Below are 55996 nucleotides of genomic sequence, written 5' to 3'. Positions count from 1 at the left end.
TTGAGATTACAACTACTGGAGCGAGTAACTTAGATAATTAAGGAAATGAATTTAAAAGGGAGAGAAGAACTAAATCAGACGTGAAGAGATGTACATCAACAGCGCTTGTAGATCGACACTGCTTCGAGTCTTTTGTAAACGCTCATTGACCTGATCGTGAAGCAGGTTTCTGGTTAGGTTAGTGGCCGCCACAATGTGCTCTCGCTGTGGCTTGGTAGGCAGTACCAAAGCGATAGCAACGTGCACCTCTCCAATGCGTGAAGCCCAATCAATCGGGTCGTCACTGACGATGACCGCAATCGAGAGATCTTGAGTCGATTCAAACATTACATGTGGAAGTGCGATTCCCGGGGATACACACGTAGACGAGCGTTCCTCTCGCTTAATAAAGGCAAGAATCAGCTCATCCGGATCTTCTGGATACACGAGGTGAGCGAGCCCTTTTAAGCACTCAAATTTGGTCAGTTGAGTTTGTGCTTTGGCATGGTGCCACTTGATCTCACAAGGTGGACATATCTGCGGCATACGCTGGATTAGATCTTTCGAGAACTCATGGTTCACTTGCGAGCCAACCATAGCGTAATGCTCAGCAATCACATCTTTAAGAACGAAACACGCTAGCTCTGCATCAATACCGACCGCAGTGATCTGACATAAATCACCACGAAGTAAACCCACTTGTAGCATTGCAACGGATTTGGAGAGATCAGCCGTTCGGTTTTGAGTGATGTTGATAATGCGGATGTTGCTTTTGAACTTCTTCGCTAAGCGAGTCAGCGGCTGCGCGACATGTGAGTTCGCGGCAGGATCGTTAACGAAGAAGGTGATCTGGTATTCGTTCATAAAAGGTTTAAGTTCGACAATGCTTAATGAAGACTTTATCGACACTCAATAACACCTCTTCCATTGGAACAAATACGGTTTTGGCTGGGTCAAATCGGCTTGGTTGTTCGATGTCGATATCAGAGACGATCAACACTTTGTCTGCGAGGGTAATATCCTGGCCTGTCAGTAAGTTTTCAATACCCATAGCGCCTTGCGTCTCAACCTTGATCGAAACGTTGAACTTAGGGGCTGTTTTATTTAGAGCATCAGCTGCCATATAGGTGTGCGCAATGCCTGTAGGGCACGCAGTTACCGCTACAATTCTCATTATTATTCTCGGCTTGTGTGGATCAGATACTATTATCCGAATCTGTGGATTTTATGGATTGCCGTTTTTAATTCAAAGGTGGACGTCACACTCTGAGTTCTTGGTTACAATTATCCAGTTAATGCACTTTTCGTCCTATATATTGAGAAGCCTTGCGTCGTTAATCTTTTCATCTCATTAACTTCTTTAGCTCATTTACTTAAATCGGCACTCGTACGAGGCAGCATATGGATATCACTAACATTATCGAGCCAGAGATTATCTGCTTGGAATTACAGGCAGACTCGAAACAGGCGGTATTTGAAGAGCTTGTTGAACTGCTCGACCGTGCCGGTAAGCTCTCGAGTAAAAGTGATTTCCTTGATGATATCTGGAAGCGTGAAGCTATAGGTAATACTGGATTTGATGATGGTATTGCGATTCCACACGCGAAAAGTAAAGCCGTAGCTAAACCTGCTGTCGCCGTCGGTATCAGTCGTTCTGGAATCGATTATGGGGCCGACGGTGGTGAATTGTCGGATGTGTTCTTTATGCTCGCTTCACCCGATAACAATGATGATCATCATATCGAGGTATTGGCTCAAATATCGACCAAACTGATTGAAGATGACTTTGTTACAAAATTAAAGGCAGTGGAGTCGGTAGAGGAAGCTTTGGAGTTGTTTCTCGAAGCCAATTCTGAATCGTTCGATAGTTACGCCTCCAACTATCATGAAGTGTACATCGAGCCGCTCAGTCCTTGGGCTCAATCTCTCAATCGCCTTAAAGAACACTTGTTGTACGGTACTTCACACATGATTCCATTCGTGGTCGCGGGCGGTGTTCTGTTGTCTTTATCGGTCATGATGTCTGGTCACGGTGCCGTTCCAGAGAGCGGCGTTTTGGCTGACATTGCACAAATGGGTATTGCGGGTTTAACGCTTTTTACCGCCGTGCTCGGCGGTTACATCGCCTATTCAATGGCAGACAAACCGGGTTTAGCACCAGGCATGATTGGTTCTTGGGTGGCGGTTAATCAATACAACACTGGTTTCCTTGGTGCGATTGTGGTCGGCTTTTTCGCAGGCTTTGTGGTTAATCTACTTAAGAAGATCAAGCTGCCAGACAGCATGATCTCGCTGAGCTCTATCTTCATCTATCCGCTTGTCGGCACTTTTGTTACCTGTGGGGCTGTGATGTGGGTGATTGGTGCCCCCATTGCGCAGGTGATGCTTGAGATGAATCAAATGCTGACTGGCATGGCTGGCTCAGGAAAAGTGGTTCTGGGTAGCATTCTAGGTGCAATGACCGCGTTTGATATGGGCGGCCCAATCAACAAAGTAGCCACGCTGTTTGCACAAACTCAGGTGAATACTCAGCCATGGTTAATGGGGGGGGTTGGCATTGCCATTTGTACACCTCCATTAGGTATGGCGCTGGCGACTTTCTTATCGCCGAAGAAGTTTAAACGAGACGAACGCGAAGCAGGTAAAGCAGCAGGTATTATGGGAATGATTGGCATCAGTGAAGGTGCAATCCCATTTGCAGCGGCCGATCCTGCGCGTGTTCTGCCTGCGGTTGTGGCTGGTGGCATTGTCGGTAACGTGGTTGGCTTTATGTTCCATGTAGTAAACCATGCTCCTTGGGGGGGCTGGATTGTTTTGCCTGTGGTTGATGGCAAGATTGGCTACATTGTTGGAACGTTAGCGGGTGCACTGACGACGGCTGCGATCGTTATACTGCTTAAAAAGAATGTGGTTGAAGACGAGTCTCGCTCTAATCAATTTGCGGGTGGTTCGGTCACGGAAGAAGGGCAAGCTGATGTACTTGCTATTACTTCTTGCCCGTCAGGTGTCGCGCACACTTTTCTGGCGGCTAAGTCTTTGGAAAAGGCGGCACATCATCTTGGGGTTCGGATAAAAGTCGAAACACAAGGTGCAAACGGGATAGGCAATCGCATTACACAAAAAGATATTGAAAAAGCTAGGCTAGTGATTTTTGCTCACGATGTGGCAATCAAAGAAGTCGAGCGCTTTGCGAACGTTAAAACCTTAGATGTCAGCACCAAAGAAGCGATGCTTAATGCACAGGCGTTAATCATGAGGAAAGTATAAAAGTAATCTGCTCTTGAGATTGGCTGAAAAGCGATAAATAAAAAGACGCCCAAGTATTGATAATAATACTTGGGCGTCTTTTTATATGGTCTGAGCTTATATAAGTTCAGCCTCTAAAAAGGGTGGTACTTAAATACGTCCTCAACCATCGAATTGAGTAATTCGATGTCGTCGCATGTTTTCGCATAGGTACGCAGGCCAGCGATTTGAACCTGAACATGACGAGCAAGCTGAGCGGGTTCTCGCTCTTTGCTTATCTCACCTAGATCTTGTGATTCAGCTATCAACTTGGCGAATTCACCTTCCATGATTTTCAATGATTTCTTGGCTTCTTCCAATAATTCGGCGTGCTCATCAGTAAGCTCGGCCACCGTTTTTGCCAGCATACACATGCCATTTGGTGAGCTTTGTTTTGATTCGACTACAGCACGTTTGACGAAGTTTTCGAGCGCTTTGATTGGAGAATCCGTTTCACTGCGAAAGCGATTCAGATTGAGAATGCCAAGCTCGGTATAACGAGCAAGAGTTTCCTTAAATAGGCCTTCTTTGCTGCCAAAAGTCGCGTAGATGCTTCCCGGACGCATATCAATCACGTCTTGCAGGTTGCGCATAGAAGTTGCGTGAAAGCCCTTTTCCCAATACAGGTTAGTTGCTTTGTCTACTACGTCTTGTCTATCGAACTTAGCGGTCTTAGCCATAACATCTACTTTATTAATCTGAACATATGTTCAATATTTTATGCTGAACGCCCGTTCTAGTAAAGGTGTGTTTAGCTGCTTTGCGCAGGCTTAGAACATCAAAGAGTTAATAAAACATCCCGATCATCAGGAAATCATCTTAATCATCAATAACTTCTACGGTCTTGTGCTGAGCGCCGTAGTAGGTGCCTTCATCGATGGTGTACATCAATGTTGCTTCGCACTCTGGACAATCGAATTCCTCATTGGGTTCAATGGCCGCTTCTTCTACCCATTCCCAACCGATATGTTCTTCGCAAGCGGGACAATCCATACAATATCTCTCAGTTGTTGTCGCATATTTATTGCGAATCTCTACTTTAATAATTCGGCATTATACATATTTAGTTAACGAGGAATAGACAGTTAATCAGCGCAGAATAGGGAGTTGGTTAGTTGTGAATCAATCGCTGGCGAGCGTTGAATCTATAGTTAGTTCTGAATATTTCGTTTTCTCTGAGCACATAATTGGTGCAGACCTACCCCTTTTGGGTAGTTAAAATGTGTCAGATTTCAGTCGCTTACGTCAATAAAATGTTGTTGCACGTGTTTTTGGTATCGTTAGGTCGCTTAGCTAACAGTTTTATCGGTAAATCAATGAATTTTGTAAGGTTAAATGTTACTTTCATCGCATCGCGATCTGTGTGGCACGGTAATTGGTGCACATTGATCAAGTTGAATAATTATACAGTCACAATTGAGGCGCATCTTATTAAGGATGTGCGTGTTAGATGACTGAAAAGATTTGTTAGCTGCTAGGAAATAAAAATGAAATTAACCGATATGTCTTTTAAGCAAAAAATTATCGCTTTGCTTATTTTACCGATCTTAGGGTTTCTCTGGCTCAGTGTTTCAGCGATATCCAAGGGCGTGGAAACTAAGACTGAAATGTCTTCATTAAACCAACTGACACGCCTTTCGGTTGTATACAGTGAGTTAGTGCATGAGTTACAAAAAGAGCGAGGCATGACTGCTGGCTTTATTGGTTCTCAAGGAACCAAGTTTGTCAGTGAATTAGCCTCGCAGAGAACCAGTGCTGACAACCGACGTAATGAAAGAAACGATTACTGGCAGTCTGCCAATATCAATCTGCCACAGATAAATCGCCTGAACACAGAGATAAGCCAAAGCCTTAATCAACTTTCTTCTATTCGAAATCGAGTGGACTCTCAATCGATTCCTCTGTCTGAGGCTTTGGGTTACTACACCAAACTTAATGCAAAGCTGCTGAGCGTATCGGCGTTAATTGCTGAGCTTAGCTCTGATGCTGCCATCACCACTGAAACCATCGCTTACTACAACTTTTTGCAAGGTAAAGAGCGTGCTGGTATTGAGCGTGCTGTCCTAAATAACACCTTCTCTAAAAATGAATTTGGCCCAGGCATGTTGGTTAGATTCATCTCTTTGGTGACACAGCAAAATACTTATTTCTCTAACTTCGAAGTGTTGGGTAACCCAGAGAACGTTCGTTTCTTTGAACAGCAATTGAATGATCGTTCGGTGGCAGAAGTAGAAAAGCTTCGTGGTTTGGCTGAATCTAAGATGAGCGGCTTTGATGTTGATCCTGTTTACTGGTTCTCGCAATCTACCGCTCGTATTGTTCAGCTAAAGAAAACAGAAAACCACCTAGCAGAGTCACTTATCGCACTGACAGAGAAAAAAATGTCAGAGGCGCAGTCTGCGATGATGATGAGTATTGGTCTGTTTGCTTTGATAACCTTGTTCGCGACCTTCGTGAGCTATAAGGCGATCAGCGACCTGACGATGAGAGTAAAAGATCTTACAGTGATGTTGTCTAAGGTTCGTAATGACAACGACTTAACAGTTCGCGCTAAGTTCGTTGGCAACAGTGAGCTTGGACAGATCTCTTCGGCACTGAACGAAACCTTAGAGAAGTTTTCAAACGTTATCGACAACTTATCTCAGTCGAGTCTGACTTTGGCTTCAGCCGCAGAAGAAACCTCGCAAACTTGTCACTACAACTCGAACACGCTAGTGCAACAACAAGACCAAATTGGCTTGGTTGCAACGGCGACAGAAGAGCTATCGGCAACGGTAAATGAAGTGGCCGCGAAAACTCAGCAGACAGCAAGCTCCGCTAAAATGGTCGATGAGCAGTCGCAAGAAGGTTTGAGCACAGTCCAAGACTCTTACCACTCGATCGAGAAACTGGCATCTGAGATTAATGACCTCGCTGAAAAGATCACGCATCTACACGAGAGCAGCAACAACATTAACAGTGTGATTGATGTGATTAAGTCGGTAGCAGAACAAACCAACTTACTTGCGTTGAACGCGGCAATTGAAGCGGCTCGTGCGGGTGAGCAAGGCCGTGGTTTCGCCGTCGTCGCCGATGAAGTTCGCACGCTAGCACAGCGTACTCAACAGTCGACAGCTGAAATCGAAGGTTTCATCAGCTCGCTACAGTCTGATGTGCAAACCGCGTTTAATGTGATTGATAACAGCCAGAAGATGTCGTCTAAAGCGGTTGAGGATTCAAAAGAGGTGGAGCACACCTTACAAGGAATCTCAGCATCGGTAAGCGAGATCTTTAGCATGACTGAGCAGATCGCAACCGCAACCGAAGAGCAAGCGGTAGTGACTCAAGACATCGCTCAGAACGTAATGGCAGTAGAGCAGAAGTCGACAGAATCTACGACAGGGGCAACGCAAATAGCTGCAACAGCCAAAGAACAAGCTCAGCTAGCAGCTTCATTGAAAGATATTGCGAGTACGTTTAAGAGCTAAGAGAAGAGCTAGAGTTAAAGTTGATAGTTATATAACGAAATGTCCCGCCTAGTGCGGGACATTTTTTTAGCGGGGTACTTTTTCTTTTTTTTGGGAAGGGGATGAAGCGGCTAAAGCGGCTAAAGCGCTTGTCCGTTAACCGACAATTTTACATCAATGTTGCCACGAACTGCGTTTGAGTAAGGGCAAACTTGGTGCGCCGTTTTCACAAGCGTTACAGCTTGTTCTTGCTCTAAATCGAGTTCAATCGATAGAGCAACAGTTAAAGCAAAGCCACCGTTTTCATTTGGTCCGATACCCACAGTTGCAGTCGTTGGCGCCGATGCGATTTTGATTTTCATCTCTTTTGCAACGTGAAGTAGAGCATTTGAGAAACACGCAGAGTAGCCCGCAGCAAACAGTTGTTCAGGGTTGGTCGCTTCACCTGTACCGCCCATTTCTTTAGGGTAGCTCAACGCCACTGAAAGCAGATTGTCATCAGTAGAAACTTGGCCGTTACGACCCGCCGTTGCTGTAGCAGAAGTTGTGTAGAATGTTGTCATTGTCTTAGTCCTTAATTGTGATTGTGTGCAACTAAATTGCGCGCAACTTAATTTTAAAGCTAGCCTAATTGATAAAATTTGAGCGCGCAAGTATATTGTGCGCAATTTAATTTATTGGTGAGGTGGTTATGAGTGACCAAGATGACTATCTAAAGTTGGATAATCAGGTGTGTTTCGCGCTGTATAGTGCGTCGAATGCAATGAGTAGAGCGTATCAACCTTTGCTGAAAGCACTTGATCTTACTTACTTGCAATACATTGTGATGATGGTGCTTTGGGAAGAGAAAGAGATAAATGTCAAAGCGCTAGGTGCAAAAACGCATTTAGATTCAGGCACCTTGACGCCACTACTCAAGCGTTTGGAAGTGAAAGGTTATGTGCTTAGAACTCGCAGTATTGAAGATGAGCGAGTTCGAGTTATCACGTTGACACCTGCCGGGGTCGAACTCAAAGAACAAGCGCAAACAGTGCCAGTAGAAATGCTATGTCTTTCTAAGATGAATGAAGATGAGCTTAAATCACTAAAAGCTCAGTGTGAGCAATTGCTTGGTAATTTGACCAAGTAAGTACTTGTAGTTTTCGGCAATGGTAATAAGAAAACGAAAAAGCCCGTTAGTCCTACTGTTAATTAGTTACGATTGCTAATTCGAGTAAGGCTAACGGGCTATTTGTATCTGCTGTCTTCTAAATAGCAACAGATAGTCCATTCGATTGGGATCTACCCCATAAACCAAGACACGAAAATCAACGCACCAAAACCGAATGTTGCCATTAGTGCCGTGTCGCCACCGGCTGCTGTGTAGCTGCCTTCGGTTTGTAGGTGAGGGAAGTCAGGTCTGCGAACCTTAACCACCATTGCGAGTGGTCCCCAGATAGCTAGGAAAACCAGCACCATACCTGCGTAGTCCAACATGCTTACAAACTGGCTAGCGAACAGCTCTGCTAATACCAAAGGCAAAATGAAGGTCAGCGCATAAGCCAACGCTTTGTTGTTGGTCACCGCGTCTTTGTTTTGGTCGTAAAGCGCCATCGACACGCCGAGGAAAGAAGTCACCAAGGCTAGAGCAGAGAACAGAGCGATCACCACTTTCAACCAAGCAGATTGGCCGCTGAACGCAGAGATCAACTCAGAGATATTGTGGAACTGGCTGATCGCGTCTGTGCCAAGGTTGCCGATAATCGCGAATAACCAAGTTAGGTAGCAAATTAATGGAATCACTGAGCCTAGCAGAATCATATTGCGGATCTGCTTTTGAGTTGCTTCACGGTTGTAGATAACCAGTGACGGGATCACCACCATAGAGGCAAAGCTAGTAAAGATAACTGCGCTGTATTGCACTACGTCGTTGGCCGTGTATTGGCTGGTTTGAGTTAGGTAATCAAGGCGAATGTTGCTAAACAAGGATGCAATAACGATAAACAGCATCACGACCATCAAGATGAATAGCCCGCGATTCAGTTTGTCGATATAAGACTTGCCCGAGACGACGATAGCGCCCATCAATAGGCTGAAAATTGTATACGCAACGGATGCTGATACATCGACACCCACATCGAGCAGTAGCTTATGAATGATGTCACCGACACCCAAGATATAAGCGATCAACATGCATACTAGCAGCAGGTAAAAGAGTGCATTGATAAAGTGTTTACCTTTGCTGCCCAGAGTGAGGTAAGCAACGCTGCTCATGCCACTATTGTCTTTGGTTTTTGTACACGCTTCTGCCAGTAGGAGTGCAGAGTATGTGGTGCCAATAAAGATAAGTAGCATCAACACTGAGCTGATCATGAAGCCAAATTGAGCCAACACCATTGGGATAGCTAACATGCCAGCCCCTAATGCAGTTCCTGAAAGAATCAAAGAACTGCCGAATAATTTCATATTCAAGAAAGCAACCTCAAAGTATCCAATTAATTTTTAGTTGGATTGTAAATATTTGTTGCCAAGCCTAACAAATTACTCAGTAAAGTTAGGGGTTAAATTCTAATTATTTTTGAATTTTTCTAAAAAATTTAAGCAGGAATTTACGGTGGATATGAGTGGTTAATTTAAGTATTCACTCGGTGAGTTTATTTATCGTTTTGATAACTTTTGTAAATTGTTCACCGATTAATAGGCAGCGGTTTATAGCTGATAAATCGGTGTCTTAATTTCAGCTGATTTGAGTCAAAACCTTGCTTATTTCGTTAATTCTTGTCTGCCGCCTTTTCTACACACTGAGGGTTTGTCGTAAATGGAAAGATCCGTTGTCGTAGATGCCACTCGGTAGTTTGGCGTTTCGCTCTTATTATCCTCACACCAATTATGTGGGGGTGTTATGTATCGTTTTCTGTTTTGTAGTTTCGCGCTTGTTCTCTTGTATCCAACGGCGATTGATTTGTATTTGGTTGGCTTGCCTCAAATTGCCGCTGATTTAAATGCTTCGGAGGCGCAGCTCCATGTGGCGTTCTCTATCTACCTTGCAGGTATGGCAACCACCATGCTGTTCGCCGGTAAATTTGCCGACAATGTAGGAAGAAAGCCTGTCGCGATTTTCGGTGCGATTGTCTTTGCTATCTCTTCAATGTTAGGTGGCATTGTGACCAGCGCGGAACCGTTTCTAGCGGTACGCTTTTTCCAAGGTGTTGGTGCGGGTTCTTGTTATGTGGTGGCATTCGCCATTTTACGAGATGTGTTAGATGACCAAAAGCGCGCCAAGGTGTTGTCGATGATGAATGGCATCACCTGCATCGTGCCAGTGCTTGCGCCGGTGATCGGTCACCTCATCATGACGGTGTACCCTTGGCCAAGTCTATTTACGACTATGGCAAGTATGGGCGTTGTGGTGTGTTTGTTGTCGGTGTTAGTACTAAGAGAAACTAAGCCGAATAGCAAAGGTTCGGAAGTAACAAAAGCTTCTGTGTCTCAATCATCTTCAACCGAAACTTTTAAGGAACCCTTGTTTATCAGCCGAGTGATCATGACTAGTTTGGGCGTGACGGCGATTCTGACTTACGTGAATGTGTCTCCGATGCTGATCATGACTGAGCTTGGTTTCGACCGTGGTCAATACTCGTATACCATGGCTCTCACAGCATTAGTAAGTATGTTGGTGTCGTTCTCTGCGCCGTTTGCCTTGAATGTGTTTAAGCAGAAAAGCCTCATGCTGACATCTCAAACGTGCTTTGTTATTGCAGCTATTTTGTTGTTTGCATCGATTGATGGTGGGTTAGGGCATTATGTAACCATGCTAGGCTTTGCTTTTGTGTGTGGTGGTTTCTCGCTAGGTTTTGGTGTCGCGATGAGCCAAGCATTGAGCTGTTATTCACAGCGCGCAGGTGTGGCAAGTTCAATACTCGGAGTTTCCCAAGTATGTACTTCAGCACTGTTTATCTGGTTTATGGGCGTTATCGGACTAAGTGCATTGAATATGTTGGCATTTATATTGGCTGCTGGTGGAGTTATCAGTATTGCTCTAATACTATGGGTAGGTCCTTCCCTAGTTAAAAGTGATTATGAAGCAGCCACTAGCCCGTCTTGATCTGAATTTGTTATTCACTCTGCAATTGCTGTTGCAAGAGCAGAGTGTTTCAAAAGCTGCCAAAAAGCTCAACGTCACGCCTTCAACGGTAAGCAAATCACTGACTAAACTTCGAGACTGGTTCGATGATCCTCTATTTGTGAAAACGCCGAGGGGCTTAACGCCAACACCACTTGCGTTGAGCATGGTGAAAGATCTTCAAGACTGGTTGCAGATTGGTAGTCAAATACTCACTACTCGTGGCGACGATGCCCCAAAGGACTTACGTTTAAACTTAGAAGCCGAATCTCCGTTATCGTTGATCATGCTGAACGAATTGACGCAAAGCGTGTATCAACGTTATCCCAATGCGAAGATCAAAATGCGCAATTGGGACTACGATTCGATAGACTCCATCGTACGTGGCGAATCTGATATTGGATTTTCAGGGCGAGAAAGCCACCCACGTTCGAAAGAATCTCTAGATGCACTGCCATACTTCATTGATTTCGAGGTACTGTTCCACGATTTGCCCGTGGTGTATCTGAGAAAAGACCACCCAGCCTTGCAAGAAGAGTGGAACCTTGAGGCTTTCCTCAAATACCCTCACATCAATATTGTGTGGGAGAAAAGTGAAACATGGGCGTTGGATGAAATTCTCACAGATTTGCAACTCGACCGACATATCGCACTTACGCTAGCGGGTTTTGAGCAGTCTTTGTTTATGGCGGCTCAGTCAAACCACACCATGACTACCGTGGCACCGAATTACTGCCGGCGTTACGTTGAACAACTTCACCCTAATCTTACTTGTCTGCCTATTCCTCTAGATGAAGAGAACGCCAAAAAGCTGCTGATCCCGTTCACCATGATTTGGCACAAGCGCAATGCCTACAACCCAATCGTTCTATGGTTAAAAGACACGCTCAGAGAGCTTTACCAATTTGAAGTTCAACAAGGACAAGATAAGAAAAATGTTTAATGGGCTGTTGACCTGACTACAGCTTCATAGTTTATCTTTGCTACCGAAATGAGAGGGGAAGTGCATGTATCGTATCTCTGAACTGGCCGATTTAGTTGGACTGAGTCGCTCGACATTGCTGTATTACGGCAAGCTAGGTTTGATTGAAGCTCAACGCCAGAGTAATGGTTATCGTCTGTATTCAGAAAAGGATCTGCAGCGTGTTCGGTTGTTACAACAACTGCAAGCGGGCGGGTTGACGCTTAAAGAGTGCCAAGCCTGTTTAGATGCCAAGATAGAACGCAGCCTGTTGGAAAATCGCCTTAAGCAGTTGGATGAAGAGCTAGTACAAAAGCAGCGTTCACGAGATCTATTAGCTGCAATGTTAGGAGAAAGTGGCTTAGAAGAGTGGCATGAGTCGATGGACAAGCTTGCGCCAGATGCACACCTCGATTGGTTAATTAAGCAGGGCTTTGATGAGAAGCAGGCTCTGCGATTGAAGTGGTTATCGAAAGACATGAATGAACATGAGCAATACATGGCGGATTTTGGCGTCATTTTTGACGGATTAGAACGGTTAGGCCCAGGAACAGCTGAAGATACTTTAGCGGCATTGGCACAAGTTCCTCACACACCGAAACACGTCCTTGAGATTGGTTGTGGTAAAGGTATTGCCACCTCTGTGCTGGCGAAAGCCCTCAAAGAAAATCAACCCGATGTGCAGATTATTGCGGTCGACAATGATCAACCGTGTTTAGATATTCTGGCTCAGCAAGCACAAGCATTCGGCTTAGAAAGCAATATTAAAACTGTGTGTGCGAGCATGATGGATTTGCCGCTTGAAGCTAAGTCGTTTGACCTAATCTGGTCGGAAGGCAGTGCTTACATAATGGGTGTTCAGAAGGCGTTAAAGCAGTGGCGAAAGCTACTCGCCGATGAGGGCATCTTGGTCGTGAATGATTTGGTCTGGAATACAGACAGTCCAAACGAATCAATCAAAGTGTTCTGGCATAAAGAGTATCCAGATATGACCACGGTAGCTAAACGTATCAAGCATGCAAAGGCGGCGGGGTATCAAGTCTTAGATGACTTTGCGATGAGCGATGCAGGCTAGCTTGCCTATTATCAGCCTTTACAAAAGCAAGTAGAGTCTTTGAAAGTAACGATGCCAAACTCAAAAGCGCTCGCAGATTGCGACAATGAAATTAAAAAATTCTTCAATAACAGCAGGCTTAAGAGTGAATATCTAGAAGACTCTCAAGGCTCAGCTAAGCGTGATTTTGATTATCACTTCTTTGTGTTGAAGAAAGTACAGTAAGTGAAGAACACTATGAAATTTAGACAACATGATTTAAGCGAGATCGAAACGATCACTCAACTTTTTACTCAAACCTTTACCGATTCAGAAGGCGAGAACGAGGGTAAAACAGTAGGTAAGCTTGCGAACGATCTTTTAACGACCACTGATTCGACAGAGCTACTTTGTTTTGTTGCTGAAGACGATTCTAGTGAGTCGGATAGCACGATTGTGGGTGCGATTATTTTTACTCCGCTTTCATTTGACGATGAAACTAAGGCTTATTTGCTGTCACCTGTAGCGGTGAGCACTCAGGTACAAAAGCATGGTATCGGCCAAAAGTTGATTAACTTCGGCTTAGAGACTCTAAAAGAACAGGGTGTCGAACTTGCTGTAACTTATGGTGACCCTAGTTATTATTCAAAAGTGGGTTTTAATCAAATCACTATTGATCAGATCCCAGCCCCATTTGATTTGAGCTACCCACATGGTTGGATCGCTCAATCGCTGACTGGCAGTGAAATCAGAGTCACAAGTGGAAAGTCGAACTGCGTTAAAGGCTTGGCTCACGCTGAATACTGGTAGTCGCTCAAAATAAAAACTCAGACTAATTAGAAGCCCATCAGGTCTCACTTGATGGGCTTTTTTGTTTTTAATCAGCAGGATAGTTTGAAAGTGGTTCAATTTAAAACCGTATTATTTCACTTGGTTTTTTATCCTCTAGGAATGTATTGAACAATTGTTCAAAATAATACTTGAACGATCGTTCTTTTTTGATCTATATTGTTTTCACGCCAACGGAGAACAGTCATATATCACTCCGATTGTGAATCAAATTAGTATAAAGAATCGAAAGGAATAGAACATGAGCAACTTTAAAATTCACTCAGTAGAATCAGCACCAGAGCAAAGCAAGCCCATTCTTGAAGGGGCTGTAAAACAGATGGGGCGAGTTCCTGGTCTTTTTGGGGTGATGGCTGAATCACCTAATACTCTCAAAGCTTACACGCAGCTTCATCAAGCATTTAGTGATTCGTCTTTTGATGCTGATGAGTTAACCGTGGTATGGCAAACCATAAATGTTGAGCACGAGTGCCACTACTGTGTGCCTGCACATACTGGCATTGCACATTCAATGAAGGTTGATCCTGCAATTACCGAAGCACTTCGTAACCGTACTGCACTGCCAACTGAAAAACTGCAAGCATTGCACGACTTCACGTTAAGCATGGTACGTAATCGTGGCAATGTGCCAGCGGACGAAATGGAAGCCTTCTTTGCGGCGGGTTACGGTCAACAACAAGTGCTAGAAGTCATTCTAGGTTTGTCTCAGAAAGTGATCAGTAACTACGTAAACCGTGTTGCTGAAACGCCAGTAGACAAGGTGTTCGAACAGTTTGCTTGGCAAGGTTAATCGCTTTTAAGTAAGCCAAGATCTGATAATGATGAAAGCCCCGCTCGGTTGAGCGGGGCTTTGTTGTTTGGGCTATGTGGGCCTAATCTGGTTAATGTGTATGCTTAGCGATTATCTTCGCTAATGTCACAACCCCTTCTTTCCAATCTTTACTCTCTTCAATGTTAGCCACAGTAAAGCGCAAACAGTGCTTGAATTGATCGTGGGTACCAAAAACGGTGCCGGGTAAGATCCCTAGTTTATGTTTCAAGCAATCTTGATAAACGGCATAACTGTCGACCGATTCCGGCAGTGTTATCCAGTTTAAAAAAGAGCCTTCTGGCTTCGATAAATGATAACGCCCTTCAAGATGAGGATAGCTGTCCAATGCTTGTATTAATAAGCTTTGAAACTGCTTTTGATTGGTTTGATAGAGTCGTTTCATTTTGGACAGGTGACTGCGGTATTTGCCTGTGGTGAGAAACTGTCCGACCGCCGATTGCATGAGATTGGAACTGCCCATGTTGTCGCATAAAAGGTACTTTTCGACTTGAGCTTGGTAACGTCCTGAAAGTAACCAACCAATGCGTAGGCGAGAGTCTAAGGTTTTGGATAGCGAGTTCACGTAGATAACTCTATCTTGGTCATCAAGTTCTTTTAGGCTAGAAATTGGTGTATCAAACGCTAGACTGCCGAACACATCATCTTCGATAATCGGCAAAGATCCGGTTATCTTCAACAGCGCTTTTCGATTTGCCAAAGGCATACGAGAGCCCGTTGGGTTGGTAAAGTTTGGTGTTAGCAGTAGCGTTTTTACTTCCCATTTATCCAATGCACTTTGTAGTGAAGGGATGTCGATTCCGTGGCTAATACTGCTTGGTATTTCAAGAGCCTGTAACCCAAGTGATTCAAGTAGTAGTAAGTTACCGAAATAACACGGCGACTCAACAGCGACGATGTCACCCGGTTTGGTTAATGCCCGCAGAGCCAAACTGATCGCCTGTTGAGCACCGTGAGTAATCGCAATCTCTTTCGATCCCGCGGGCACGCCTAGATCATGGGTGATCTTTAACAATTGCTTTACTAATTGCTCGTCGCCAGGAGGTAGTTGGTAGTAACCGGGTAACTGAGTTTGCAATCGACTGTGGCGACCGATCTCGGCGTATAAACTACGAATAGCGGGGTTGTTGATGTTGGGATGTGCAGAACCTGCTAAAAGCTTCAAGCGACCCTTTGGACGAGAGAGCACCGATTTAGTGACAGAGAGTAGGTCGACTTTTTGAGGTTGACTTGGCGTGTCCCAACTTGTTGTATTGGGCGCTTTGACACGATAACCCGACTTGGGGACCGAATAAACCCAGCCTGTAGCCTCCAGTTCTTGATAGGCACGAATCACGGTGTTTTTGCTCACGCCAAGCTGTTCACTGAGTTGGCGGATCGAGGGAAGGCGATCATCTGGGTGAAAGAGCCCTTTATCAATTTGAGCCTTAATATGTTGTTCGGTAGCAAGGTATTTATTGCCGCTGAGTTCTACTTCCACGTTATTCTCCCTCGTTGCTCACTCTCAATCTGTAACCATTTAAAGTGTTATATCTGTATCTTTATTAGTTATCTGTACCCAACTAAGGTAACAGCATTGATGAAGAGTTGACCAGAGGTTTGTAATGCTGATTAAAATGATTCCGTTTGTGTTTGTAATATTGTGGTCGTCAGGTTTTGTCGGCGCACGTCTTGGTGTGGAATACGCGGAACCCGCAACATTACTCTCACTGAGGATGGTGGCCAACGTAGCGCTGTTCTTGGTTTTGATTGCAATCCTTAAGCGTCGAATTCCTCGTGGTCGAGCATTCTTCCATGCTTGTGTGGTCGGCATCTTGATTCATGGTTTCTACCTTGGTGGCACTTATCTGGCGATTGATATGGGTATGCCTGCAGGGTTGAGTTCTTTACTGGTAGGCTTACAGCCAATTCTTACCGCATTGATTATGATCAGTTGTACTTCACAGCGGTTTAACTTCGCACAATGGCTGGGTTTAGCCCTCGGCTTTGCGGGCATTAGCCTAGTGTTGATGGGAAATATTGAATGGCAATCAGATGATCAAAAGGGCATGGCGACGCTGTTGTGTTTGGTTTCGCTGGTGGGTATCACGGTCGGTACTCTGTACCAAAAGCGTTTCTGCAAAGGGACGGATATGGTCGGTGGCGCGATGGTGCAATATCTTGCTGCAGCTTCGTTGTTTTTACCTTTCGCAATGCGTTACGAAACTATGCAAGTGAACTGGACGGTAGAATTCACGTTAACTCTAATCTGGCTGGTGGTTGTGTTGTCCTGTATCGCAATACTGTTGCTACTGTACATGGTAGAGCATGGAGCATCTTCAAGTGTGGCATCGGTGTTTTATTTAGTACCACCAACGACGGCAATTCAAGCTTGGCTTATCTTCGGTGAATCGTTCGATATCTATGGCGCAATGGGGTTTGCTCTGTCGGCCGCTGCGGTATATTTGGTGGTCAAAAAGCCAGAGCTATTCAAGTCTCGAAGACACGCTGCATTGAATCGCTGAGAATCGCTTAACCGTTAATAGTGAGCAAACATATAGCTTCAGCTATTGGATATAGGCTGAACGAGAAGTGTTAGGCCTAAAACTGACATGATAGATATGAAAAAAGAGCCTGAATATTCAGGCTCTTTTCGTTTGGATCATTTTTTTCGTCTATGAACTAGCGCTGCATCAAGCAAGCGTAAGCCGTTGTAAACGGTGCTTCTTGGTATTGCTTAAGGCCAGTTTCTTTAAACTTCATCATAAGAGGATTGCGCTTTAGGCTCTCTTTGATGTCAGCAGGTGATACAACGGTTACGTCTAGGCCGTCGATCAGTTGAATTGCTGCTTCTAGTTTGAAGCCAAAGCCACCGCCAGCAAATTTGCCTTTTGTTTGGCGTTGACGAATCACAACTTTGTCTACTTGGTAATCTTCCATCAACTTTGCAAAAGAGAATTGAAAGTCTTTCATATTCTGCGTGTCGTTTGCGTCGCTAATCGCAACCTTAGAAACTCGGCAATCAGGGATATTAAATACACCATCTGACAGAGAAAGAAGACAGATGACTGCATCGTTACCTTTGATTTCAACACCACAAATTTTCATGTTCATACCTATTTACTTTTGAGCCGTACATTATGGTGCTATTTCCAATACTTCTCCAGTGTTTGAGCATGTCTAGGGTAAATAAGTGCGATATTTGCTTTCTTCAGATCTTTTTCAAGTTGACGTTTGGTTAAGTATTCGACAGTTGATTCAAGGGTAACGTTTGCTATGCGACTAGGCTCACAAACTTTTAGCTAGCTTTTAAATTGATACTGTATATTATGCGCGCGTCCCTATTTACTGTGTGGTTATAAACCCCCTTATGAGTATCAACAACCTCTCAATTAAGAGTAAAATTGTGATTGAAGCGGCGCGCGCAGGCGAACAAGGTCGTGGTTTGGTCGTCAACCTGTCATGAGTAGCGAGAATCGAAATAGATTGATCAAACCGAATTGTCAGAAAAAAATAGCCAAAGAAGAATAAATCAAAAAGCCCGCACTCTATGAGTGCGGGCTTTCTTTTTATATACGGACTTTTTTGTTGAGATACAGGCTTTCATTTTAGACACGCAATGTGCTTTGCCGATCTAGTCAATAAGTCTGGGTTAGCTGCTGCGACCGTCTTTGTATGTGTAACGGTAGTCAACTTTTACATTCGCTTGGTAATGGATGTCGCCACTCATGTTAGTGATTTTTTTCACTTCCATATTCGCGTCATCAATCTTGAACGAATCGTATTTTGTTGTTTGTTGGAACTGTGGCAGTTCTCTAGAAAGCTCAAAAGGTGTCTTTGCGCTTAGCTCATCCATAAGGTTTGTTCCTGCATCGTATGCTTCCGCTTCAGTAACAAATGTATCAGATTTTAGCGTTGTTTCTTGAATCGTTGTTTTGGTTGCTGCAAACGCTGTCGTGCTGAGTACAAGAGTTGATGCAAGTATGATTAATTTTTTCATAGGAGTACCTTACTTTGTTGAAGTACCTGTGTTCCGGTACAGAACTAACATACCAATGAAGTGGTAAGATGAGTGTCAGAGGGAATGCTAAATTTGTTAGTGTTCGGTGAGGAATATTGAGAAATGTCAGGGCTTGGTTGGAATGATTTTGAGCGATTGTAGATGGCGAAGATTTATGCACAGAGCATAGCAAGCCAGTGACACTGATTTATAACTTCAATACACTGTATGGGTAACCATCGTTCAGAATAAGGTAAAGGTATGGCTAATTGGGAAGGGGTCAGTGAGTTTGTTGCAGTAGCAGAGCGTGAAAGTTTTACAGGTGCAGCGCAGAAGCTTGCTACGTCTGTGGCTCAAATCAGTCGCAGAGTGGCGAATCTTGAAGAGCGCTTAGCTGTGAAACTACTCAATCGAACGACTCGTAAGGTTTCCCTAACAGAAGCTGGCCAACTCTATTATCAGCAATGTAAGTTGTTGGTAGAAGGCTTAGAAATTGCAGAGTTAGCAGTAACCCAGATGCAATCTACACCCAAAGGTTTGCTCAAAGTGACCGCACCTGTAACCTATGGTGAGCGCCAACTTGCCCCAATACTCCATCAATTTTTAAAGCTTCACCCGCAGGTAGAACTTGAGTTGATGCTGACCAACCAAAAGCTCGACCTTATCGATTCTGGCGTTGATGTGGCGATTCGCCTTGGCCGATTAGAAGATTCAAGCCTCGTGGCCAAGAAGCTGTCTCAACGACAACTCTATGTATGTGCCAGCCCTGAGTACATTGAACGTTATGGTGAGCCGCATACGCTTTCTGAGTTGAGCAATCATCAATGTTTAGTGGGTGGTTTTGAACATTGGCGTTTCAAAGAGAATAATCGCCCTCGTTCGGTTCGTGTCAACGGGCGTATTAGGTGTAACAGTGGTCTAGCCTTGCTGGATGCAGCGAAGCAGAGCATTGGCTTGGTGCAATTACCAGAGTACTACGTGAGTGAAGACCTTGATTGTGGAGAGTTGGTTGAGGTGCTATCGGATTACCGAGACGACAAAGAGGGGATCTGGGCGCTTTATCCTCAGAACCGTAATTTGTCTTCAAAGGTTCGCTTATTAGTCGATTTCCTATCTGAGCAACTGGATTAGTTCTATGACGCCAAGCCACCGTAATGCAATCAGTCCAAACGACTTGATACTCAGAGTGTTCGATACACTTGAGCTGCACTATGGCTATTTTGATTGGTGGCAAACGGATGCTCCTTACCAGGTAATGCTTGGCGCTATTCTGGTTCAGAACACCAATTGGAAGAATGCAGAGAAGGCGATAGATAACCTTGGAGAAGACTGTAATCCGAAAGCCGTTGCTATGATGGATATTGATGAGCTTGCGCAGAAGATACGTTCCAGTGGTTATTACAATCAAAAAGCCATCAAATTAAAGGCTGTTACGGAATGGTTTGCGAGTTATGAATACGATCTGTCTGTAGTGAAGCAGCAAGATAAGAATCAGTTGCGAAAAGAGCTATTGGAAGTCAAAGGAATCGGCGGTGAAACGGCTGACGCGATTCTGGTGTACGCGATAGGTAAACCTTCTTTTGTGATTGATGCATACGCAAGAAGGATCTTCACTCGCAACGGGCTTGATGTCCCTAAATCGTATGAGAAATTCCGAGCCTTGATGGAGAATGTGATTCCGTTGGACACACAAAGGTATGCTTACTATCATGGCTTATTGGTAGAGCACGGTCAGCAGTTTTGTAACCCAAAGCCCAAGTGTGAACATTGCCCACTGAATCAAGGTTGCGCTAAGGCAGGAGTTTAACTTTAGTTCGACTCAACGAGTTTACTGTATCAATATATCATTGGAATAAAAAACGGGCTTCAGAATGGTGATTCTGAAGCCCGTTTTTTTATGTGGTGCGAAAACTTTTATGTGGTGCGAAAACTTTTATAGTTAAGTAGCATTTGCTTGTTATTAACTAGACTGAAAATGTATTAAACCGTGAAGCGATCCACTAAGTGGTAAAGCTCATTCGCGCGGCTGTTTAGGTTCTGGCTACCTGTACGGTTTTGATTCGCCAGTGATGCCGATTGTGAGCTTTGATCTGAAATCACGACAATACGTTGTGATATCTCTTGGCCTACAATGTTTTGTTGTTCAGTCGCGGTTGCAATAAGCGAGTTCATGTCCATGATGGTATCAATCGACGCCTGAATTTTCGCCAGTGCTGCAGCAGCGGCATTCGCTTCTTCTACGGTTTGAGCACTTCGATTTTGACTCGAATCCATGGCCTTTACGGCGGCATCTGAAGCGGCTTTTAGCTGTTGAATCATTTTGTGAATGTCGCCCGTACTTTCTTGAGTACGACTTGCCAGTTTACGTACCTCATCCGCTACCACCGCAAATCCACGTCCTTGTTCACCAGCACGTGCGGCTTCAATCGCTGCATTCAGTGCTAACAAGTTGGTTTGCTCAGCAATATCTTGAATGACTGTCAGTGAAGACGAGATATTTTGTACATCACCTTCAAGTCTAGATACCACAGTGTTCGCTTCTGATACTTCGCTGGCAAGGCCTGCAACCGAGTTTGCAGCCGCATTAACAATCTGTTGAGCTTCTTTGGCGTTGTTTTCCGCTTGTTTGGCAGAGTCTGCTGCTTGACTTGCATTGCTTGAAATCTCTTGTGCCGTCGTGGTCATCTCGGTCATTGCGGTCGCGACCTGTTCTGTTTCTTCACGTTGGCCTGTGGCAATCTCGTCAACCTGTGCGGCGCGAGAAGACATGCTGCTGGTTTCTGATACGACTTGCTGGCCCACATCGCTTACGCTACGAATGATGGTTTGCAGGCTAGCAACGAAGGCATTGAAGTTTTCGCTGAGCTTGGTGAACTCTGGTGCTTTGAACGCTTCCATTCGTGCGGTTAAATCGGCTTCACCACTAGCAAAAGCGCTAATCGAACGGTCAAACTGCTCAAGTGGCTGCATTATCGTACGATTCACAGCAACAGCGAATACAGCAACAACAAGGGCAATCAGACCACAGAAAATTGCGATAGCAGTTAATGAGCTTTGTAGAGCGACATTCGAGCTCTCTTTCATTTCTGCAATAACAGCATCGATATCATCGGTATAGAAGCCAGTACCAAGCATTAAGCCCCACTGTGGAACAAATACTGAATAGCTTAGCTTTGGTAGCGCGACAGATTGCCCCGGTTTTGGGAAATAGTAAGTCGTGAATTCACCCAGTTTGGAGTTCTTAATGAGGTCGCGGATTAAGTAGTTACCTTTCTTGTCTTGTAGGTCGAAGTAGTTGTTACCAATGCCATCGTTACTTTGCCCAACAACGACTCGGACACCTTTAGAGTCATAACCAAAAATATAGCCAGATTCGCCATATTCTAATGTTCTCAGTGTTGGTAGAGCTTCTTCAAGCGTTGCCCCTCTGTCCAAAAATGGGCTTATCGAAGAGTAGGCCATTTGGAGATACGCTTTGAGTTCCTTTTCTTTCATCACCATCATATTGCTACGCGTCGATTCTACTTGCTGAGCCGTTAGCTCGGTGCTCTTCATATAAGTCACGCTCATCATCCCGATCGCCATTAGCAACAAGGGTATGAAGGAGAGAATATAGAGGCGATTCTTGATGGTTAGGGTCATGTCACGGTTCCTGTGCGATTGTCCAATGCAGTTTTCAACAGATTATTAATGTGGTTTCAAAATGTAAATGAACTTGTTGTTTAATTGTTACCCTAAATGGCATTTGTTTTGTAAATATGAAGGTGGTTCTGTTTTCTTGCTCGCAGGCCTATGTAATCAAGGGCAGTGCGCATAACTATGGGGATCGTTTATGTGCTTTTGAATTGGACGTTGCTTTGTTAGAATGCGACGCTTTGTAGCACCCTGCTATGTCTATTCGTTAAGTGAGAAAATTCATGAACAAAAGCCATGTGACTATTGGTTTAACTAACCCAAAGAGCCCGACGAATGTTGGTGCTGTTATGCGTGCGGCTGGTTGTTACCAAGTCGACGAAGTTAAATACACAGGGCAACGCTACGAAAAAGCCGCTAAATTCCACACCGATACTAAGAGTGCAACGCGCACTATTCCGCTGACTAGTGTAGAGTCATTTTTAGATAACCTTGATACAGAAACACAAATTGTGTGTGTGGAACTAGCAGAAGGCGCAACGCCATTGCCGCGTTTTAAACATCCAGAAAATGCTATCTATATCTTTGGCCCTGAAGACGGTTCTATTTCTCAAGATGTGGCAGATAGAGCCGATCACGTTGTGTATGTACCAACGGTAGGCTGTATGAATTTAGCTGCGACGGTCAACGTGCTACTTTATGATCGCCTTGCGAAATCGGATGAAATGGACGAGAGCAACGAGCTGATTAAGAAAAGCCGTGATAATCGCAACCACTTATTAGTCAAAGAAAAGTAATTCTCCGCTTCTAGTGTTATCTATCCCTCATGCAATCGGATATTATCTGAGTTCACCACCAGATAATTGAAGGGTTAGATAACACCATGGAAGACAAGCAATTACTTGCCGCGCTACAACAAAATCCTGTCCTCGATTTATACCAGTTATTCCAAGAAGTCGGTCAAAACCACTCTTTATATGCTTTATTAGAGCGATTATCTTCCCTTAAAGAACAGCATCAATTGAATACTCGTCTTAGCCCTTTCAAGCCTCACATTGAAGGATTATTGGCTCAATTCGATAGCACCACGTCTGATAGTGAAATCCTCGAATCGGTCGCAATCCAGTCTGAGATTCAACAGCGAGGCCACAGCATGAGTCGCTACATCATGACATCAGATAATCACCGTCATTTTTCGCCAAAAGCGGATCTAGTCGTGTTTGGTGATTCGATCACTGAATGGGCTCCGTGGGCGGATATTTTCCGTGATGTCTCAATGGTCAACCGTGGCCTTGCGGGCGATACCACAACGGGCATGTTGCGCCGTATTGATACCACGTTGAACGTGAAGCCAAAGCTGGTGTGTTTTATGGCGGGAATTAACGATCTTGCACAAGGTTACAGCGTTGATCATATCTACCAAAACTATGTTGAGATACTGACAACATGGAGAGCTCAAGGTATTACTGTTCTTGTTCAATCAACGCTGCACGTAGGCAATAAACTACAAGGGTTGAATCCTCAAGTTTCAGAACTCAATAAAAGACTACAGGCTTATTGCCAACAACATGATATCGAGTTTTTGGATGTAAACCGTGTGCTAGCACCGAATCAATTACTATCCAATGAATACAGTTGTGATGACTTGCATTTGAATGCCAAGGCTTATCAAGTTTGGGCTGAGATTCTCCAACCTAAGATAGAAGCGTTATTAAAATAAACTCGCTCAGGTAACGGATTAGATAGCTGATTAGATAAGTGATTAAACAGTTAAATAGTTAAGTGAACCCAAAAGGACATTGATTTGAACCTAAGACAGTTGGAAGTCTTTTACGCCATCATGCAAACTGGCACCGTATCTGGAGCCGCACGTAATCTGCATGTGTCACAACCTAACGTGACGCGTATTCTGGCGCACACAGAGCAACAACTCGGCTTCGGTTTATTCGAGCGTGTTAAAGGGCGCTTAGTACCAACGGTTGAAGCGAAAACTTTGTTACCGGAAGCGGAGAAAGTCTACCAACAACTGGGTCAATTTCGTTCTTTGACCAACAAAGTCAAGCAAGGCCATCAGCACCTGCGTATTGGTGCACCACCGATTCTGGCGACTAAATTGCTGACTCCGGTAATAGCCCAAATGTCTCGCGAACAAGAGCTCTCTTTTGAGTTGCTGACTGCCAATCGCGATGAACTGTGTGCTGGGTTGTTAAAGCATGAGCTTGATATTGCTATCGCGTTTGGCGATGAAGCGCCGCCGGCTATATTAAGTGAAATGCTCTTAACCGAGTCACTCAAGGTTTTGGTTCCATCCAATACGGTTGAGCAGTTACCGGCAGACTTAACGCTAGATGATCTGATCAATTATCCGTTGCCAATCATCGGGCTCGATAGCCGTGACCCATTAGGGCTGCTGTTACATCAAAGCCTTGTGGCGCGAGATGCGCATTATCATCATCCAATATCTGTGCGTGGATACAGCGCGGCAGCTGAACTGGTGAAACACCAAGCAGGGTTTGCGATTGTGGATCCGTGGACGGCAAAGCAGTACCAAAATGACGATTCGGTTTGTGTGTTGCCACTTCAACCAGATATCCAATTCTCGGTATCGATGCTTTGCGCAGAGCACACCCCTCAGTCGATTTCCGTTAAGCAATTTATCGCTTCATTGAAGAACCATACTCACCCTATAACTTAAGGTTATAGGCTCGCCATAAATAGGCATTCGGCAGCTTCGAAGTTCTTAATTAAAGTAAATCCATACAAGGATTTATTAATTAGGAATACTCATGTCTATCGCTCAACCTTACCTTCTTTTTCTTGGGGATGTTACCGACCCACTTGCCGCAAAAACAGCTCGCGGTATCCACCAATGGCGACCAGAAATTTGCCTAGGTCAGCTTCGTTTAACAGACGATACCGTTTCATTAGGCTTAACGGACATGACCTTGCAAGAGGCGCATGCAGAGGGTGCGAAAACACTAGTGATTGGCACAGCAAACCCAGGTGGTGTTATCCCTGATTCTTGGCAGTCAACCATAATGGAAGCTGCAGAAATGGGATTTCAGATTGCATCTGGCATGCACCAGCGCTTGAGTGAATTTTCACCGCTTGCTGACATGCAGCAACACGGATTGACTAAGCTTCATGATGTACGTCATTTTGACGGTGTTCTTAATGTTGGTAACGGTAAACCACGACAAGGTAAACGCCTTCTCACAGTCGGAACCGATTGCTCAGTAGGCAAAATGTTCTCGGCACTGGCGATAGAGAAATCCCTCAAACAAGCGGGAACGTCAGCTCAGTTTAAAGCTACGGGGCAGACAGGTATCTTGATTGAAGGTTGCGGGATTTCAATTGATGCTGTGGTCGCGGATTTCATTTCCGGCGCGGTTGAAGCGATTAGCCCCGATTTTACCGACCACGATTGGGACATCATTGAAGGCCAAGGTTCGTTGTTCAATCCGTCTTTTGCAGGCGTGAGTTTGGGATTATTGCATGGCGCACAAGCTGACGCTTTGGTGTTGTGTCATGAAGTCGGGCGACCACATATTCGCAACCTTCCTCATGCGCGATTACCAAGCATAGAACAGACCATTGAAGCTAACTTGCAAGCCGCGCGATTGACGAATCCAGACGTGAAACTGGTCGGTATTTGTTTAAACACATCGGCGATTAGCATTGAAGATGCTGAGACATTGTGCCAAGAATGGACCACACTTTATCAAGTACCAGTGACGGACCCGGTTCGTTTTGGTGTACAAAATATTACTGATCATTTGCGACATTCACTTTAACGACTTCATCATTTCTACGTTTCCATTTGTTAAAGCGAACATCAACCGAGTGAAATTATGAAGATTACAGCAGAACCCATTACTATCGCGATGCAAACGCCTTTTCGCATATCTCGTGGCAGCCGAACTGAGTGCCACGTTGTTCGTGTTTACATTGAACATGGTGGCAAACAAGCTCAGGGCGAATGCACGCCTTACCCACGATACGGCGAGTCATCGGAGTCTGTGTTAGCGCAAATTCAACAAGCGTCTAGTGCCCTTGAAGCTATGTTTGAACGAGGCGTTACCGATCCGGCAGAGCTAAGAGATCATCTTCAGTCTTTATTGACCGGAGGGGCAGCGCGAAATGCGGTCGATTGTGCGCTTTGGGATTTCGAAGCGCAGCAGAACGACCAGATGTTTCCAAATAGCTTGTTTGAGTTACCTGCTCAAATTGTGACTGCAATGACCGTCTCCATTGGCACACCAGAAGCGATGGCGACCCAAGCTCGAGATTATGTGGCGAATGGGGCAAAACTTCTAAAAGTGAAGCTTGATGGCGAGCAGGTAGTAGAGCGTGTTCGCGCTGTGCGAGAAGCGGCATCCGATGTTCAGATTGTACTGGATGCTAATGAAGCGTGGACAGGGTTGAACCTCGAAGAGTTGTTCAATCAACTTACTGAGTTTGATATCGCAATGATCGAGCAACCTTTGCCGCAACAACATGATGCGTCATTGGCACACATCAATCACCCGATCCCACTGTGTGCTGATGAAAGCTGTCATACCACTTCGCAACTTCCATCTTTGTTAGGCAAGTATGAAATGGTCAACATCAAGCTCGATAAAACGGGTGGCTTGACTGAGGCATTAGTACTTGCAGAAGAAGCGCAAAGGCTCGGGTTTACTCTGATGTCGGGTTGTATGCTTGGTACATCGTTGGCGATGCGTGCAGCTCTGCCTATTGCGGTTCAATCTGAAATCGTCGACCTCGATGGCCCAGTATTACTTGGCAAAGATGTCGCACCAGCACTGACTTATCGAGATGGGATGATTATTCTCTAAGTTCGTTGAATCCATCTAATCGATAGATATGACATAAATGAAATCGCATGAGTGAAATCTTGTGCGATTTTTGCTTCAAAGTCTGAGCGATTATCTAAATTACCTCACTTTTAAGCCTCAGCAGCGCATCTACAAATTCTGCAAACCCATAGCCACCCGGTTCTGACATTACCTTGCTTGGATGATGTTCTAACTTATCCCAATAATGTTGAATGCTAGCCACGCCAACGGTGAGTGTCAGTGATTCGAACATCTGTTGATCGTTCATTGAATCGCCGACATAGCAGGCTTGATTGTGGATTTTTTCAAGCGATAGGCCTTTATTCGTAAGGAAACGGTGCACGGCATTTTTCTTTGAGTACTCTCCATACCAAGCATTGATATGAATTGAACTTGCCGTCGCGTGTGCGCCTAAAGAATGTATTCTATCAAGTACCGCTTGCACTATTTCAGGATCAACAGGCTTACGGTTTTGGCCGATATCAATCGCGACTTCACACAAGCGGTAAGATTGGTCCAAAGTTAGGGATAGGTCTGGGTAACTCAGCAAGATCGCTTCGACTTGTTGTTTGAGCTTGGCTTGGTTCTGACGCACTTGTTCTAGCGGCGTCTCCGAAGAAAGCTGTAACGCGCCATTCTCTCCAAGCACGGCATCGACAGGCCAAAGTTGCGCGATATGGTCGCACCAACCCGCACAAGCACCAGTCACGGCGACCACTTTGATTCCACTGTCTCTCAGCTTTTGTAACGCAATCAGGGTTTCAGGAGGCAGTGAACCTTGCCAAGTGAGCGTGTCATCGACGCCGGTTAATACCCATTCGATGTGCTTCCAGTTGTTGTCTAGTTAGTGTTCCATTAAAACTCACTTATTCCATGGATTGTTTTACACAGAGCGTATTAATTCAGCCTAATGTAGAGCTAAAAGCTAACCCGCCTAGAAAATACAGTGTTTAGCAAAATCGCCCGCTTCATTCGCCGTCCAGTCGCCTTTAGGCTTCTCTTTCATATCCGCACACCAAGCTTCACTTCCCACCTCTGTGCAAGCCATTAACTGAGTGGCTAGGAAAAGGATCAACGCGACTTTCTTCATAACAAATATTCCGTTTTGGTCTAGATTTCTGTTTATAACTGTATCAAATACCACAAGTGATTGTTATAGCTGCTAAGAACTTAAGGGCGTTAAAAATGATGTGGGTTTGAGCTGAATTCAAGAGGCGGTAAAGAAGGGAGGGTTTGCTTTGCTGTAAGATCGAAAAAGCCAGCATGTGCTGGCTTTGAAATTCTTAATAAGTGTCTATTAGTTATTTCGCTTTAACTACTTATCGATTTATACCAATTTCATCTCTTGGATGATGTCCGAAGCAATCTCTGGCTTCGTACTTGTTGGTTTCTCGTGTAGGTCGGCTTTCAATTGTCCCTTACGGTTACTTAGGCCCGCTTCAAGTTTCTTAAGTGCTGCAGCGATAGCTGGGTACATAACATCGTCTGTCGATTTTGCTGTTACTCGTACACCTTCGTAGTTGGTGAATACTTCAACCTGATGTTGACCGTGTTCTTTAGTAATGATGATGTCGCAACTGATCAGTGATGGGAAATGGTTAGATATCTTCTCGAATTTACCTTCGATGTCTTTGCGTGACTCGTCGTTAATTGATACATGATGTGTTTGAACATTTATTTTCATAAATCATACCTTTCCAATGACTGTGTCATTTAAACGTAGCAAACATCGGATAGATTAACCAACTGAGAATTAGCACATGTGTGATTGACTTCAGTGTTATCAAATATTCTCTTGTTACTCCCTTGAAAGTCCGATGAACTGATCGCATATTATGTTTCGTGTTTTAGAGACATGTTCAAAAAAACTCCATCCTTGATAATTTGCGCTAAGCTACAGCGAATTCCCAGTGAATCTCTCTTTATCGGTTTTATAATTCCGAACTTGTCACTCCATTGATTTTCTTTCCAGCTCACTTATTTTTTTCTTCTTTGAATAAAAACTCAGCTTAAGTTACTAATTTATAGACACTCAACTGCCCACTCCATATTGAAGTGAAACTCTCCTGCTGTTAGTTGAGACTCGGGTATAGTAATACGTGCTCGAATATCGACCTCTTTATTGGATGCCAGTTGATCGACAGGAAATTCGACGCCCTGACGCCAATAATTAATGTCACCTTCATAGCGAACCGGCGTTTCGACTTTGAATCGCACAAGTTCTGAAATGCGAGACTCATCAATTGAGCCTAGGTCAATATGTTGCAGTTTGAGCAACAATCGAGAATCTTTGCGATTGGACTCCAGCTTGAGCGTGATTGCTCTGCCATCGTATTCTCGACCAAAACTCATTTCACCTTGGTTATTGATCACTTCTAAACCGCAGCGTTCTCTCACATGCTTTTTAAAGCTTAATGTAGAGTGATTATTGGATGCCAATGTACAGTTGGATAAGCTGATTAAAGTGAACGCGACAATAAATCGTAGCATGTTAGTTCACCATAACGCGGACAATAAAGTCCGTGACCGCTTGTTCAGTAACAGCCACATTACTGATGGTTTGCTTATCTTTGAGAGAGACCTGATAGCTTGAGCTCAGTACAATATCGGCATGATGATATTTGTATTCGACAATAAGATCGCACGTGACACGGTCGGTTTGCTTAATTTCGACGGTAGTATCGGTGTAGTTAACGCGACTTTCGGTGTCGATTAACTCGATACTCGACCAATCGATGTATTCAGAATTCGACAGCGCATCAAAGATTCGGCGTTGGTGGTTGTCTGAACCATCGACGCACATTTGATTGAAATGTTCGACTTCTTTTCTATCAAACCCTGTGCTCACGGCATAGGGCGCGATAAACAATATCGCCAAGTATAAAACTAGAGTTTTCATAGTGCCTCTGGGTCAGTAAGCCCTCTTGATTAGAGGGCTTACCGTGGGAGAGATGATGGGTTAGTTACACTCAATCTTCCATTTTGTTTTTACTTCGTAATCTTCACTTGCATCGAGATTGCTTTCATCAACCGCAACACGAGCGAAAAGATTCATATTGTTATCTTCACGAATTTGATCTCGAGTGATGTCTACACCCGATTCCCAGCTAACTGCCGATTGGTCTAGCTCTGTTGTACCCGTTGACTGGAAAAACACATCGCTCTTTTGAATTTGTCCGTCAAACGATTCGATTTTGATCTCTTCTGCTCGAACTTTGATTCCGTTTCTGTTGCTGACTAACTTTACAGTCGCGTGAGATTCATTGTAACTTTCGCCAAAAGCTAGGTCGGCTTTATCTTCTGTAGCCTCTATACCGCATTGAGATTCAACCGATGCCGAAAACACGACATCTCCAGTTTTGTCATCTCCATCACCGGGAGGTTGTGCAAATGCCGATCCAGTGGCAAAAATAGATACGGCTGCTAGGCCAAGTAATGGTTTTTTATTAAGCATCTTTTACTCCGAAAAAGTGGTATTGCTTTGTTTCATCTTCAGCAGGCGATATTTCTCTGCTTCGATTTGTAATAGCTTGAGCTCATGTTCCGCTTGAGCCAGCTCTTCTAATCGTTCTCGCTCACGGAGCTCGAACTCGTAGAGTCGACGACAGTCAACTCGATCCTCACCACCAAACTGCAGTGTGACAGCGGCGTAAATGCCTGCTTCATCCTGATTCTGGTAGTAATAGTTGTTGTAATAGCTGTCGCTATCTTCATTACCCGTTGAGCCATAGGTACCGAACTGAACTGTTTTGCCCGTTGAAATGGCTTGCTCACACGAAGCTCCTTCAGAGGTACGAACTCGGTCGGTTCCTGACGGGTTGGATACACTCGGTATCGGGTTTGCCAATGCAGGGCTTGTTAGAGAAAGACTGGTCAATGAAGCGATAGCCAGTGCAACGACAGTCAATAAAGCTCTGCGTAGCGTGGTTATGATTTTGTGCATCGTGAGTACCGTTTGAATTTGATTAATACCGTTTAAATTTAAGGTTCGTACACACTTCGTAGCTGTTCGGAGAGTCCGTTACCATGCGTGTGCAGATCTTTTTCTTGGTTGTTTGAGCTGCTGGTGTCTTAACATTGATGTCCAGTTCTAACTCTTGGTTCGCATTCAGTGTGATTTTGTTTGGGAATTCTTTGTCATCAATTCGCAGGTAGTAATCCGCTTGTTTGGTGTAACGGTTTACTAATAAAAACCTCACCTGCGTTTTATCGGAATAGGTCTGAAATTCGGTATTTTTCCATTTGTGCACGTTTGCATTTGCTAAAGAGCTGCTCAGCAATAAAGCTGCAGTAATGATGTAAATAGCCTTCATGAGAACCTCAAAATGATGATCGAGATCTCATTTTAGTTTCGTTCGAACGCAGGACTTACCATTTTGCGCCACTGACATAAGGCTGACAGTACGGTAAAAATGGTGTCGGTTTTTCATTTAAGATAGTTTGTCGTTTGAAATCGAAGAAGAGTGGAATCTTTGAGAGGGTAGAGCGGAGGTCAGTTATGGTCGTAGTTTTTATCAATTCGTCATTCAATATCACAATTACTGATATAAAGAACAGTTATCCGTTGAGGCGACGATTAGTACGGGATACTCTAACGGCTTCATTATATTTGGACCCATCACCATGAAAATGCCTGTCAAATTCGCTGCAATCGCGGCTTCCCTTTCTTTCGCTTTTAATGCTTTTGCTGCACCTGTTGAGTTTCAGAAAATTCCAGAAATCATGCAACAATTTGAAACCGCCGAGTTGTACGTTAAGAAATCCGTCACTTTAGGCCGTTTGCCTGCGGAGTCTGAAATTGGCGTTGATTTTCCTACCTACGTTTCAGATGGAAAGGGTGGTTACAGCTTAGAAACCAATAATGTAATGACGGACGATGTAGTTATTGCAAGCATGCCGAAAGCGATTGTTGATGATGTTTTCAACCAATGGTTGGTTCCAAAGGATACGTGGATCAGCAGCTATGGTTCACTGCCAACATCGACCACAGAATTTAAGCCGTTTAAGCGCATTAAAACCATCAAAGCGATTAAGATCGATGTAGAAATGCTTGAGCTAATGGGCAGTGAAGATGGCAAAACTGCAGTGATTAAAGTGAGCTGGGATGAAAAAGGAATGAAGGTATATAAGGATGGCTACTTAGCAGATTATGAGTACGGTATTGCTCCTCATGAGATGCAAGAGAACTACGAACTAGCCCCTAAGTAACCGATTAGATCTGTCTCTCGATATATTTGTCAAAGCGCGCTGTTTTACAGGGCGCTTTTTTATGGCTCAACAAAATGTGATAAAAATCACGCTTTCCTGACATTTTACCGCCTGTTGTGCTAGTATGCGCCGCTTGTCTTTGTAATTGATAAAAAACGCATTACCCAAACAGTCTTTTTCTGTTTATCTGCTTGTAATGACCTCATTCAGTTTGGCCTGACTTGGCTGAACATCTGCATTTTGCTCGGACGCAAAGAGAGTAGTTCTCACTACTTCACTATGTACATTTGAGAGCACCATCTATCAAAGGCCTTTTAGAAACAGCCTAATTAGCGCGAACTTAGTTCAGCGTGAAGGGTTTCGTTTTCCCAAAAATCCCCCTTGGCGGCCAAGTACTTCTTGGTTGCTGACAAGTAAGGAGTCTATATGACGTCTACGGTATCTACGTCCGTACCTACATCTCCAGCTGGTAACTCAGCTTCGACAGAGAAAGAAGTAAACCACCCGTTTCTTTCTTTGGTCATCATGGTAATTGTTGCAGCAATCGCAACCTACTTTATCCCTGCTGGTGAATTTGAACGAGTGGTCATGAATAGTCGCACGGTTATCGACCCAGACAGCTACATACTCTTAGCGAGCAATCCCACAACATTAGCCTCTTTTTTCGAATCATTTTTTAAAGGCTTCAAATCCGCTTCTGGCGTGATGGGTGTTGTGGTATTTGTTGGTGGTGCTTTCGGTATCATCAAACACATGGGTCTGCTAGACGCATCGGTTGTTGCGCTCACTACTAAACTGAAGAAACAAGGCTTGTACGTGATTGCGCCTGTGATCATGACGGCGATCTTCTTCAACGTAACCTTCACGGGTATGCGTGAGCTTGACGTTATTTTCATCTCGCTGATGATCCCTATCTGTATCAAGCTTGGCTACGATGCGATCACGGCTCTTGGTGTTGTCCTACTCGCGAGTTGCGCAGGTTTCGCGGCCGCGTTGGCAAACCCATTCTTCACGGGTATCGCACATACTATTGCTGAACTCCCTATGTATTCAGGCATGTGGTATCGCTTTATTGTCGGCATGTTCATGCTATTGACGGGGGCTTGGTATGTGTTGAGTTACGCACGCAAAGTAAAGCAAGATCCAACCAAGGGCTTGTTACACGGCACGGGTTACCACTACGAATCAAATGTTGAAGCGAAAACACTGACCACGCGTGAAAAGTTCGCAGGTATCGCATTCTTAGGCGTGTTCGCATATATGATCTTCGGTACCCTGACGATGGGCTTTGGTTTTACCGAGATTGCGGGTGCATTTGTGGCAATGGCGATCATTCCGGGCTTGGTGGCGGGTTTGTCTCCTAACAAGATCTGTGAATACTGGACTAAAGGTGTCAGCGATGTATTGGTCGCTGTATTAATTATCTTCTTCGCACGCTCAGTGTTGACTATTATGGAAGACGCGAAGATTGTCGACTCAATCATCTACTATCTTGCGCAGATCATTTCAGGCAGTTCTAAGCTTGTAGCTGCGGCGGGAATCTACTTCTCGCAAGCTGCAATTAACCTGTTTATTCCGTCGGGCAGTGGTCAAGCGGTTATCACCATGCCAATCATTATTCCATTGGCGGACATTGGTGAAGTAACTCGTCAAGTTGCGGCGTTGGCCTCTCAATTGGGCGATGGTATCTCTAACTACATTTACCCAACTAATGGTGGTTTACTGGCTGTACTGGCGATTGCAAAAGTGCCTTACACCAAGTGGGTTCGCTTCTTCTTACCGTTATTCTTGTTCTGGTCAGTGGGTGCGTTGGTTTCGGTTGTGATTGCTCAAATGATTGAGTTGGGTCCATTCTAAAGCTTGGTTTATTAACCGGATAAGATTTGGTTGAAAATTTCTAACCAAATAAAAAGGCAGCGAATTCGCTGCCTTTGTTGGTTTAGATAGAAGCGATTTCAAGTGACGCATCACTCTTCAAACTGATAAGACGAGGGCACGACTATTACGCCTTGTTTCGATATGTGGAAGCGCTTGGCATCGGCAAGGCTATCTATGCCGATTTGTGTTCCATCCGGTACTTTAACGTTCTTATCGATGATGCAGTTTTGAATGTGACAGTTTCGCCCGATCTCGACATCTTCAAACAGAATACTATCAATCACAATCGCGGCATTGCTGACTTTTACCTTAGGGAAGAAGATAGAGTTTTGCGCTGAACCACCTTCAATCACCACGCCATTGGCGATCATCGAGTTGATAAAGATCCCTTGGTTACCTTCTACCGAAGCAATAGTTCGTGCGGGCGGCAGTTGCGGATCATAGGTGCGAATTGCCCAATCCGGTTGGTACAAATCGATAGGTGAGGCTGGTTTCAACAAGTCCATATTCGATTGGTAATAAGAGTCGATTGTACCTACATCTCTCCAGTAAGCGTCTTGGGTTACGCGTCCTTCTTCGTCACCAAACTTATACGCGTAAACACTGTTGTTGCCGACTAACTTTGGAATGATGTCTTTACCGAAATCGTGGCTTGAGTCTGGATCTTCTGCGTCTGCCAATAATGCCTGTGTCAGTACTTCTTTATCAAAGATGTAAATTCCCATTGAAGCCATGCTTCGGGTCGGTCTGCCAGGTACGCACGCGGGGTAGCGTGGCTTCTCGGTAAAGTTATTGATTTGCAGAGATTCGTCTATCTCCATCACACCAAACTCTTTGGCCTCATCAATTGACACTTCCATACAGGCGACCGTCAAGTCAGCTTCATTCTGCTTATGTTGCTTGAGCATTGGTGCGTAATCCATGCGATAGATATGGTCGCCGGATAAGACTACTACATGCTTGGCTTCACTACGCGACAGCAAATACAAGTTTTGATAAATCGCATCGGCAGTGCCGCTATACCAGCTGTCACCTGTGCGCATTTGCGGGGGAACATTGGTGATGTATTCGCCGAGCTCGGGGTTAAGCACCGACCAACCATCACGTAAGTGTTTTTGCAAAGAGTGAGACTTGTACTGAGTCAGTACCAGAATTTGGCGAAGTCCGGAGTGAAGGCAGTTCGCGAGTGTGAAATCGATGATTCGATATTTGCCACCAAAGGGTACCGCAGGTTTTGCGCGGTTATCGGTGAGAGGGGAAAGCCGAGAGCCAACACCGCCGGCCAGAACGATTGTTAGAGTGTCTTGCATAGTCAGAACCTCAATGTATTTATGATTATGAACATAGACTTGCAAGCACCACGCCAAATGTAACTCATTGAATATTAAACGAGGTGACAATGAACTCTGCGAGACTGCACCAAATTGATGCGTACGGGATGTTGGATTGCTCTATTTTGATCCAAAGAGATCAGAGCAAAGTGAAAAGGTAGAGTTAACAAAATGATGCACGGAAAAGCTGCATTACAGAACTGTCAATAAAATGAAGGAATAAAGTGATCGGGTCGATATAAATTTACACAAATAATCATAACCTTTCACAAATTGATTTCCATCAATAAAGTAGGGTTATTGTATGTTACCTTGCACGCAAAATAAGAAATGATTACTCATTCACCAATAAAGAATAAGCCCTCAAAAGGAAATAATAATGAAAAAAACAGTATGTGGAATTGCGGTTATTGCGGCTCTTATGTCAACGAATGTTCTTGCTCATAAAGAAGGTGATTTCATCATCCGTGCAGGCGCAGCAACGGTATCTCCAAATGATAGTAGTGGTGCTGTGTTAAATGATCCGAATACAGAGTTCTCTGTAGACTCAAACACTCAGCTTGGTTTGACTTTCGGTTACATGTTTACTGACAACATCAGCCTTGAAGTACTAGCGGCAAGCCCATTTTCTCACAACATTTCTGCTACTGGCCTAGGTGAAATTGCTGATACAAAACACCTACCACCAACGTTCATGGTTCAGTACTATTTTGGTCAAGCAAATAGTGACTTCCGCCCTTACGTAGGCGCAGGTATCAACTACACTGTTTTCTTCGATGAGTCACTAAACCAAGGAGCGAAAGAGCTAGGCTTAAGTGATTTATCTCTTGATGATTCTTGGGGCTTAGCGGCAAACATTGGTATGGACTACATGATCAATGAAGACTGGTTCTTGAACGCATCGGTTTGGTATGCAGACATTGGAACGACAGCAAAATATAAGTTTAATGGTCAACAGTTCTCAACAGACGTTGATATCGACCCATGGGTATTCATGATCGGTGGTGGTTACAACTTCTAACCCACCTATTCAGTTTACTAAAGGCGCTCAAGCACCAGCCAGCTTGGGCGCTTTTTTTTGCTTGCTTGTTAATGGAATGCTCATTCCAACTTGCTGTTGTTATGGGTAAAAGAAACCGATTGTCGTCACCTATTGTTAACAAAAGGGAAAGATAACTGTCATAAGCGGCCTCTATGATCGCGATTCAAATTATGGAGGATATATGAATCGCAAATTTAATAAGCTGACTTTATTACTACCTATCGCAGTAAGCTCGGCTTTAGTTGGTTGTTCTCAATCAACTTCAAAGCCGACAACATCATCTCAAGCATCACTCGATGCTTTTAGTCTTCAATGCCAATCCATCCAACAGCCAATCGCAAGTGATGCTGAAGTTACCGGGCTTACTCTGGTGGGCAGTTCTATTGCTGACGCTCCGTTTGATACTTCTGCAGCCGAAATCGTCAGCTACGATTCATGTACCGATAAGCTTTATGTGGTTAACGCTCAAGCGCAGAAAGTCGATGTGTTGTCGATGAACGCTGACAGTTTGCCAAACTCCGAAGGCTCTATTGATCTTCAATCTGCAGCTTTAGCTTCGGGTATTAATATCGGTGCTGCGAACAGTGTATCGACTCATCAGGGCTTAGTTGCTGTCGCGATTGAAAATGCTGACAAACAACAAAATGGGATTATTGCTCTGTATCGCTCAGACACACTAGAGCTGATCACCACTTACACTGCTGGCGCATTACCAGACATGGTGAGCTTCTCGAAAGACGGCCGTTACATTGCATCGGCAAACGAAGGCGAGCCGAATGCGGATTACAGTATTGATCCTGAAGGCTCTGTGACGCTGGTCGATTTAGCTAATGGTCCTTTACAAGCAAAAGTGACTCAAATTGATTTCAAGGCATTCAATCAAGGTCAGCCTCGCCATGCAGAACTGACCGACAAGGTTCGAATCTCAGCGCCTAATGCGACCGTTGCCCAAGACCTGGAGCCGGAATATCTAACGTTTGCTGATAACGGCAAACTCTATGTGGCCCTGCAAGAGAACAATGCATTGGCAGCAATTGACGTGGCAAGTGGACAAGTCGATGCGATTCTTGGACTAGGCGGCAAGCATTGGGATACCGCTCAGTTGGATGCATCGAACAAAGACAAAAACATCGGAAATCTACAAAGCTACGCAATGTTAGAAGGCCTTTACATGCCAGACAGCATCACCAGTTACAGTGTTGATGGTAACACCTACATCGTGACGGCAAACGAAGGCGATGGCCGTGAGTATGGCATCAAGACGACGCAAAAAGTGTGTGATGACAAGGGCTTCGAGTGGGATGGTGACGACTACAAAGGCACTGAAAACTACACAACAGAGAAAGACTTTTGTATCGCTTATGTTGATGAAGTACGCGGCAAGAAGTTAGATGTTGACGCTAACCACCCATTGGCAGGTGCATTGAAAGACAATAAGCAACTTGCTCGCCTTAAGGTGATTAAGCCACAAGGAACACTTGCTGCTGACCAAAAGGTTCAAGCATTCGGTAGCCGTTCTTTCTCTATTTGGGATGAGTCTGGCGAGTTAGTGTTTGATAGCGGTGATGACTTTGCTCGAATCGTTCTTGATCAAGATCCTGCAAACTTCAATAGCACTAATGATAACAACCAAAGTGGTGACGATCGCAGTGATGACAAAGGGGTTGAGCCTGAAGCGATCGAAGTGGCTGAGATTGACGGTAAGCACTATGCCTTTATTGGTCTTGAGCGCCAAGGTGGCATCATGATTTACGACGTAACACAGCCTAAAAACGCAAGTTTCATCAGCTACTTGAACAACCGAGACTTTACACAACCAGTGTGTACCAAGGTTGATGAAGACGGTGATTGCGACAACCATACCTATAACTCGAAAGCGGGTGACTTAGGCCCAGAGTCAATCAAGTATTTCACTCGCTCTGGTAACCACTTTATTGCGGTTGGCAACGAAGTGAGTGGTAGCACATCAGTTTACCGCGTTGAGTTCTAATCTCGCTTATCGCTAGCAATTAGATTTAATCAAAACAAAAGCGCCACGACTTGTTAAGTCGTGGCGCTTTTTAGTTCATCGCTTATTTCATCGCTGATTTAGTCGCGATAACAAAGGCCTATGGCTGTTGCTTAGTCGGAGCTAGAGCGATTTCACGGATACATACGTTCTGTGGCTGTTGGTAAGCGAATGATACAGCGCGAGCAATATCGTCAGCTGCCAATACACCGCCCATGTCTTCTTTCCAAGAATCGTAACCGTCTTTGATCTCTTGAGATGTAGTGTGAGACAGAAGCTCTGTCTCAACAGCACCCGGTGCGATAGTAGTAACACGAACATTTGAAGCTGCTACTTCTTCACGAACGTTCTCAGAGATTGCGTGTACCGCGAACTTAGTACCACAGTAAGCAGCGTGGCTTGGGAATGTTTTCTTACCCGCAATTGAGCTGATGTTGATGATAGTACCTGTGTTGCGTTCCATCATCGGAGCAAGTACAGATTGCATGCCGTTTAGAAGACCAATTACGTTCACATCGAACATTGTCTTCCACTCTTGAGCGTCTTGAGTATCGATCTGACCAAGAAGCATTGCGCCAGCGTTGTTGATAAGTGCATCTACAGGGCCGAATTTCTCTTCACCTTGTGCGATTGCCGCATCAAAAGACGCTTTGTCTGTTACGTCTACTTTCACTGACAGTGAATTTGGTAGGTTAAGCGCTTCAAGGCGGTCAATACGGCGAGCCAAAAGTAGCAGAGGGTGACCTTCATCGCTTAGACGACGAGCGATTGCTTCACCAATACCAGAGCTTGCACCTGTAATTACGATTAGTTTTTTCATTTTATTTCCTCTGTACTTTTATTGCGTCGGTTGGCTACGACGTATTGTTTAAGTGCATTCGAATCAAGTGTTTGTTGTCTTGCTTCGTTGCGATGGAAGCATATTAAGGAAAATAGCATTGTTGATATATAGCGCTTTACTTGAAACACTGTTGCTGTGGTGCAACAATAAAGCGTCTATCTCATAACTCCATTAGTAAGCTGGCGACTATGCTTAATCAAATTAACCTGTCTGATATTCGTTCTTTCGTGCTGATCGCTCGTTTAGGTAATTTCACTAAAGCGGCGGAGGAGTTGGATGTGTCGCGTTCCCACGTATCACGCCAAGTGAGTAGTTTAGAAAAGCAGATGGGCGTGACATTGTTTATCCGCACCACACGAACCTTGAGGCTGACTCACGCAGGGCAAGATCTGTACGCGAGATGCGAACAAGCCTTAGATAATATAGACCAAGCCTTGATTGCTGCTGTGGACGATGTCGAAGAAGTACGTGGCGACATAAAAGTAAACTGTGTTGGCGGTTATCTTGGTGAGGTGATCATCGCGGATCTGGTCAATGAGTTCATGCAACTTTACCCAGACATCAGTATTAGCCTCGATTTCAGTAGTAACCGAGTCGACCTGATTGAGGATGCGTTCGATATCGCTTTTCGCATGGGAAGCTTAGAAGATGCAGGCTTTATCGCAAGAAAGCTATTGGATATTGAGATGGGAACACTGGCGAGCCCTGAGTATTTTGTTCGTAAAGGAAAGCCAAATCATCCTAAGGACCTTATCCATCATGATTGCTTAACAGGCTCGGTGCGTAAGTGGAGTTTTCAAGCGTTGGACGACACCAAGAAAACGGTCGATGTGCATGTTACGGGCAGGCTGCAATGTAAAAATGGCCGAGTGTTGGTGCAGGGTGCTAAGTCGGGTAACGGAATTATTCGAGTTCCCACTATCTATTGTTTACAAGAGCTCAATGACGGACAACTAGAGCAGGTGTTTGATGAGTGGGTAGTACCTAAAGTGGACTTTTCAGCGATCTACCATCGAGACCGCTATCAACCAAGTCGAATTCGAACCTTCATTGATTTCGTAAAAGGTCGCTTTGAGCAAATGCCTGTGAGCTAAGCGTGCTTACTGTCTCTGCTATTCGTTTGACTGGTTTGGGCTTACATCTCGTCGATTTCGTTTTGTAGGCTTTCCAGCTGATCCAGAATCAGTAAAAACTTCTCACCAAAGGGTGTCACTTGATACTCAACTCTTGGTGGGAGTTCGTTGAACATTTGCTTATCTAAAATCCCGAACTCCACATTTCGCTTCAAACATTCATTCAGTACCTTGGTCGATAATCCTTCGACCGAACGAACCATTTCACCGGGGCGATTAATGCCATTTGCCAGTAATTGGTAAACCGTTAGCGACCATTTACAGCCGTAGATGGTTTCGACCATACGAGCGGAACGCTCTGGTGCCGATTTTCTTGAAAAAAAGTTTTCCTGATTTTTCATAAAGATGTACCAATAAGTACCTACCTAACCGATTTGTACTTACTATTCATAGTGTTAGTTCAAAGCCTAAGATTACCACGTTCACATGACTTAGGAGATAACAAAATGAACTTCACTAAAAATGGTATTGCAGTAGTAATCGGTGGCACAAGTGGTATGGGCTTTGAAACAGCGAAGCAGTTAGTCGCTCAAAACATCCATGTGTTGGTTGTCGGCAATAACCCAACTAAGTTAGATAAAGCGGTGTCAGAACTTCAATCATTAGGCCACGCTTCTGGTTGGCAAGCTAACCTTTATGATGATGCAAGTGTGTCGAACCTTATTGCGCATCTAGAGTCGCTTGAAGAAGGTATTGGTTACCTTGTTAATGCGGCTGGTTACTTCAACCCTAAAGCGTTTATTGAGCACCAAGAATCTGACTACGAGCAATACATGCAACTTAACAAAGCAACCTTCTTCATCACTCAAGCTATCAGCAAGTTGATGATCAAGAACGGCGGCGGCAGTGTGGTTAACGTTGGTTCTATGTGGGGTAAGCAAGCAATCAAAGCGACCCCATCTTCTGCGTACTCAATGGCAAAAGCCGGCTTGCACGCTTTAACACAACACATGGCAATGGAACTTGCAGACCACAACATTCGTGTGAATGCGGTGTCTCCTGCTGTTGTTAAAACGCCAATCTACGAATCTTTCATTAAGCCGGAAGAGGTAGACCAAGCGCTAGAAGGCTTCAACGCATTCCATCCTATTGGTCGCGTAGGTCAGCCTAAAGACATCGCCAACAGCATCTCTTTCTTACTATCAGACAGTGCCGATTGGGTAACGGGCGCAATCTGGGATGTTGATGGTGGCGTGATCGCTGGTCGCAATTAATCAGAATTCTCTTTAGGTGGCTGTCGCGTAGGTAAATAGCAACGAGATGGCCTCCTTGATGAGTATTTGCGTAGAATAGAAGCTAGAAAGACAATAATAACTAAAACGATAACAAGAGTAAGGTCGCCACTATGTTCAACATGGACTTTTCAAAGAGACTGGTTATAGAAACCGAACCACTAGATTGGGTCGCGAGCCCTGCCAAAGGGGTATGGCGCAAGCCGTTAGAAAGAGAAGAGAAAGAATCGGGTCACACGACCAGTGTGGTTAAGTACGACCCTCAATCTTCGTTTTCTGAGCACCCGCATCCACAAGGTGAAGAGATCTTCGTATTAGAGGGTATCTTTTCTGATGAAACCGGAGATTTCCCAGCGGGCACTTATATCCGTAATCCTCCGGGTAGTGCGCACTCTCCGTCGAGTAAAGATGGCTGCACGATCTTGGTTAAGCTCAACCAGTTTGATGCAAGAGACTTAACCCAAGTTCGTATCAATACACTAGAAACGGAGTGGCTTCCGGGCATTGGTGGCTTGCAAGTCATGCCACTGCATGAGTTTGAGCACGAACATGTCGCTTTAGTGAAGTGGCCTGTCGGCGAACGCTTTCAGCCACATCGTCACTTTGGTGGTGAAGAGATCTTTGTACTGTCTGGAACTTTCAAAGATGAACATGGCGAGTACCCGAAACACACATGGATGCGTAGCCCTCACATGAGCGAGCATTTCCCTTATGTGGAAGAAGAGACGATCATCCTAGTGAAAACAGGTCATTTGCCACTGATATGATGATTATCTCGACAAGTAAAATAGAAAGCCGCTTATTAAAAGTCAGCGGCTTTCTGCTTTCTAATGCCTATTGAGCTTACTTAATACACATTTGAGCATTAGTAAGCGACACCAATACGTTGGCGTGGGAACTTACCAGCTTCGAGCTCATCTATCATCGCGATAGCGTAATCGCTGACTGAAATTGTGCTGTTACCATCTTCGTCGGTGAGCAGTTGATCGCCACCGGTACGGTAGGTCGATAGTTTCTCGCCCGGGAATATCTCTGCTGCAGGGCTAACAAACGTCCAGTTCACTTCGCTGTTCGATTGCTTGAACACTTCAAGAGCTTCACCCTGTGCTAGCGCTTCGTTTTTGTAATCTGCAGGGAAGTCAGGAACGGTTACTAACGGTACGTTTGGCGCAACTTCTAGTGAGCCTGCACCGCCAACCCAAAGTAGGCGCTCGATACCGATGCTTGGTAATGTTGCCAGCAATTTAGTCGCAGTGTTTTTTACGATGCCGTGATTACCCAGAGCACGTCCGCCAATCGAAGTAATTACTGCATCAACGCCGGCTAGTGCGTTTGCTAGACTTGCGGCTTCGTCTTGTAAATCATATGAACGAACTTCAATGCCTTGGGTTTCCACGCGGTTTGCATCTCTTACAACAGCTACCACATCATGACCTCGAGATTGAGCTTCTTGAGCGATGTGACTACCAATCCAACCTGATGCGCCTAATACTGCAATTTTCATAATGTCTCTCCAATTATCTAATTTATTGATTCGTTTTCTCGACAGCCATTGCAGTCTAATAGCTCACTAGGTTGCGATAAATATCGTAAAATGATGTAGATTGTATCTATATAGTGATCTAATAAGATTCGATTAGCTGCGAAATAGTTCAAGGAGAGCGTGATGGATAGGTTGACGGCAATGCGTAGCTTCGTCGAAGTTGCGAATTGTGCCAGTTTCACTCAAGCGGCTGAGCATTTGGACATGAGTCGGTTGCAGGTTTCACGTCATGTTCAAGAGATAGAAGGGTGGTTGAAGCAGAGGCTATTACATAGGACGACTCGAAAGGTGAGCTTGACGGCGGCAGGGGAAATCGCTCTGCAGCGCTGTGAGAAAATCCTCTATGAGACCGCTGAGCTAGAAGTTACTTCACTCAATCAAACCGATGATCTTTCTGGAACCATTCGAATTGCAGCTCCCATTGGTTTAACTCAGCACATGTTGTTGGATGTGGTCGAACAGTTTACGGAGCGCCACCCTAATATCACGGTCGAGCTGTTTGCTTCGGATCGTTTTACTCAGCTGGTGGATGAAAGGATCGATATTGCACTTCGCTATACAGATCAACCAGACGATAGCTTGATTGCACGAAAGCTAATGGTAATTGATTCAGTGGTGTGCGCTTCACAAGCCTACTTGGACAAACATGGTGAACCTGAAACAATCGACGCGCTTCGACAACACAATTGCTTTCGTCATTTGAATGTCTCGAAGTGGGATTTCGTTAAGGATAATCAGCACTATTCGGTTGAGGTGTCTGGCACTATCAAGGCTAACGATGTTGGAGTGCTAACTCGCGCGGCACAGCACGGAAAAGGGGTGGTTCGTTTACCTTGTGATTTAGCCAATCCACTGATTGCGAATGGTCAATTGAAACGAATATTGGATGACTTTGTTTCACCTAGCAGCGTTCTTTGGGCGGTGTATCTATCTCGCAGCTATCAGCTTCCAGTTGTTCGTCAGTTCATTGATTTTGCGGCAGAAGCTTGGGCTAACGATATCAAGTCTGGTGATGTTTGAAACATCATAGGCAATGGTACATAGCGATAGAAATTTAAAAGCCCATAAATACAAAAATCCGATATCAAATGGTGATATCGGATTTGAACTCAATAATTCAGAGTTCCAGCACGCTCTCCTCTCACGAAGTCTTTACATGTAATGATGTACGGATAATCGAGTATTTATCACCTTTTCGTTAATGTCTGGTAAAGGCTGATACAAGCTTCTCGTAATGTCAGATAATACTTGGTCGTAGACTTGCGACACGACGCTAGAGATATCACTGGTTAATTCGTACATGCTATCTGCCGGTTGGGTCGCTTCGTTGCTTGATGCAATCTCTGTAAGTGCATGCATCGCTCGTGTACAAACCGGTGACCCACTACTAATCGGGCAGATAATCGATAATTGGTTGAGTTTTCTGTGTGTCTGAGAGGCGTAGAATTTGAATCTTAAATACTCCTCAGGCTTCTCCATATCTGCCTTTTCTATTCCAGGGATAGACATTCTAAGCTTGGTCAGGATCTCCATGCAATCTAAGATCTGTTGCCAATTCATGTGGTACTCACGGCTCATGTCTTCGCGTTCAGATTGAATCAGCCAGATGATCATCACTTCATCCATCAAGAACATGCTGTGACGAATCGTTTTGCCATGAATCGATTGGTTACGCACCAAGCTACGGTTTTGCCAGTCGCTGTGCATAGCGATGAGCTTAAGGTGATAGATGCGATACATTGGGCGGCTATCAAACGACACATGCGATTGAAGCAGTTCAGATACCTCAAGTATGTTGTCGTAAATCTCGTTCACTTTGCGAATCGAGTCGCTAGACAATTTATACGCCAGAGCGTAATGCGTTGCTGCGCGGTGTTTGCGTGATAACAACAATAACTCTCTAAGCAGAACTAAGGTTTCAAACCTGTGTGATAGCGCTGTTTGTCTCTTCCTTGAGAAATGAAACAGGGCTGCAAGTACTAATAGGGATAAACCCACTGAAATAACTACAAACATATTCAACTCCTAATATTTGTATACCTACTTAGTAGTAGTGCAGACACCGTGCCAAAATAAATAAGTGTTATATTTCATTGGGTTATGTTTTTAATTAAATTATGGATGATCAATCATGGTGCATGACTTCACCATTCGAGTGAATATTTCTCATATTTTGCAGGATTTTTTGAGAGGTTACGCTTTTGAGTGGTTAGGTTGGGGAGGTTTCTAGAAGTAGAGATACTTAGGCGATCCATCTCTGGCTTGTTTCAAGCTGCAGAAATTAAAAAGACCTCACCCCTTATATGCTTTTAACTATCAAAAAGCAGTAAGAGTGAGGCCTTTGAGTGTTCATTTAGCAGTGTAGTTAGCTTCAATGCTAAGTGTTTAGCATTGAAGGGTAAACGTTATGCAAGCTTAAGGTCGAACTCAGTGCGGTACATCACCATATCTTCAATGGTCAGTACTGGCATGTTGTGCAGTTTACCGAAAGCAACGATCTCTGGCGCTTTTGCCATTGTGCCGTCTGGGTTGGTTACTTCACACAGTACACCTGCTGATTGAAGACCTGCCATTTGCATCAGATCCACAGTACCTTCTGTGTGACCGCGGCGAGCAAGTACACCACCTTTGCGAGCGCGCAGTGGGAATACGTGGCCAGGGCGAGCAAGGTCAGTCGGCTTAGCTGTTGGGTTAGCAGCTGTTTTGATCGTTGTTACACGGTCAGCGGCAGAAACACCTGTTGTTACGCCCACTTTTGCTTCGATAGTCACCGTAAACGCAGTTTGGTTTGCGCTGTTGTTATCAACAACCATAGGTGGAAGTTCAAGTTGGTTTGCTTGCTCGTCAGTTAGACACAAGCACACGATGCCGCTGCATTCACGGATCATAAGTGCCATTTGAGCATTGGTTAGGTGTTCTACTGAGTAGATGATGTCGCCTTCGTTCTCGCGATCTTCATCGTCAAGTAAAAGTACGCCACGACCTTCGCGTAGGGCTTGCAGTGCGTTTTCAACGCGAGTGATTGGTTCGCCAAATTCGGCAAGTAGTGAAGACTGATTCATGGTTAAACTCCTAAAATATCACCAGAATCAGGGCTGTATGAGGGATCTCAACCGAGCACGACAAAGCCAACTCATCACAAGTCGACCTTAGCTCATTATGGTTTCATCCAAAACGAAATGCACCCGTCCGAGTTGGAGGCATGAACCCAATAAATAGGTACGCCTTTCCAACTTAAACGAGTGTGTTTCCATTCTCTCTCATCCGGACTATAACCGTCGGCTCTGGCATCTCACCAGATCTGCTGACCTCGACGAATCGAGCGCTCGCGGGCTTATCTTTAGATTTTGCTAAGGACATACCGCCGGTGGGGAATTTCGCCCCGCCCTGAGAATAAAAATTAATAATCTGTTTTGCTTTGAAAGCAGACCAGATGGTAATCCTTTCAATAGTGGATTTAAAGGACTGACAGCAAAGTTTTTCAGATTCTGGCCTGATAACCCGGTGAGTGTTCACTTTATCAGCAGAACACAATGCCGTTGTGTTTAGTCAGGTATAGCTGGTTTTTGGTTGGTTTTACTGTCGGTATGCGTATAAGTGGATGGTAAAGATTATTGATGATGAGGTGAGGGTTCACCGGATCAATACTCAAGCACTGCGCTAATTGAATATTGTTACACCATGACGGCTCACTGACCGTTTTGACATAAAATTGATATTGGCGATGCTAAGCTGCGATAGCATCCGACCACTTTATCCAAAAGATCTTAGCCATGACTTCTCTGTTCTCTAACAAATCCAAAGGCTTATTACTGCTCGTTTTAAGTTTGTATTCTCTCGTACCCTTTTTGATCTTTGGATCTGATTTCGACCTTGGAAGTGCGGTTCTGCCTTTCTATGGTGCCTTCATGACTTTCGTGACTTACTCGGCAGGCAATCAAGGATTCTTGGTAACGCTCGCTGTTTTGTCTTTGGTAGTGCTCACGATGAAGTTTTCTAAAGCTAAACTGGTCAGCCTTTGTCTGCAGTTAGGCATTTTGTTGGTGCTTAGCTTTGCAGCGAAAACCTTCTTAAAGCATTCAACAGAGAGTCCACGCCCTTATTCTGAGTATTTGGTTATGCAAGAAGTGGTTGAAATGCCAGAGCTGTTTTATGAGCTGCCATTGGTAGAAAAGAACGTAGCGATCGAATCTGTGCAAGATAAGGTCAGTGATTGGCGAACGCGTCATTGGCTTGGTGAAACCGACTACTCCTTCCCGTCTGGACACATGATTTTCGTTGGTGTGTGTTTGGCGTTCTTTGGTGGCTTGTTCTTAGAAGCGAAGCGCTTCTACTTAGTGGGTGGCTTGTTGGTATGGGCTGGTGGCGTTGCTTATAGCCGAGTTTGGCTTGGCATGCATCGCCCTGAAGACTTAGCAGCATCTATCGCTTTTGCAGGTTTAATCTATCTATTGGTGCCACTGGTTCCTACGCAAAAAATAGAGCCTCTATTGCCCAAGTTCCTCAGAACGGCCTAAGTTTTTAAGAGCGGCTTAAGCTTGTTAATAGCCGCCTAAGTTTTGAAAGGTTATCTAGTATTGAGTGGCCTATTAACAAGCAGAAATTCTGGCTATTGATTGAGCCCGAGTTCTGCTTGTTTCTTTTTGGTTAGCCCTAAAGACACAATTCGGTGTGATTCAGTGAGGTAGTATCTCAATTCCTCATCCCTTTCTGGTGTGCTCTCAAACAGTTGAATCCACTTCATACCGCGTGAAGCAAAGTAGGGCGCGGGTTTATAACCGGGCTCTTCTTTTAGAAAGTCGAAATTCTGCTCCGACGCTTTGAAAATAAATGCAGGCTCGTCGTTCGGCCCCCAACCTCCAATCGCAAACACCTTCCCTCCCACTTTCCAAACGTGAGAGTTATTCCACTGCATCACATAGCTGGTGGCAGCTTGTGATTCACAGAATGCGTTGAACTCATCGTATGTCATAGAACACCCTTTCAATCGTTTGGTGGTGGATCTGCGTGTTTGTTGTTTTATCGATGTTTCTGCTTCTAGCTAGCCAGCTAAGCCTTGCCAAATGGCAGTAAAGCCGCTGATAGAACATAGCAACAAAGAGCCTATACGTATCTTCTCTTTGGGAATACTTTGCGTCGTCAATAGCGCCACCTTGTAACCCAACCAAGCGGCAGGAAGCAGCGGGATTGTGATGATCAAATGGTGCATGGTGAAGAAGCCAATTGGGATCTGTACCAGTAATGAAATGATAGAACTAAACACAAAAAACGCAGAAAGGTTGCCACGAAGCTGATTCGCATCTTGGTGTTGAAGTAGTAGTGCCATTGGTGGACCACCAATACCAGAACTGGTGCCGAAGAAGCCTGAGAAGAACCCCGCGATACCCATTTTGGCAGGCGTCGGTTCTAACCTGAATGGAAGTAAGCTAACAATCACGGCGAATACTACCAAAAAGCCTAACCACAGTGACAACACACTCGTCGAAACCATCACCAACAAAGCCCCGCCAGCCAGTGAACCGGGAATTCGGCCTAACAGTGCGATTTTTAATCCGCCAATAGAGATGTTTGCTCGGTGTTTAAACGCGTTGAATACAGAAATGAACAGACCAACAAGGCAGATAGGCGCGGGTACATAGTCAGGCGAGACCAAAAACAACAACGGGGCAGCCACAATCGCCAAGCCAAAGCCGATTGCGGTTTGTACAAACGAGCCGACAAAAATGAGTGCCATCGCGATAAGGGCGGTCTGATCTAGGTATTCCATAAGCCTGCGGATAAGTTCTAAAGGAGCGAACGAATACTATAAAGTAAAACAGCAGGAATAGTCTTATTATTCAGTGAGGTTTATGCAAGTTTCGCTAGTTATAATTTCGATTTCAACGGCCAATAAAAAAGAGAGTGAATATCTCAGGATGTGCTCCTTTCAATATCCACTATCTTATTGGATTGCTTATCGATTTTCGCTGGTGGGGGGAGTCAGCGTTAAATGTTAAGCCATTGCCAATTTGATGCGCTCAATCGGCTTGTCATTGATTGGTAAATGGATAAGCGCTGCTGCAAATGCCAATACCACCGTCGACCACCAAATTGGCTCGTAAGATCCGTAGTAATCGTAAATACGACCACCAACCCAAGCACCTAAGAAACTACCTACTTGGTGAGTGAAGAACACCAAGCCATACAAAGTTGATAGGTAACGAGCACCAAATATCTGGCGAACTAAGCCTGAAGTGAGTGGAACCGTACCTAGCCAACAGAAACCAATGGCCGCACCAAAGATAGCTGCGGTTGATTCCGTTACTGGTAGAGTCACAAACGCGCCAATAACCGCAGTGCGCACTAAATACAGTGCCGACATTACATGACGCTTGCTGAACTTATCGCCCATTACACCCCAGAAGTAAGAACCGAAGATGTTAAAGATACCGACATAAGCCAGTGCCATCGCTGCGCTGCTCGCAGGTAAATTCTTGTCTGCTAAGTAACTTGGTAAGTGCGTTGCGATAAACATCACGTGGAATCCACACACAAAGAAGCCTGCATGAATCAGCCAGTAACTTTTGTTAGAGAACGCTTCAGACAACGCTTCTTTCAATGTTTGATTGTCTTCTGCTTGTGCCTGTTTGTTTGATGCCGCTTTTGGCGCACGCATGAACAGTGCAAAAGAGATCATCAAGCAACACAATACGCCAAACACTTGCATCGCACTCTGCCAGTCGAACTCGTTCAACATGTATTGCGCGCCCGGAATCACTGCGAACATACCAAATGAACCTGCAGCTGTGGTTAAGCCGAATGCTTTAGCGGCATGCTCTGCGGGTACTACTTTCGCGACAGCACCCAACACAATCACATAGCTTGTTGCACTTAGTCCAAGACCAACCAGTGCGCCCAATGAAACGTAAAGCATGCTTGATTCGGTAGAAATTGAGGTAAGAAGTAAACCCAAACCGTAAGCACATGCGCCAGCAATAATGATGCGTCTTGCTCCCCACTTGTCAGCGGCCATACCAACAAAAGGTTGGAATACACCGAACGACAGGTTTTGTAGAGCAATAGCGAAGCTGAAAAACTCTCGACCCGTGCCGAAATGCTCTGAAATTGGCATCATGAAAATGCCGAATGATTGTCTGATCCCTAGACTGATAATAAGTGTGCCGATCCCAAGCCATACCAGTAAAGGAAAACGGAAAATGCTCATTCTAATACTCTTAAATTAATGGTGGTGATGTGAGTGGTCTTGCGCTGACATGTGTTGGTCAGTCATCTCATGGTGATGTTCGTGCCCAGAATGATCATGCCCTGACTGCTGGTGGCACCCACTGCTTACGGCATGCTGAGCCAAGAGATCAATCAATGGCTGACTGTGATGCACAATAACCAAACTAATGACGAGGAATAACGTCATTCTGGCCAGTTGGGCAAAAAGAGATTGTGAAAACATAAGGTGTTTACATGCGCTCTATGTTGTAAGAAGTCGCGCATCATAATGACGAGTGAGATATGTATCAAATGACCATTTGTGATTTAGTTTATGCGTTTTATGCATAGATCTACGCATGGATTTATGCGTCGATGGGATTGGGATGAAACATGACTAATAAATAGGAAAACACTAAGCTCACTGATTCAACAGTAGAAGCGTGTAATTCAGAATAGATACTTAGTTTCATGTTCGTAACTGATTGCTTTATTGAGATATTTCACAAAACTGTAAAAACTAATATACAAACTAATCACCTCGCAAGATCGGCTGTTCGCTCGACTTATCTGCTAAACATCGTAAATTTGGGCGTAAATCGTTTCAACATGACTGAAACGCGATGTTAAAAGATTCAGGGAGAGTCATTCACATGGATAAAGATCATAACCTTCGCGAAAACTTACTGGCGCTGATCTTAGGTAGCGCATTGGTATCACTCGGCGTTATCTTTTTCAATCAGGTCGGTCTGCTCACCGGAGGCACGGCTGGTCTAGCTATCTTCATTACTAAAGTGACAGACTTGAGCTTTGGTCAAGTGTTCTTCGCACTTAACTTACCTTTCTATATTTTGTCTGTCGCTCGTATGGGGTGGCGCTTCACTATCAATACTTTTATTGCCGTTTCGATTGTTTCGTTTGCCGTGGATCATTTGTATCACGTGATTCAGATTGCTGAAATCCATGCATTGTATGCAGCGTTATTGGGCGGCGGTTTAATTGGTACTGGCATGCTGGTGATCTTCCGTCACAAGATGAGCTTGGGTGGCTTCAACATTCTGGCGTTGTTCCTACAAGAACGTTTTGGAATTCGTGCGGGTAAGGTTCAGATGGCACTAGACTGCACGATTGTTGTGTTGTCACTGTTTATCGTTGATGTGTCATTGGTTCTGTTGTCTGTACTGGGTGCAATTGTCACCAACTTGATTTTGGCGATGAACCATAAACCGGGGCGCTATCAACCAGTCGTTAAAGCGGAAGCGGCGTAGCTAAGCTCGCACGAGTACTAGGTTTGCTCAAGCTCTTGGTTCGTTCAAACACTAGGCTAGCTTAAGCAAAGTGATTTACAGATTATGAAAACAACAAAGCCAGCATCAATTGCTGGCTTTGTTCTATTTAAATAAGAGGTTTGAGCTAATAACTATCAGTACTTCTATTAGCACTTACCGCAATCGGCGTCCGACTTAAGCTCACAATCAATCACATTGCCTTGCTTATCCAGTGACAAGTCACAGCATTGTTCGAATAGGTTCTTAAGATCCCCTCGACTTTTCTGAACGCGAGACTTCACCGTTGAATAGCTTATGTTTTGTGCCTCTGCGATCTCTTTCTGGCTTTGGCCTTTGATATCAACAGCAAGCAGTAGCGATGAACTTTGTTCTGGTAGCGCCTGAATAAACGGCTCAATACACAACGACAGCTTCTGTTTAAACTCAGAGTCATGGTCTAAATCGGCAAACCAAAGATCTTCAGCATCAATTTGGCTGTCACGCTGTTGGCGAGCATGTTTACGGTAGAAGTCGATGATCGTGTGATTAGCTAATTGGAATAGCCACGATTTCACACTGCTTGCATCTTGGACTTTGTGTAAGTTCTGATACGTCTTAATCAAGATCTCTTGAAGCAAGTCGTCGACGTCAGCAGCGTTGTTGACCTTAGAGTGCAAAAAAGACTTTAACGCTTGTTGGTATTCAGCCCAAACCTGTTCTAAGTCCAAAGAAGCCCTATTCAAAGGTGCTTTAGTTGCACTGTTCATTCACGCAGCACTCGTCTTGCAAGAAATCAATCACGCCTTCTAGGCATTCATACTCTGCCACGCAGAATAAGGTTCTTCCCTCACGTCTTTGGCTGATTAGCCCCGCCGACGCTAGGCTTGAAATATGGTGAGACAAGGTAGAACCGGGGATACCGAGCTCTTCTTGTAGGCCGCCAACTGCAATGCCTTGGTAGCCAGCTTTAACGACACTCTTATAGATAGTTAGGCGGATAGGGTGTCCCAACTCTTTAAGTGCTTTCGCAACGACTTCTAAGTTCATATTAACTCCTCAAGATTTAATTTCGATAATAGTCGAAATGTATCCCAAATACAAATGTAAAAAGCGTGATTATGTAAGTCATTGAAAATCCGTTCTTTTGAAATTCAATTCGATTTTTATCGAAATAAAGCTTGATCTGTTACTAAATATTTCTATAATTCGAGAATATTCGAAATTAAGGGCTGATTACTTTCCTCATAGAGTCCGGCCTTCAATCCAGTTTGGAGTTAATTATGAGCAATGAAATGTTAACAATGCTAAAAGACGCACTTGATATGTTCGCTTTCTTAGCAGTAGAGCTAATCATCCTTTTCTTGGCGATCAGCTACATTGTTGGGATTCTGCAAGAGTTTCTTACACCAGAGAAGATTCAATCTATTCTGAGTTCGCGTAACGGTAAGGGCTATGTGGTTGCAGCGCTACTGGGTGCGATTACGCCTTTCTGTTCATGTTCGACCATACCTTTCTTAAAAGGATTGCTGCGTGCACGAGCGGGTTTTGGTCCAATGATGGTGTTCCTATTCGGTAGCCCACTATTGAACCCTGTGATCATTGGTTTATTCGTGATCACGTTTGGCTGGCAAGTGGCTGTGTTCTACTTCTTAGTAGCAATGACGGTATCGGTAGTGGCAGGTTACGCACTAGAGAAGCTAGGTTTTGAGCGTTACGTAAAAGCAGAAGCGTATGAGTCAACAGGTTCTTCTTCAAGTTGTGGTACTAGTTGCGGTGACTCTGCTCCTAATAAAGCAGCACCAGTAAAAGCTGAATCTTCATGTGGCACAAGTGCATGTGGTGAACCTGCACCAGTAATGGCGAAAGAGACATCTTGCTGCGATTCTAAAAAAGAAGAGCCACAAGTTACTGTTTCATGCTGCTCAACGGATGGAAGCGCGACTGCTGAAATCGTAGAGAAGAAAGAGCCTAGCCGTTGGATGAGAATTTGGTTCTCAACTTGGAAAGACTTCAAACAAGTTTTCCCTTACCTAATGATGGGTATCGCGATTGGTTCATTCATCTACGGCTTCATTCCTACAGACCTAATTGCACAGTACGCTGGTGAAGGTATGTGGTATGCGATTCCTGTAGCAGCTGTGATTGGTATTCCACTGTACATTCGTGCTGAAGCGGTAATCCCACTAAGTGCTGCTTTAGTACAAAAAGGTATGGCGCTAGGTTCGGTAATGGCATTGATCATTGGTAGTGCAGGTGCAAGTTTGACTGAAGTTATCCTGCTTAAATCAATCTTCAAAAACCAAATGATTGCAGCATTCCTATTCGTTATCCTAAGCATGGCGATGGGCGCAGGTTTCCTATACAGCTTCATCTTTGGTTAATCAGTTCTGATTACAAGAACACCATCGATAATAAGACATCGATAATAAAAAAGAGCTCACATAATTGAGCTCTTTTTTTGTTTAGATAATTAGCTAGGAGGTTAGAAACCGCGAATATCAAGCTCATTGTTGATCAACACTACACACTGAGAAGCGAACAGCATGTTCGGACCTAAACTGATTTTCTCTGTTCCTAAACGCTTTAAGCTGTTGTAGCTTTTCTTTGGCATAGGGATGTGGTCAGTTAGAAGGAAACATGGGTTTTCCGCAATCTCTGCATCACGGATAAAGTCGCCTTTCTTATCCATCATGTACAGCTGGTGGTCTTCGGCCAGTTCTTTGACCAACTTTTCAAAGCTCATGGTACGGACAGTGATGCCCGGTTCTACCTGACGTGTCTGTTCTTTTGTCATGCCTTGAGAAGCGTCAACCGCTCTTACTACCGCAGATAACAGTGCAGATTCATGAAAGCCACCAATGTTGGTGATTTCATTTGAATCGAATGTAATGGTACGTGAAAAGTCTTTAGTACTCTCTAGCACAAGGTGCACGGTGACATTCTCACGGTGAGATTGAGCAACGAAGATCGTGTTCATCAGAGTATGAGCCAGAATCTCAGTATGAGCATCTTGCCCAACACCTTCTAAGATAAGTTTGCTCTCTGTAGGGGCTGCGCGAGCGCGTAATACAAATGAACGCATGGAATGTACCTTGTCAGTATGTGATAAAGCGAAACGGACTTTATCAACATGAATTGATGAATAACCAAAATTGTGACGGTATGTAACTCTTTTCTATTAATGAAGTCAAATAGAGTTGTGTATAGCGCCAACCAGAAGAACTCTGCGTATTAAATAGAGAATGACCACATTACAAGATGGTAAGGGTTGAAGCGAAGCAAGGTTTACATAGATAGTATGCGCAAATTATTAGGTGACTTATACCAATCACAGTAAGTAAGTGATCATAAATAGCGCAGGAAAAAGGCTTAAGAACAAGGCGGAAATTTTCGATAAGTAGTAATTCTACAATCAAAATTTCTAACGCAGTTATAGAGCGTTTTAACCAGCTAGGATGACCAGTTATTTACTACGATTGGTATTGTATAAGGAAGTAGTCGATGAAGTTACAGAAGATTAATAAAGAAGAATATAGAAAGAAGATGAACCTGCTGTTGGTTTCGTTAGTTGGGTCACTCGCCTTGTTTGCTATCGTATTCGGTAGCATTCTGATTGAACTTTTTGGTTCAGCTGGGTCTATTAGTGGGGAAGCGACAGGCAATTTCCATTTGAATGTACTCGGGGTGATTTTATCAGTCGCACTGAATGCCTTTATCGCGAGTCGTGTGAAAGGGCATGATTACTTTAAGGAAGCACTTTATGTGTGGAACCTTAAACAAACTCACAATCAAATCTATCGCAAGCTCAAGCGTATTCAACCGAAAGCTGAGCAAGGCGATCGAGAAGCACTGACGATCCTTTACTTCTATTACACTACGCAAAAACAAGTATATGACCTAGATAACAATACATTGACGATAAAAACGGTTCAGCAATCGCTAGATAACATAGTGGAGCTGAGTGAAAAGTGGAGTATCGAACTGGATATAAAGGCATTTTCGAAAGATTTAGTCGCGAAATTCTAAGTTATATGCTCTTGATTGTATTAACTTTGGCCTATGAAAGAGGGTTTTGACGTAAAAGTAGACGCTTAAGCAACTTTTTTGAATTTTTATCAAAAAATGGGTTGCCATGTTTACGATGATCTCTATAATGCCGCCTCACTGACACGGCAGACGCCACAAGGCTTCATCGGTAATCAGTAAGACGGAAAGTTCGAAAGAAATTAATTTTAAAAAGTGTTTGACACTTAAGATTAAATCGCTAGAATTCACGTCCGCTTTCAAGGGTTTCTTTGTAAAAAGAAAGTTTCGATAAGCAAAGCTCTTTAACAATTTAAACCTATCAATCTGTGTGGGCACTCGTTGATGAATA

Annotated in this window: 59 protein-coding genes, 1 pseudogene and 1 riboswitch; of the genes and pseudogenes, 28 read left to right on the top strand and 32 right to left on the bottom strand. The window is 44.3% G+C overall.

Features of this window, described 5'->3' with window-relative positions; all coding sequences use genetic code 11:
• Window positions 1–69: 69 nt before the first annotated feature.
• The gene (locus OQJ75_RS17715) at window positions 70–843 is read right to left on the bottom strand and encodes a PTS sugar transporter subunit IIA (RefSeq protein ID WP_265974202.1); all 774 of its coding nucleotides are present in this window, start codon (window positions 841–843) and stop codon (window positions 70–72) included.
• Window positions 844–850: 7 nt separating this feature from the next.
• Window positions 851–1153 (bottom strand): PTS fructose transporter subunit IIB, encoded by a 303-nt coding sequence (locus tag OQJ75_RS17710; protein ID WP_135442460.1) that lies wholly within the window; start codon window positions 1151–1153, stop codon window positions 851–853.
• Window positions 1154–1380: 227 nt separating this feature from the next.
• Between OQJ75_RS17710 and OQJ75_RS17705 the strand changes: the two genes are divergently transcribed.
• Window positions 1381–3246, top strand: a complete 1866-nt coding sequence (locus OQJ75_RS17705; protein WP_265974182.1) for a fructose-specific PTS transporter subunit EIIC — start codon at window positions 1381–1383, stop codon at window positions 3244–3246.
• A gap of 113 nt (window positions 3247–3359) precedes the next feature.
• On the opposite strand, the gene OQJ75_RS17700 is transcribed toward OQJ75_RS17705, so the two are convergent.
• Complete coding sequence (locus OQJ75_RS17700) at window positions 3360–3944, bottom strand: TetR/AcrR family transcriptional regulator (RefSeq protein ID WP_265974181.1); 585 nt, start codon at window positions 3942–3944, stop codon at window positions 3360–3362.
• A 139-nt stretch (window positions 3945–4083) separates the two neighbouring features.
• Window positions 4084–4257, bottom strand: a complete 174-nt coding sequence (locus OQJ75_RS17695) for a hypothetical protein (RefSeq protein WP_017061661.1) — start codon at window positions 4255–4257, stop codon at window positions 4084–4086.
• Window positions 4258–4751: 494 nt separating this feature from the next.
• Between OQJ75_RS17695 and OQJ75_RS17690 the strand changes: the two genes are divergently transcribed.
• Window positions 4752–6731: a methyl-accepting chemotaxis protein gene (locus tag OQJ75_RS17690; RefSeq protein WP_265974178.1), complete on the top strand. Its 1980-nt coding sequence runs from the start codon at window positions 4752–4754 to the stop codon at window positions 6729–6731.
• A 119-nt stretch (window positions 6732–6850) separates the two neighbouring features.
• Here the strand turns inward: OQJ75_RS17690 and OQJ75_RS17685 are convergent, their stop codons facing one another.
• Window positions 6851–7273, bottom strand: coding sequence for an organic hydroperoxide resistance protein (locus OQJ75_RS17685; protein WP_050651346.1), 423 nt, complete (start codon window positions 7271–7273; stop codon window positions 6851–6853).
• 128 nt (window positions 7274–7401) lie between these two features.
• Between OQJ75_RS17685 and OQJ75_RS17680 the strand changes: the two genes are divergently transcribed.
• The gene (locus OQJ75_RS17680) at window positions 7402–7839 is read left to right on the top strand and encodes a MarR family winged helix-turn-helix transcriptional regulator (protein WP_017092224.1); all 438 of its coding nucleotides are present in this window, start codon (window positions 7402–7404) and stop codon (window positions 7837–7839) included.
• A 152-nt stretch (window positions 7840–7991) separates the two neighbouring features.
• Here the strand turns inward: OQJ75_RS17680 and OQJ75_RS17675 are convergent, their stop codons facing one another.
• Window positions 7992–9155, bottom strand: a complete 1164-nt coding sequence (locus OQJ75_RS17675) for an amino acid permease (RefSeq protein ID WP_017061663.1) — start codon at window positions 9153–9155, stop codon at window positions 7992–7994.
• Window positions 9156–9591: 436 nt separating this feature from the next.
• Here OQJ75_RS17675 and OQJ75_RS17670 point away from each other — a divergent pair, with 436 nt between their 5' ends.
• The 5 genes and pseudogenes from OQJ75_RS17670 (at window position 9592) to OQJ75_RS17650 (ending at window position 14445) form a co-directional block, all read left to right on the top strand.
• The gene (locus OQJ75_RS17670; protein WP_265974177.1) at window positions 9592–10794 is read left to right on the top strand and encodes an MFS transporter; all 1203 of its coding nucleotides are present in this window, start codon (window positions 9592–9594) and stop codon (window positions 10792–10794) included.
• Window positions 10769–11755, top strand: a complete 987-nt coding sequence (gene yidZ / locus OQJ75_RS17665; RefSeq protein ID WP_265974176.1) for an HTH-type transcriptional regulator YidZ — start codon at window positions 10769–10771, stop codon at window positions 11753–11755. Before OQJ75_RS17670 ends, yidZ begins: the two co-directional genes overlap by 26 nt.
• A 64-nt stretch (window positions 11756–11819) precedes the next feature.
• Window positions 11820–13052, top strand: a pseudogene (locus OQJ75_RS17660) (MerR family transcriptional regulator).
• Window positions 13053–13616, top strand: a complete 564-nt coding sequence (locus OQJ75_RS17655) for a GNAT family N-acetyltransferase (protein WP_265974175.1) — start codon at window positions 13053–13055, stop codon at window positions 13614–13616.
• A gap of 280 nt (window positions 13617–13896) precedes the next feature.
• Window positions 13897–14445, top strand: coding sequence for a carboxymuconolactone decarboxylase family protein (locus OQJ75_RS17650; protein ID WP_265974174.1), 549 nt, complete (start codon window positions 13897–13899; stop codon window positions 14443–14445).
• 91 nt (window positions 14446–14536) lie between these two features.
• On the opposite strand, the gene OQJ75_RS17645 is transcribed toward OQJ75_RS17650, so the two are convergent.
• Complete coding sequence (locus OQJ75_RS17645; protein ID WP_265974173.1) at window positions 14537–15964, bottom strand: PLP-dependent aminotransferase family protein; 1428 nt, start codon at window positions 15962–15964, stop codon at window positions 14537–14539.
• A 124-nt stretch (window positions 15965–16088) separates the two neighbouring features.
• On the opposite strand from OQJ75_RS17645, the gene OQJ75_RS17640 reads away from it, so the two are divergent.
• The gene (locus tag OQJ75_RS17640; protein WP_065206311.1) at window positions 16089–16988 is read left to right on the top strand and encodes a DMT family transporter; all 900 of its coding nucleotides are present in this window, start codon (window positions 16089–16091) and stop codon (window positions 16986–16988) included.
• Between the two features lie 157 nt (window positions 16989–17145).
• Here OQJ75_RS17640 and OQJ75_RS17635 read toward each other — a convergent pair whose 3' ends face one another.
• Window positions 17146–17571, bottom strand: coding sequence for a DUF3010 family protein (locus OQJ75_RS17635; protein WP_010432976.1), 426 nt, complete (start codon window positions 17569–17571; stop codon window positions 17146–17148).
• Window positions 17572–18115: 544 nt separating this feature from the next.
• Window positions 18116–18463: a DUF3316 domain-containing protein gene (locus OQJ75_RS17630; protein WP_017076504.1), complete on the bottom strand. Its 348-nt coding sequence runs from the start codon at window positions 18461–18463 to the stop codon at window positions 18116–18118.
• Window positions 18464–18724: 261 nt separating this feature from the next.
• Between OQJ75_RS17630 and OQJ75_RS17625 the strand changes: the two genes are divergently transcribed.
• Both OQJ75_RS17625 and OQJ75_RS17620 read left to right on the top strand, forming a co-directional pair.
• Window positions 18725–19594, top strand: coding sequence for a LysR family transcriptional regulator (locus OQJ75_RS17625; RefSeq protein WP_017076503.1), 870 nt, complete (start codon window positions 18725–18727; stop codon window positions 19592–19594).
• A 4-nt stretch (window positions 19595–19598) separates the two neighbouring features.
• Window positions 19599–20270, top strand: coding sequence for an endonuclease III domain-containing protein (locus OQJ75_RS17620; RefSeq protein ID WP_265974172.1), 672 nt, complete (start codon window positions 19599–19601; stop codon window positions 20268–20270).
• A gap of 173 nt (window positions 20271–20443) precedes the next feature.
• Here OQJ75_RS17620 and OQJ75_RS17615 read toward each other — a convergent pair whose 3' ends face one another.
• Window positions 20444–22105, bottom strand: coding sequence for a methyl-accepting chemotaxis protein (locus OQJ75_RS17615; protein WP_265974171.1), 1662 nt, complete (start codon window positions 22103–22105; stop codon window positions 20444–20446).
• 275 nt (window positions 22106–22380) lie between these two features.
• On the opposite strand from OQJ75_RS17615, the gene OQJ75_RS17610 reads away from it, so the two are divergent.
• The 5 genes from OQJ75_RS17610 to dgcA all read left to right on the top strand — a co-directional run bounded on the left by OQJ75_RS17610 (window position 22381) and on the right by dgcA (window position 26934).
• Complete coding sequence (locus tag OQJ75_RS17610) at window positions 22381–22893, top strand: RNA methyltransferase (protein ID WP_017076500.1); 513 nt, start codon at window positions 22381–22383, stop codon at window positions 22891–22893.
• 86 nt (window positions 22894–22979) lie between these two features.
• Entirely contained in the window at window positions 22980–23816 is an 837-nt protein-coding gene (locus tag OQJ75_RS17605; RefSeq protein ID WP_135457063.1) for an SGNH/GDSL hydrolase family protein, read from the top strand.
• A gap of 84 nt (window positions 23817–23900) precedes the next feature.
• On the top strand, window positions 23901–24791 hold the full coding sequence (locus OQJ75_RS17600; RefSeq protein WP_265974170.1) for a LysR family transcriptional regulator: 891 nt from the start codon (window positions 23901–23903) through the stop codon (window positions 24789–24791).
• A 91-nt stretch (window positions 24792–24882) separates the two neighbouring features.
• Window positions 24883–25890: an N-acetyltransferase DgcN gene (dgcN, locus tag OQJ75_RS17595; protein ID WP_265974169.1), complete on the top strand. Its 1008-nt coding sequence runs from the start codon at window positions 24883–24885 to the stop codon at window positions 25888–25890.
• A 57-nt stretch (window positions 25891–25947) separates the two neighbouring features.
• Entirely contained in the window at window positions 25948–26934 is a 987-nt protein-coding gene (dgcA, locus tag OQJ75_RS17590) for an N-acetyl-D-Glu racemase DgcA (protein ID WP_265974167.1), read from the top strand.
• A 94-nt stretch (window positions 26935–27028) separates the two neighbouring features.
• Here the strand turns inward: dgcA and OQJ75_RS17585 are convergent, their stop codons facing one another.
• From OQJ75_RS17585 to OQJ75_RS17550, 8 genes are all read right to left on the bottom strand, one after another.
• Window positions 27029–27757, bottom strand: coding sequence for an HAD-IIB family hydrolase (locus OQJ75_RS17585; protein ID WP_265974201.1), 729 nt, complete (start codon window positions 27755–27757; stop codon window positions 27029–27031).
• A 111-nt stretch (window positions 27758–27868) separates the two neighbouring features.
• Window positions 27869–28024 (bottom strand): DUF3012 domain-containing protein, encoded by a 156-nt coding sequence (locus OQJ75_RS17580; RefSeq protein ID WP_017631564.1) that lies wholly within the window; start codon window positions 28022–28024, stop codon window positions 27869–27871.
• A gap of 237 nt (window positions 28025–28261) precedes the next feature.
• The gene (hpf, locus tag OQJ75_RS17575) at window positions 28262–28618 is read right to left on the bottom strand and encodes a ribosome hibernation-promoting factor, HPF/YfiA family (RefSeq protein WP_017061680.1); all 357 of its coding nucleotides are present in this window, start codon (window positions 28616–28618) and stop codon (window positions 28262–28264) included.
• 338 nt (window positions 28619–28956) lie between these two features.
• Entirely contained in the window at window positions 28957–29424 is a 468-nt protein-coding gene (locus OQJ75_RS17570) for a hypothetical protein (RefSeq protein ID WP_248641824.1), read from the bottom strand.
• A gap of 1 nt (window position 29425) precedes the next feature.
• Window positions 29426–29833: a hypothetical protein gene (locus tag OQJ75_RS17565; RefSeq protein WP_052880377.1), complete on the bottom strand. Its 408-nt coding sequence runs from the start codon at window positions 29831–29833 to the stop codon at window positions 29426–29428.
• Between the two features lie 60 nt (window positions 29834–29893).
• On the bottom strand, window positions 29894–30388 hold the full coding sequence (locus OQJ75_RS17560; RefSeq protein WP_265974166.1) for a hypothetical protein: 495 nt from the start codon (window positions 30386–30388) through the stop codon (window positions 29894–29896).
• A 3-nt stretch (window positions 30389–30391) separates the two neighbouring features.
• Window positions 30392–30877, bottom strand: a complete 486-nt coding sequence (locus OQJ75_RS17555) for a hypothetical protein (protein WP_265974165.1) — start codon at window positions 30875–30877, stop codon at window positions 30392–30394.
• Between the two features lie 22 nt (window positions 30878–30899).
• Window positions 30900–31247, bottom strand: coding sequence for a hypothetical protein (locus OQJ75_RS17550; protein ID WP_017075899.1), 348 nt, complete (start codon window positions 31245–31247; stop codon window positions 30900–30902).
• A gap of 310 nt (window positions 31248–31557) precedes the next feature.
• Here OQJ75_RS17550 and OQJ75_RS17545 point away from each other — a divergent pair, with 310 nt between their 5' ends.
• Entirely contained in the window at window positions 31558–32142 is a 585-nt protein-coding gene (locus OQJ75_RS17545; protein ID WP_265974164.1) for a hypothetical protein, read from the top strand.
• Window positions 32143–32568: 426 nt separating this feature from the next.
• Window positions 32569–33999, top strand: a complete 1431-nt coding sequence (locus OQJ75_RS17540; RefSeq protein ID WP_265974163.1) for a YfcC family protein — start codon at window positions 32569–32571, stop codon at window positions 33997–33999.
• 110 nt (window positions 34000–34109) lie between these two features.
• Here OQJ75_RS17540 and glgC read toward each other — a convergent pair whose 3' ends face one another.
• Entirely contained in the window at window positions 34110–35330 is a 1221-nt protein-coding gene (gene glgC, locus OQJ75_RS17535) for a glucose-1-phosphate adenylyltransferase (RefSeq protein WP_176678819.1), read from the bottom strand.
• 400 nt (window positions 35331–35730) lie between these two features.
• Between glgC and ompW the strand changes: the two genes are divergently transcribed.
• A complete protein-coding gene (gene ompW, locus OQJ75_RS17530; protein WP_265974162.1) occupies window positions 35731–36372 on the top strand; it encodes an outer membrane protein OmpW in 642 nt (213 codons plus the stop codon).
• A gap of 202 nt (window positions 36373–36574) precedes the next feature.
• A complete protein-coding gene (locus tag OQJ75_RS17525) occupies window positions 36575–38383 on the top strand; it encodes a choice-of-anchor I family protein (RefSeq protein ID WP_265974161.1) in 1809 nt (602 codons plus the stop codon).
• 118 nt (window positions 38384–38501) lie between these two features.
• Here the strand turns inward: OQJ75_RS17525 and OQJ75_RS17520 are convergent, their stop codons facing one another.
• Complete coding sequence (locus OQJ75_RS17520) at window positions 38502–39221, bottom strand: SDR family oxidoreductase (RefSeq protein ID WP_008216572.1); 720 nt, start codon at window positions 39219–39221, stop codon at window positions 38502–38504.
• Window positions 39222–39430: 209 nt separating this feature from the next.
• Here OQJ75_RS17520 and OQJ75_RS17515 point away from each other — a divergent pair, with 209 nt between their 5' ends.
• On the top strand, window positions 39431–40336 hold the full coding sequence (locus OQJ75_RS17515) for a LysR family transcriptional regulator (RefSeq protein WP_102398150.1): 906 nt from the start codon (window positions 39431–39433) through the stop codon (window positions 40334–40336).
• Between the two features lie 41 nt (window positions 40337–40377).
• Here OQJ75_RS17515 and OQJ75_RS17510 read toward each other — a convergent pair whose 3' ends face one another.
• A complete protein-coding gene (locus OQJ75_RS17510; protein ID WP_004741127.1) occupies window positions 40378–40716 on the bottom strand; it encodes a winged helix-turn-helix transcriptional regulator in 339 nt (112 codons plus the stop codon).
• 105 nt (window positions 40717–40821) lie between these two features.
• On the opposite strand from OQJ75_RS17510, the gene OQJ75_RS17505 reads away from it, so the two are divergent.
• Both OQJ75_RS17505 and OQJ75_RS17500 read left to right on the top strand, forming a co-directional pair.
• Window positions 40822–41589, top strand: coding sequence for an SDR family NAD(P)-dependent oxidoreductase (locus tag OQJ75_RS17505; RefSeq protein WP_265974159.1), 768 nt, complete (start codon window positions 40822–40824; stop codon window positions 41587–41589).
• Window positions 41590–41720: 131 nt separating this feature from the next.
• A complete protein-coding gene (locus tag OQJ75_RS17500; RefSeq protein ID WP_265974158.1) occupies window positions 41721–42374 on the top strand; it encodes a cupin domain-containing protein in 654 nt (217 codons plus the stop codon).
• Window positions 42375–42472: 98 nt separating this feature from the next.
• Here OQJ75_RS17500 and OQJ75_RS17495 read toward each other — a convergent pair whose 3' ends face one another.
• Complete coding sequence (locus OQJ75_RS17495; protein ID WP_265974156.1) at window positions 42473–43111, bottom strand: NAD(P)-dependent oxidoreductase; 639 nt, start codon at window positions 43109–43111, stop codon at window positions 42473–42475.
• Between the two features lie 162 nt (window positions 43112–43273).
• On the opposite strand from OQJ75_RS17495, the gene OQJ75_RS17490 reads away from it, so the two are divergent.
• Complete coding sequence (locus tag OQJ75_RS17490; protein ID WP_265974155.1) at window positions 43274–44170, top strand: LysR family transcriptional regulator; 897 nt, start codon at window positions 43274–43276, stop codon at window positions 44168–44170.
• A 132-nt stretch (window positions 44171–44302) separates the two neighbouring features.
• Here OQJ75_RS17490 and OQJ75_RS17485 read toward each other — a convergent pair whose 3' ends face one another.
• A complete protein-coding gene (locus tag OQJ75_RS17485) occupies window positions 44303–45166 on the bottom strand; it encodes a hypothetical protein (RefSeq protein ID WP_265974154.1) in 864 nt (287 codons plus the stop codon).
• A 389-nt stretch (window positions 45167–45555) separates the two neighbouring features.
• The gene (gene ribB, locus OQJ75_RS17480; protein ID WP_017054827.1) at window positions 45556–46212 is read right to left on the bottom strand and encodes a 3,4-dihydroxy-2-butanone-4-phosphate synthase; all 657 of its coding nucleotides are present in this window, start codon (window positions 46210–46212) and stop codon (window positions 45556–45558) included.
• 186 nt (window positions 46213–46398) lie between these two features.
• Window positions 46399–46549: riboswitch (FMN riboswitch) on the bottom strand.
• A gap of 374 nt (window positions 46550–46923) precedes the next feature.
• On the opposite strand from ribB, the gene OQJ75_RS17475 reads away from it, so the two are divergent.
• A complete protein-coding gene (locus OQJ75_RS17475) occupies window positions 46924–47667 on the top strand; it encodes a phosphatase PAP2 family protein (protein ID WP_265974153.1) in 744 nt (247 codons plus the stop codon).
• Between the two features lie 92 nt (window positions 47668–47759).
• On the opposite strand, the gene OQJ75_RS17470 is transcribed toward OQJ75_RS17475, so the two are convergent.
• The 4 genes from OQJ75_RS17470 to OQJ75_RS17455 all read right to left on the bottom strand — a co-directional run bounded on the left by OQJ75_RS17470 (window position 47760) and on the right by OQJ75_RS17455 (window position 50597).
• A complete protein-coding gene (locus OQJ75_RS17470) occupies window positions 47760–48122 on the bottom strand; it encodes an MmcQ/YjbR family DNA-binding protein (RefSeq protein WP_265974151.1) in 363 nt (120 codons plus the stop codon).
• Window positions 48123–48191: 69 nt separating this feature from the next.
• A complete protein-coding gene (locus tag OQJ75_RS17465) occupies window positions 48192–48917 on the bottom strand; it encodes a sulfite exporter TauE/SafE family protein (protein WP_265974150.1) in 726 nt (241 codons plus the stop codon).
• A gap of 225 nt (window positions 48918–49142) precedes the next feature.
• Window positions 49143–50354, bottom strand: coding sequence for an MFS transporter (locus OQJ75_RS17460; RefSeq protein WP_265974149.1), 1212 nt, complete (start codon window positions 50352–50354; stop codon window positions 49143–49145).
• A gap of 15 nt (window positions 50355–50369) precedes the next feature.
• A complete protein-coding gene (locus OQJ75_RS17455) occupies window positions 50370–50597 on the bottom strand; it encodes a hypothetical protein (RefSeq protein WP_076668359.1) in 228 nt (75 codons plus the stop codon).
• A 409-nt stretch (window positions 50598–51006) separates the two neighbouring features.
• Here OQJ75_RS17455 and OQJ75_RS17450 point away from each other — a divergent pair, with 409 nt between their 5' ends.
• The gene (locus tag OQJ75_RS17450; RefSeq protein WP_017065874.1) at window positions 51007–51621 is read left to right on the top strand and encodes a YitT family protein; all 615 of its coding nucleotides are present in this window, start codon (window positions 51007–51009) and stop codon (window positions 51619–51621) included.
• A 167-nt stretch (window positions 51622–51788) separates the two neighbouring features.
• Here OQJ75_RS17450 and sigZ read toward each other — a convergent pair whose 3' ends face one another.
• Window positions 51789–52388, bottom strand: a complete 600-nt coding sequence (sigZ, locus tag OQJ75_RS17445) for an RNA polymerase sigma factor SigZ (RefSeq protein WP_265974147.1) — start codon at window positions 52386–52388, stop codon at window positions 51789–51791.
• Window positions 52372–52668 (bottom strand): ArsR/SmtB family transcription factor, encoded by a 297-nt coding sequence (locus OQJ75_RS17440; protein ID WP_004733042.1) that lies wholly within the window; start codon window positions 52666–52668, stop codon window positions 52372–52374. Before OQJ75_RS17440 ends, sigZ begins: the two co-directional genes overlap by 17 nt.
• A 233-nt stretch (window positions 52669–52901) precedes the next feature.
• Between OQJ75_RS17440 and OQJ75_RS17435 the strand changes: the two genes are divergently transcribed.
• Window positions 52902–54002, top strand: a complete 1101-nt coding sequence (locus OQJ75_RS17435; protein WP_265974144.1) for a permease — start codon at window positions 52902–52904, stop codon at window positions 54000–54002.
• A 101-nt stretch (window positions 54003–54103) separates the two neighbouring features.
• On the opposite strand, the gene trmY is transcribed toward OQJ75_RS17435, so the two are convergent.
• Window positions 54104–54703 carry a tRNA (pseudouridine(54)-N(1))-methyltransferase TrmY gene (gene trmY, locus OQJ75_RS17430; RefSeq protein WP_004733046.1) on the bottom strand — a complete coding sequence of 200 codons (600 nt, stop codon included), beginning with the start codon at window positions 54701–54703 and terminating at the stop codon, window positions 54104–54106.
• Window positions 54704–55122: 419 nt separating this feature from the next.
• On the opposite strand from trmY, the gene OQJ75_RS17425 reads away from it, so the two are divergent.
• Window positions 55123–55647 (top strand): DUF3087 family protein, encoded by a 525-nt coding sequence (locus OQJ75_RS17425; RefSeq protein WP_265974143.1) that lies wholly within the window; start codon window positions 55123–55125, stop codon window positions 55645–55647.
• A 135-nt stretch (window positions 55648–55782) separates the two neighbouring features.
• Here the strand turns inward: OQJ75_RS17425 and OQJ75_RS17420 are convergent.
• The coding region (locus tag OQJ75_RS17420) for a hypothetical protein (RefSeq protein ID WP_266067253.1) at window positions 55783–55996 on the bottom strand (214 nt) is incomplete at its 5' end.

The sequence above is a fragment of the Vibrio sp. 14G-20 genome, assembly GCF_026241515.1.
GTDB lineage: Bacteria > Pseudomonadota > Gammaproteobacteria > Enterobacterales > Vibrionaceae > Vibrio.
This window is presented reverse-complemented; position numbering and strand designations above follow the sequence as displayed.

Coding starts and splice junctions, on each gene's coding strand:
- OQJ75_RS17635 (WP_010432976.1), bottom strand. CDS start 17,571: ATGAAAATTTGTGGTGTTGAAATCAAAGGTAACGATGCAGTCATCTGT.
- OQJ75_RS17620 (WP_265974172.1), top strand. CDS start 19,599: ATGACGCCAAGCCACCGTAATGCAATCAGTCCAAACGACTTGATACTC.
- OQJ75_RS17650 (WP_265974174.1), top strand. CDS start 13,897: ATGAGCAACTTTAAAATTCACTCAGTAGAATCAGCACCAGAGCAAAGC.
- OQJ75_RS17425 (WP_265974143.1), top strand. CDS start 55,123: ATGAAGTTACAGAAGATTAATAAAGAAGAATATAGAAAGAAGATGAAC.
- OQJ75_RS17475 (WP_265974153.1), top strand. CDS start 46,924: ATGACTTCTCTGTTCTCTAACAAATCCAAAGGCTTATTACTGCTCGTT.
- OQJ75_RS17615 (WP_265974171.1), bottom strand. CDS start 22,105: ATGACCCTAACCATCAAGAATCGCCTCTATATTCTCTCCTTCATACCC.
- OQJ75_RS17715 (WP_265974202.1), bottom strand. CDS start 843: ATGAACGAATACCAGATCACCTTCTTCGTTAACGATCCTGCCGCGAAC.
- dgcN (WP_265974169.1), top strand. CDS start 24,883: ATGTCTATCGCTCAACCTTACCTTCTTTTTCTTGGGGATGTTACCGAC.
- OQJ75_RS17545 (WP_265974164.1), top strand. CDS start 31,558: ATGAAAATGCCTGTCAAATTCGCTGCAATCGCGGCTTCCCTTTCTTTC.
- OQJ75_RS17510 (WP_004741127.1), bottom strand. CDS start 40,716: ATGAAAAATCAGGAAAACTTTTTTTCAAGAAAATCGGCACCAGAGCGT.
- ompW (WP_265974162.1), top strand. CDS start 35,731: ATGAAAAAAACAGTATGTGGAATTGCGGTTATTGCGGCTCTTATGTCA.
- OQJ75_RS17560 (WP_265974166.1), bottom strand. CDS start 30,388: ATGCTTAATAAAAAACCATTACTTGGCCTAGCAGCCGTATCTATTTTT.
- OQJ75_RS17465 (WP_265974150.1), bottom strand. CDS start 48,917: ATGGAATACCTAGATCAGACCGCCCTTATCGCGATGGCACTCATTTTT.
- trmY (WP_004733046.1), bottom strand. CDS start 54,703: ATGCGTTCATTTGTATTACGCGCTCGCGCAGCCCCTACAGAGAGCAAA.
- ribB (WP_017054827.1), bottom strand. CDS start 46,212: ATGAATCAGTCTTCACTACTTGCCGAATTTGGCGAACCAATCACTCGC.
- OQJ75_RS17640 (WP_065206311.1), top strand. CDS start 16,089: ATGCTGATTAAAATGATTCCGTTTGTGTTTGTAATATTGTGGTCGTCA.
- OQJ75_RS17685 (WP_050651346.1), bottom strand. CDS start 7,273: ATGACAACATTCTACACAACTTCTGCTACAGCAACGGCGGGTCGTAAC.
- OQJ75_RS17550 (WP_017075899.1), bottom strand. CDS start 31,247: ATGAAGGCTATTTACATCATTACTGCAGCTTTATTGCTGAGCAGCTCT.
- OQJ75_RS17520 (WP_008216572.1), bottom strand. CDS start 39,221: ATGAAAAAACTAATCGTAATTACAGGTGCAAGCTCTGGTATTGGTGAA.
- OQJ75_RS17555 (WP_265974165.1), bottom strand. CDS start 30,877: ATGCACAAAATCATAACCACGCTACGCAGAGCTTTATTGACTGTCGTT.
- OQJ75_RS17460 (WP_265974149.1), bottom strand. CDS start 50,354: ATGAGCATTTTCCGTTTTCCTTTACTGGTATGGCTTGGGATCGGCACA.
- OQJ75_RS17470 (WP_265974151.1), bottom strand. CDS start 48,122: ATGACATACGATGAGTTCAACGCATTCTGTGAATCACAAGCTGCCACC.
- OQJ75_RS17435 (WP_265974144.1), top strand. CDS start 52,902: ATGAGCAATGAAATGTTAACAATGCTAAAAGACGCACTTGATATGTTC.
- dgcA (WP_265974167.1), top strand. CDS start 25,948: ATGAAGATTACAGCAGAACCCATTACTATCGCGATGCAAACGCCTTTT.
- OQJ75_RS17705 (WP_265974182.1), top strand. CDS start 1,381: ATGGATATCACTAACATTATCGAGCCAGAGATTATCTGCTTGGAATTA.
- OQJ75_RS17500 (WP_265974158.1), top strand. CDS start 41,721: ATGTTCAACATGGACTTTTCAAAGAGACTGGTTATAGAAACCGAACCA.
- OQJ75_RS17565 (WP_052880377.1), bottom strand. CDS start 29,833: ATGAAAACTCTAGTTTTATACTTGGCGATATTGTTTATCGCGCCCTAT.
- OQJ75_RS17505 (WP_265974159.1), top strand. CDS start 40,822: ATGAACTTCACTAAAAATGGTATTGCAGTAGTAATCGGTGGCACAAGT.
- OQJ75_RS17570 (WP_248641824.1), bottom strand. CDS start 29,424: ATGCTACGATTTATTGTCGCGTTCACTTTAATCAGCTTATCCAACTGT.
- OQJ75_RS17540 (WP_265974163.1), top strand. CDS start 32,569: ATGACGTCTACGGTATCTACGTCCGTACCTACATCTCCAGCTGGTAAC.
- yidZ (WP_265974176.1), top strand. CDS start 10,769: ATGAAGCAGCCACTAGCCCGTCTTGATCTGAATTTGTTATTCACTCTG.
- OQJ75_RS17695 (WP_017061661.1), bottom strand. CDS start 4,257: ATGGATTGTCCCGCTTGCGAAGAACATATCGGTTGGGAATGGGTAGAA.
- OQJ75_RS17605 (WP_135457063.1), top strand. CDS start 22,980: ATGGAAGACAAGCAATTACTTGCCGCGCTACAACAAAATCCTGTCCTC.
- OQJ75_RS17710 (WP_135442460.1), bottom strand. CDS start 1,153: ATGAGAATTGTAGCGGTAACTGCGTGCCCTACAGGCATTGCGCACACC.
- OQJ75_RS17630 (WP_017076504.1), bottom strand. CDS start 18,463: ATGAAAAAATTAATCATACTTGCATCAACTCTTGTACTCAGCACGACA.
- OQJ75_RS17700 (WP_265974181.1), bottom strand. CDS start 3,944: ATGGCTAAGACCGCTAAGTTCGATAGACAAGACGTAGTAGACAAAGCA.
- hpf (WP_017061680.1), bottom strand. CDS start 28,618: ATGAAAATAAATGTTCAAACACATCATGTATCAATTAACGACGAGTCA.
- OQJ75_RS17525 (WP_265974161.1), top strand. CDS start 36,575: ATGAATCGCAAATTTAATAAGCTGACTTTATTACTACCTATCGCAGTA.
- OQJ75_RS17690 (WP_265974178.1), top strand. CDS start 4,752: ATGAAATTAACCGATATGTCTTTTAAGCAAAAAATTATCGCTTTGCTT.
- glgC (WP_176678819.1), bottom strand. CDS start 35,330: ATGCAAGACACTCTAACAATCGTTCTGGCCGGCGGTGTTGGCTCTCGG.
- OQJ75_RS17675 (WP_017061663.1), bottom strand. CDS start 9,155: ATGAAATTATTCGGCAGTTCTTTGATTCTTTCAGGAACTGCATTAGGG.
- OQJ75_RS17625 (WP_017076503.1), top strand. CDS start 18,725: ATGGCTAATTGGGAAGGGGTCAGTGAGTTTGTTGCAGTAGCAGAGCGT.
- OQJ75_RS17680 (WP_017092224.1), top strand. CDS start 7,402: ATGAGTGACCAAGATGACTATCTAAAGTTGGATAATCAGGTGTGTTTC.
- OQJ75_RS17440 (WP_004733042.1), bottom strand. CDS start 52,668: ATGAACTTAGAAGTCGTTGCGAAAGCACTTAAAGAGTTGGGACACCCT.
- OQJ75_RS17490 (WP_265974155.1), top strand. CDS start 43,274: ATGGATAGGTTGACGGCAATGCGTAGCTTCGTCGAAGTTGCGAATTGT.
- OQJ75_RS17485 (WP_265974154.1), bottom strand. CDS start 45,166: ATGTTTGTAGTTATTTCAGTGGGTTTATCCCTATTAGTACTTGCAGCC.
- OQJ75_RS17580 (WP_017631564.1), bottom strand. CDS start 28,024: ATGAAGAAAGTCGCGTTGATCCTTTTCCTAGCCACTCAGTTAATGGCT.
- OQJ75_RS17495 (WP_265974156.1), bottom strand. CDS start 43,111: ATGAAAATTGCAGTATTAGGCGCATCAGGTTGGATTGGTAGTCACATC.
- sigZ (WP_265974147.1), bottom strand. CDS start 52,388: ATGAACAGTGCAACTAAAGCACCTTTGAATAGGGCTTCTTTGGACTTA.
- OQJ75_RS17450 (WP_017065874.1), top strand. CDS start 51,007: ATGGATAAAGATCATAACCTTCGCGAAAACTTACTGGCGCTGATCTTA.
- OQJ75_RS17610 (WP_017076500.1), top strand. CDS start 22,381: ATGAACAAAAGCCATGTGACTATTGGTTTAACTAACCCAAAGAGCCCG.
- OQJ75_RS17455 (WP_076668359.1), bottom strand. CDS start 50,597: ATGTTTTCACAATCTCTTTTTGCCCAACTGGCCAGAATGACGTTATTC.
- OQJ75_RS17515 (WP_102398150.1), top strand. CDS start 39,431: ATGCTTAATCAAATTAACCTGTCTGATATTCGTTCTTTCGTGCTGATC.
- OQJ75_RS17670 (WP_265974177.1), top strand. CDS start 9,592: ATGTATCGTTTTCTGTTTTGTAGTTTCGCGCTTGTTCTCTTGTATCCA.